The organism is Pantoea rodasii, from assembly GCF_002095465.1.
Classification (GTDB): Bacteria; Pseudomonadota; Gammaproteobacteria; order Enterobacterales; family Enterobacteriaceae; genus Pantoea; species Pantoea rodasii.
In genome coordinates, this window is the sequence record NZ_MLFP01000003.1 from 115,344 (window position 1) to 173,014 (window position 57,671).

40 protein-coding genes and 7 pseudogenes (1 of these 47 only partly in view) are annotated in these 57,671 nt (G+C 52.5%); 19 read left to right on the plus strand and 28 right to left on the minus strand.

Features of this window, described 5'->3' with window-relative positions; all coding sequences use genetic code 11:
• Nucleotides 1-215 precede the first annotated feature (215 nt).
• Nucleotides 216-1,196: an Abi family protein gene (locus HA45_RS05090; RefSeq protein WP_100703956.1), complete on the plus strand. Its 981-nt coding sequence runs from the start codon at nt 216-218 to the stop codon at nt 1,194-1,196.
• Between the two features lie 67 nt (nt 1,197-1,263).
• Here HA45_RS05090 and HA45_RS05095 read toward each other — a convergent pair whose 3' ends face one another.
• Nucleotides 1,264-2,604 carry a glycoside hydrolase family 10-like protein gene (locus tag HA45_RS05095; protein ID WP_100703955.1) on the minus strand — a complete coding sequence of 447 codons (1,341 nt, stop codon included), beginning with the start codon at nt 2,602-2,604 and terminating at the stop codon, nt 1,264-1,266.
• A gap of 138 nt (nt 2,605-2,742) precedes the next feature.
• On the opposite strand from HA45_RS05095, the gene HA45_RS05100 reads away from it, so the two are divergent.
• Complete coding sequence (locus HA45_RS05100; RefSeq protein WP_100703954.1) at nt 2,743-3,069, plus strand: hypothetical protein; 327 nt, start codon at nt 2,743-2,745, stop codon at nt 3,067-3,069.
• A 35-nt stretch (nt 3,070-3,104) separates the two neighbouring features.
• Here the strand turns inward: HA45_RS05100 and gabP are convergent, their stop codons facing one another.
• Together gabP and gabT are read right to left on the minus strand one after the other, a co-directional pair.
• The gene (gabP, locus tag HA45_RS05105; protein ID WP_240629302.1) at nt 3,105-4,505 is read right to left on the minus strand and encodes a GABA permease; all 1,401 of its coding nucleotides are present in this window, start codon (nt 4,503-4,505) and stop codon (nt 3,105-3,107) included.
• A gap of 96 nt (nt 4,506-4,601) precedes the next feature.
• Nucleotides 4,602-5,864 (minus strand): 4-aminobutyrate--2-oxoglutarate transaminase, encoded by a 1,263-nt coding sequence (gene gabT, locus HA45_RS05110; protein WP_100703952.1) that lies wholly within the window; start codon nt 5,862-5,864, stop codon nt 4,602-4,604.
• Nucleotides 5,865-5,973: 109 nt separating this feature from the next.
• On the opposite strand from gabT, the gene pdxR reads away from it, so the two are divergent.
• Nucleotides 5,974-7,467, plus strand: coding sequence for a MocR-like pyridoxine biosynthesis transcription factor PdxR (gene pdxR, locus HA45_RS05115; RefSeq protein ID WP_205960980.1), 1,494 nt, complete (start codon nt 5,974-5,976; stop codon nt 7,465-7,467).
• A gap of 46 nt (nt 7,468-7,513) precedes the next feature.
• On the opposite strand, the pseudogene HA45_RS05120 reads toward pdxR, so the two are convergent.
• Nucleotides 7,514-8,370, minus strand: a pseudogene (locus tag HA45_RS05120) (aldo/keto reductase family oxidoreductase).
• Nucleotides 8,371-8,467: 97 nt separating this feature from the next.
• Here HA45_RS05120 and HA45_RS05125 point away from each other — a divergent pair.
• Nucleotides 8,468-9,379, plus strand: coding sequence for a LysR family transcriptional regulator (locus HA45_RS05125; protein WP_100703950.1), 912 nt, complete (start codon nt 8,468-8,470; stop codon nt 9,377-9,379).
• 24 nt (nt 9,380-9,403) lie between these two features.
• On the opposite strand, the gene HA45_RS05130 is transcribed toward HA45_RS05125, so the two are convergent.
• The 13 genes and pseudogenes from HA45_RS05130 to HA45_RS05185 all read right to left on the minus strand — a co-directional run bounded on the left by HA45_RS05130 (nt 9,404) and on the right by HA45_RS05185 (nt 25,659).
• Nucleotides 9,404-10,018 (minus strand): ANTAR domain-containing response regulator, encoded by a 615-nt coding sequence (locus HA45_RS05130; protein WP_100703949.1) that lies wholly within the window; start codon nt 10,016-10,018, stop codon nt 9,404-9,406.
• Nucleotides 10,015-11,169, minus strand: a complete 1,155-nt coding sequence (locus tag HA45_RS05135) for a transporter substrate-binding domain-containing protein (protein ID WP_100703948.1) — start codon at nt 11,167-11,169, stop codon at nt 10,015-10,017. Before HA45_RS05135 ends, HA45_RS05130 begins: the two co-directional genes overlap by 4 nt.
• Before the next feature lie 147 nt (nt 11,170-11,316).
• Nucleotides 11,317-13,023: a nitrilase-related carbon-nitrogen hydrolase gene (locus tag HA45_RS05140; RefSeq protein WP_100703947.1), complete on the minus strand. Its 1,707-nt coding sequence runs from the start codon at nt 13,021-13,023 to the stop codon at nt 11,317-11,319.
• Entirely contained in the window at nt 13,023-14,516 is a 1,494-nt protein-coding gene (locus HA45_RS05145) for a purine-cytosine permease family protein (protein ID WP_100703946.1), read from the minus strand. Before HA45_RS05145 ends, HA45_RS05140 begins: the two co-directional genes overlap by 1 nt.
• Before the next feature lie 277 nt (nt 14,517-14,793).
• Nucleotides 14,794-15,387 (minus strand): TetR/AcrR family transcriptional regulator, encoded by a 594-nt coding sequence (locus tag HA45_RS05150; protein ID WP_240629285.1) that lies wholly within the window; start codon nt 15,385-15,387, stop codon nt 14,794-14,796.
• A gap of 59 nt (nt 15,388-15,446) precedes the next feature.
• Nucleotides 15,447-18,557, minus strand: a pseudogene (locus tag HA45_RS05155) (efflux RND transporter permease subunit).
• 3 nt (nt 18,558-18,560) lie between these two features.
• Nucleotides 18,561-19,691, minus strand: coding sequence for an efflux RND transporter periplasmic adaptor subunit (locus HA45_RS05160; protein WP_100703944.1), 1,131 nt, complete (start codon nt 19,689-19,691; stop codon nt 18,561-18,563).
• 39 nt (nt 19,692-19,730) lie between these two features.
• Nucleotides 19,731-20,276, minus strand: a complete 546-nt coding sequence (locus HA45_RS05165; protein WP_128598893.1) for a helix-turn-helix transcriptional regulator — start codon at nt 20,274-20,276, stop codon at nt 19,731-19,733.
• A 402-nt stretch (nt 20,277-20,678) separates the two neighbouring features.
• On the minus strand, nt 20,679-22,145 hold the full coding sequence (locus tag HA45_RS05170) for a pyridoxal phosphate-dependent decarboxylase family protein (RefSeq protein WP_100703942.1): 1,467 nt from the start codon (nt 22,143-22,145) through the stop codon (nt 20,679-20,681).
• A gap of 12 nt (nt 22,146-22,157) precedes the next feature.
• Nucleotides 22,158-23,543 (minus strand): diaminobutyrate--2-oxoglutarate transaminase, encoded by a 1,386-nt coding sequence (locus tag HA45_RS05175; RefSeq protein ID WP_100703941.1) that lies wholly within the window; start codon nt 23,541-23,543, stop codon nt 22,158-22,160.
• A 212-nt stretch (nt 23,544-23,755) separates the two neighbouring features.
• On the minus strand, nt 23,756-24,175 hold the full coding sequence (locus tag HA45_RS05180) for a prepilin peptidase (protein ID WP_366557322.1): 420 nt from the start codon (nt 24,173-24,175) through the stop codon (nt 23,756-23,758).
• Nucleotides 24,176-24,283: 108 nt separating this feature from the next.
• Nucleotides 24,284-24,615 (minus strand): annotated as a pseudogene (locus HA45_RS28920) (prepilin peptidase); the annotation flags it as partial.
• A 27-nt stretch (nt 24,616-24,642) separates the two neighbouring features.
• Nucleotides 24,643-25,659, minus strand: coding sequence for a substrate-binding domain-containing protein (locus HA45_RS05185; RefSeq protein WP_100703939.1), 1,017 nt, complete (start codon nt 25,657-25,659; stop codon nt 24,643-24,645).
• Between the two features lie 152 nt (nt 25,660-25,811).
• Between HA45_RS05185 and HA45_RS05190 the strand changes: the two genes are divergently transcribed.
• Nucleotides 25,812-26,957, plus strand: coding sequence for a phytanoyl-CoA dioxygenase family protein (locus HA45_RS05190; RefSeq protein WP_100703938.1), 1,146 nt, complete (start codon nt 25,812-25,814; stop codon nt 26,955-26,957).
• A 14-nt stretch (nt 26,958-26,971) separates the two neighbouring features.
• On the opposite strand, the gene HA45_RS05195 is transcribed toward HA45_RS05190, so the two are convergent.
• Entirely contained in the window at nt 26,972-27,187 is a 216-nt protein-coding gene (locus HA45_RS05195) for a hypothetical protein (protein ID WP_100703937.1), read from the minus strand.
• A gap of 515 nt (nt 27,188-27,702) precedes the next feature.
• On the opposite strand from HA45_RS05195, the pseudogene arnB reads away from it, so the two are divergent.
• From arnB to arnF, 7 genes and pseudogenes are all read left to right on the plus strand, one after another.
• Nucleotides 27,703-28,838 (plus strand): annotated as a pseudogene (arnB, locus tag HA45_RS05200) (UDP-4-amino-4-deoxy-L-arabinose aminotransferase).
• A gap of 5 nt (nt 28,839-28,843) precedes the next feature.
• A complete protein-coding gene (arnC, locus tag HA45_RS05205) occupies nt 28,844-29,830 on the plus strand; it encodes an undecaprenyl-phosphate 4-deoxy-4-formamido-L-arabinose transferase (protein ID WP_100703935.1) in 987 nt (328 codons plus the stop codon).
• Nucleotides 29,827-31,806, plus strand: coding sequence for a bifunctional UDP-4-amino-4-deoxy-L-arabinose formyltransferase/UDP-glucuronic acid oxidase ArnA (gene arnA / locus HA45_RS05210; RefSeq protein ID WP_100703934.1), 1,980 nt, complete (start codon nt 29,827-29,829; stop codon nt 31,804-31,806). Before arnC ends, arnA begins: the two co-directional genes overlap by 4 nt.
• Nucleotides 31,803-32,687 carry a 4-deoxy-4-formamido-L-arabinose-phosphoundecaprenol deformylase gene (gene arnD, locus HA45_RS05215; RefSeq protein ID WP_100703933.1) on the plus strand — a complete coding sequence of 295 codons (885 nt, stop codon included), beginning with the start codon at nt 31,803-31,805 and terminating at the stop codon, nt 32,685-32,687. Before arnA ends, arnD begins: the two co-directional genes overlap by 4 nt.
• Nucleotides 32,688-32,718: 31 nt before the next feature.
• The gene (arnT, locus tag HA45_RS05220) at nt 32,719-34,380 is read left to right on the plus strand and encodes a lipid IV(A) 4-amino-4-deoxy-L-arabinosyltransferase (protein WP_100703932.1); all 1,662 of its coding nucleotides are present in this window, start codon (nt 32,719-32,721) and stop codon (nt 34,378-34,380) included.
• Nucleotides 34,377-34,708: pseudogene (arnE, locus tag HA45_RS05225) on the plus strand (4-amino-4-deoxy-L-arabinose-phosphoundecaprenol flippase subunit ArnE). Before arnT ends, arnE begins: the two are co-directional and overlap by 4 nt.
• Complete coding sequence (gene arnF, locus HA45_RS05230; protein ID WP_100703930.1) at nt 34,705-35,082, plus strand: 4-amino-4-deoxy-L-arabinose-phosphoundecaprenol flippase subunit ArnF; 378 nt, start codon at nt 34,705-34,707, stop codon at nt 35,080-35,082. The pseudogene arnE and the gene arnF overlap by 4 nt, the downstream one beginning before the upstream one ends.
• Before the next feature lie 9 nt (nt 35,083-35,091).
• Here the strand turns inward: arnF and HA45_RS05235 are convergent, their stop codons facing one another.
• Both HA45_RS05235 and HA45_RS05240 read right to left on the minus strand, forming a co-directional pair.
• Nucleotides 35,092-36,249 (minus strand): alpha-hydroxy acid oxidase, encoded by a 1,158-nt coding sequence (locus HA45_RS05235; protein WP_100703929.1) that lies wholly within the window; start codon nt 36,247-36,249, stop codon nt 35,092-35,094.
• A 138-nt stretch (nt 36,250-36,387) separates the two neighbouring features.
• Nucleotides 36,388-37,730: pseudogene (locus HA45_RS05240) on the minus strand (MFS transporter).
• 537 nt (nt 37,731-38,267) lie between these two features.
• Between HA45_RS05240 and HA45_RS27925 the strand changes: the two are divergent.
• The 7 genes and pseudogenes from HA45_RS27925 (at nt 38,268) to HA45_RS05265 (ending at nt 49,051) form a co-directional block, all read left to right on the plus strand.
• On the plus strand, nt 38,268-40,613 hold the full coding sequence (locus HA45_RS27925; RefSeq protein WP_244563382.1) for a beta strand repeat-containing protein: 2,346 nt from the start codon (nt 38,268-38,270) through the stop codon (nt 40,611-40,613).
• Between the two features lie 209 nt (nt 40,614-40,822).
• Nucleotides 40,823-41,179, plus strand: a complete 357-nt coding sequence (locus HA45_RS27930; protein ID WP_244563383.1) for a hypothetical protein — start codon at nt 40,823-40,825, stop codon at nt 41,177-41,179.
• Nucleotides 41,180-41,205: 26 nt separating this feature from the next.
• Nucleotides 41,206-43,818: an autotransporter family protein gene (locus HA45_RS27935; protein WP_244563384.1), complete on the plus strand. Its 2,613-nt coding sequence runs from the start codon at nt 41,206-41,208 to the stop codon at nt 43,816-43,818.
• A gap of 333 nt (nt 43,819-44,151) precedes the next feature.
• Nucleotides 44,152-45,597 (plus strand): sugar porter family MFS transporter, encoded by a 1,446-nt coding sequence (locus HA45_RS05250; RefSeq protein ID WP_100703926.1) that lies wholly within the window; start codon nt 44,152-44,154, stop codon nt 45,595-45,597.
• Between the two features lie 157 nt (nt 45,598-45,754).
• Entirely contained in the window at nt 45,755-46,576 is an 822-nt protein-coding gene (locus HA45_RS05255) for a TIM barrel protein (protein ID WP_100703925.1), read from the plus strand.
• A gap of 31 nt (nt 46,577-46,607) precedes the next feature.
• Nucleotides 46,608-47,618 carry a bifunctional inositol 2-dehydrogenase/D-chiro-inositol 1-dehydrogenase gene (iolG, locus tag HA45_RS05260; protein WP_100703924.1) on the plus strand — a complete coding sequence of 337 codons (1,011 nt, stop codon included), beginning with the start codon at nt 46,608-46,610 and terminating at the stop codon, nt 47,616-47,618.
• A 195-nt stretch (nt 47,619-47,813) separates the two neighbouring features.
• A pseudogene (locus HA45_RS05265) lies at nt 47,814-49,051 on the plus strand (aromatic amino acid transporter).
• Nucleotide 49,052: 1 nt separating this feature from the next.
• Here HA45_RS05265 and fecE read toward each other — a convergent pair.
• From fecE to HA45_RS05305, 8 genes are all read right to left on the minus strand, one after another.
• Entirely contained in the window at nt 49,053-49,826 is a 774-nt protein-coding gene (gene fecE, locus HA45_RS05270) for a Fe(3+) dicitrate ABC transporter ATP-binding protein FecE (protein WP_100703922.1), read from the minus strand.
• A complete protein-coding gene (gene fecD, locus HA45_RS05275) occupies nt 49,827-50,783 on the minus strand; it encodes a Fe(3+) dicitrate ABC transporter permease subunit FecD (RefSeq protein WP_100703921.1) in 957 nt (318 codons plus the stop codon).
• Entirely contained in the window at nt 50,780-51,769 is a 990-nt protein-coding gene (gene fecC, locus HA45_RS05280) for an iron-dicitrate ABC transporter permease FecC (RefSeq protein ID WP_100703920.1), read from the minus strand. Before fecC ends, fecD begins: the two co-directional genes overlap by 4 nt.
• Nucleotides 51,766-52,653, minus strand: a complete 888-nt coding sequence (locus HA45_RS05285; protein ID WP_100703919.1) for a Fe(3+) dicitrate ABC transporter substrate-binding protein — start codon at nt 52,651-52,653, stop codon at nt 51,766-51,768. Before HA45_RS05285 ends, fecC begins: the two co-directional genes overlap by 4 nt.
• A 64-nt stretch (nt 52,654-52,717) precedes the next feature.
• The gene (fecA, locus tag HA45_RS05290) at nt 52,718-55,078 is read right to left on the minus strand and encodes a TonB-dependent Fe(3+) dicitrate receptor FecA (protein WP_100703918.1); all 2,361 of its coding nucleotides are present in this window, start codon (nt 55,076-55,078) and stop codon (nt 52,718-52,720) included.
• A 100-nt stretch (nt 55,079-55,178) separates the two neighbouring features.
• Nucleotides 55,179-56,129, minus strand: coding sequence for a ferric citrate uptake sigma factor regulator FecR (fecR, locus tag HA45_RS05295; RefSeq protein WP_100703917.1), 951 nt, complete (start codon nt 56,127-56,129; stop codon nt 55,179-55,181).
• The gene (fecI, locus tag HA45_RS05300) at nt 56,130-56,651 is read right to left on the minus strand and encodes a ferric citrate uptake sigma factor FecI (protein WP_100704167.1); all 522 of its coding nucleotides are present in this window, start codon (nt 56,649-56,651) and stop codon (nt 56,130-56,132) included.
• Between the two features lie 366 nt (nt 56,652-57,017).
• Nucleotides 57,018-57,671 carry the 3' portion of a sugar phosphate isomerase/epimerase family protein gene (locus HA45_RS05305; protein ID WP_100703916.1) on the minus strand. The gene runs 339 nt beyond the window's last position, so 654 of the gene's 993 nt are visible here — the last part of the coding sequence; the start codon falls outside the window, past its right edge; it ends in the stop codon at nt 57,018-57,020.

Genomic DNA, 57,671 nt, shown 5'->3' on the forward strand with positions numbered 1-57,671 from the left:
CGTTGATGGCACTGTAGAAACAAGAAGCCCCAGCCAGGCTGGGGCATTGATTCTTGCGCTTCATGTCTTGGATCTGGCACCGCACGCGTCGGGAGAAGAACGTCAGACTAGCTACAAATGGAATTCTATTCGCATAATTTAAGGATTGCAATATCACCGAAGCGCTATCAGCGGTATAACGTCTTCTTCGATATGGATATTGGATAACGCGTCACATGCCAAAGAATTTTGATTTTACCGATATGGTAAAACTGACCTCGTCTGCTCGCCTCTCAAGCTATCGTTCCACATTTTCTATTGCTGATGATGCGGAGTTATTTGGTCTATATAGCTGGAATCTTGAATTGTCAGGTGCTTTTTGTAGTCTGCTGCAATTGATTGAAGTCGCTTTACGTAATGCCATAAACGAAGCAGGTAAGAAACATATTACAACTGAACATAATGTACATTGGTTTAACGTCATCCCCTATAGTTTGATCTGTGAGATAAATGCTGATGTTAAATGTGTTGGCACAGATAAGCTGGTTAAGTCTGCTCAAATTAAAGGTTTTGAGAGTGGCATAGCAAAAGCTGAAAGAAACGCGCGGAAGATGCTGCAGAAAAAATTAGGCAAAGATACATTAGCCACTCCTACGTTGGATCAGATTATTTCTCAGACTGATTTCAGTGTATGGGAGCATATCCTCGATAAGAGTTTTTATGATGGTGATGCCAGTAAGGGATATCTTTGGCCAAAGGGTTTCGCCACTGCGTTCAAGAAAATGCCGATGGTAACAGGTAAAAACAGACAGTTTAAACAACGTGATATTATTCGTCGCAGAGTGGGAGCCGTCAGGGTGTTGAGAAATCGCGTAGCGCATAACGAACCGATCTGGAAAGATGCCTATTTTATTGATCGATCTTCAGTAATACATTGTCTGGAAGAGAAAATTGCGGATATCGTTGAGTTAGCGTATTGGATATCACCCGCTTTACATGCTTTTATCCGTGACGGTTCATTAGTGCAAAGGCTAAAGTCTATTGTGGGTGAATACGAAATGAATAACGCAATGTACCGTAATTCAATTTCAAGTGTTGAGAGTATGGAAACGTTTGTTCAAGTGTTACAAGAGTGTCAGATGTACCATAGAAGAGTGATCGTTCAGAATAAAAATATCAAGGCTCTTGTCTGTGCGAATAAAAACCGGTTTTATTGATTAATACTTGAGTTTTACAGCGTCAACGATGCCGAGAGAAATTAAACTCTCGGCGTTATTTTGAAGATCAGCTCCCCCAACGGCTTCGCAAATAATCCACTGCCTGCTGCGTTTGCGGCTGGTTGAGATAATTCTCGCGGAACAGAATGGTGCCGTTAATTTGTGGAACGGACTCATTGAGGTCGAGCTGTTTTTTTAACTCGGGTACGCCGCCATTAACGGTCCAGTCCGGTTCCATTTTGGAGGTTTCGCCGATTTTATACAGCGCCACGCCGATATAGAGTCGCGTATGCGTGGGTTTCACCACATCAGCCCACCAGTGGGCGAGCACATCGTAGCGTGCGGCCTGGCGCGCAAACGGCCAGTAAAGTTGCGGAGCGATGTAGTCTAATAAGCCCATCTGCACCCACTGGCGCGTATCGGCGTAAGCTTCATCATAGGCCGCAGCACCGCGCGTGTCGGAGCCTGCGGGATCGTGCGACAGATTACGCCACACGCCAGCCGGGCTAACGCCAAATTCGACATTCGGCTTCAACTGCTTAATGGTGCGCGAAACCTGCTCAATCAGTTGCTGCGTATTATGTCGGCGCCAGTCAGCTTTGGACGAATATCCCTGGCCGTACTGGCGGAATGTTGCGTTGTCATTGAGGGTTGAACCCGCTGATTCGGTATAAAAATAATCATCAAACTGCACGCCATCGATAGCGTAGTGCGACACCACTTCGGCGACGATGCTGGTGATCCAGTCGCGTGCATCAGGAATGCCCGGATCGAGCACAAAGCGATCACCCGCGGTGCGGATCCAATCGCGATGCAACACAAATACGCTCGCGGGGTGGAGTGATAGCGTGTTGTTTAACTCTCTTTCCGTAGAGGGTTTTACGTTGGTTGAAACCCGGTAAGGGTTGAACCACGCATGCACTTTGATACCGCGTTTGTGCGCTTCATCCAGCATAAATTGCAGCGGATCGTAGCCGGGATCCTCCCCGATCTTTCCCGTCATCATGTCGGACCATGGCAAAATTTTGGAGCGCCATAGCGCGGTGCCGTCGGGCTTGACCTGGAAAAATACCGTATTAATGCCGAGACTTTTAAGCTTATCCAGCTTGTCGGTCAGCGCCTTTTGCTGTTGGCTGATGCGACTGGCCGGACTGGCATTCACCGAAGCGACAGGTGGCCAATCCAGGCGCGACACGGTGGTGAGCCACACGCCGCGCACCGGTTCCGCGTGGGGGACGGGCTGAGTGGGTTGAGGTTTAGGCGTAACCGTCGGCAGTGGCGTCACCAGTGACTTAGGTGGCTCAGAGCTACAGCTGGCTAATAGCAGTGCGGCAACCCACAGCGTGACAGTTTTTTTCACGGTGGCAACACGGGAGAAACGCGCGGAACAGGCTATGATAAACTCCATTTTTTTCAACTTACTGTTCGAAGAGCCTCATTCTCTTCTCATCAGCTATAAAGTCAATAAGAGCCCTCGGTAACGTTGTCATGCCATCAATGGCTCACGCGACGAATAGAGACTCACATAAAACGGGAATGAATTGTCATGACATATGAAGACTTATACCGCCGTATTGCGCAGATCGTTTTTAGCTGTGGACCGCAAGGTGCACGCGAACTGATTGTTAAAGCCGAACTGTTTGCCGATGACGAAGGCGGGGAATATCAGTTTGATTATCTCGATGAAAATGGCGAGCCGGATTGGTTTGAACCTGATGCACAGGCGATTGGCGATTTAACCGAAGCGCTAAAAGATTTTCAGAACTATTTCGTCGAGAACGAGATGACTGACGGGAAGCCGGTGTGGAATAAATGCCTTGTGGTGATCAACGTGCCGGAAGAATCGATCAGCATCGACGTGCAGTATGAGTAATGTTTCTGGGCATCCTTGCCCGGAATCATCAGGCGTTATGAACGTAACGCCACCAACGCCTCACGCTCCCGCAAGGCGCGTTTGCGGTGCACGATGCGGCTGGTGACTAACACCGCCAAGGTTAAAAGACCGGTGGCAATGATTTCAGAGCGATGTGCCGGCATAAACAGCATCGAGACCAATACCCCCACGATAAAGACCATGGTTGCCCAGGTTAATCCCGGGAACAGCCACATCCGGTAGCTCAACGTCTCGCCACGCGCCTCGCGTTTCTTACGCAACACCAGATGTGAAGCCGCAATCACCAGGTAAACCAGCAAGGCAATAGCGCCCGAGCTTGCCAGCAGGAACTCAAACACTGCTGCCGGTGCCAGATAGTTGGCGATAACCGCGAGAAACGCGGCAGCGGTTGAGGCAATCACTGCCACCCATGGTGTACCACTGCGCGTGGTTTTTGACGCAGCAGCCGGTGCATCCTGACGGCGAGACAGTGAATAGAGCATGCGGGAAGCGGTATAGAGTGCAGAGTTGAGACAACTGCACACCGCGATCAACACCACCACATCCACAATTTGCCGTGCGTAAGGAATGTTCATCATCTCCATGGCCGTCTGGTACGAACCGGCTTTCATCAAGGATGGGGTATTCCACGGCACCAGCGCGATGACGATGAAAATCGACAGCAGGTAGAACAGTGCAATACGCCAGATCACTGAGTTGGTGGCCTGCGTGATCTGCTTTTTCGGCTCGCGTGATTCCGCCGCGGCGATAGTAACAATCTCGGTGCCCATAAAGGAGAACATGGTGGTCAGAATGGCCGCTAACACTGCACCAATCCCGTTAGGCATAAAGCCGTGCGTGTCATAGAGATGTGAAATCCCCTGGGTGCTGCTTCCCGGCATCAGGCCGAAGACCGCCAGGCTGCCGACAATCAGGAAGCCGACAATCGCGATCACTTTGAGCAACGCAAACCAGAACTCAAACTCACCGTAATTCTTCACGCTAAACAGATTGCTTACGGTCAAGAACAGGGTGATGGCAAAGGTATATTCCCATACCTCAACCTGCGGGAACCAACTGTGCAGAATCGTGCCTGCAGCATTGGCCTCTAAAGGGATCACTAATACCCAGAACCACCAGTAAAGCCAGCCAATGGTGAAGCCGGCCCAGCGGCCGAGTGATTTATCGGCGTAAGTGGAAAAGGATCCTGAATCCGGTGAGGCGACGGCCATTTCGGCCAGCATCCGCATAATCAATACCACCAGCGTACCGGCCGCGATGTAGGCCAATAGCACGGCAGGGCCCGCTTCGGCAATCGCGTGGCCGGATCCAACAAACAGCCCGGCACCTATCACGCCGGCAATCGATAACATCCGAACATGACGCGGCTTAAGGCCTTGCGCAAGCGCATCGGCATTCTGTGAACTCATTGTTATTCTCCAGATCGTCTCTCGGGCTGCCTAATGCACAGCCTGGCTGCAGCAGGAAAGCTGCTCAGCCCACCGTGCGGGCTGAGTCAGTTGAGCGGATATCTACGAATCCTGGTGGGCACTCAACACGCCACTGAGAATATCCAGTGCCTGGCTGAACTGCGCATCCGGTATGGTGAGCGGATAGAGGAAGCGAATCACATTGCCCTGTGGACCACAGGTTAACAGCAGTAAACCGCGTGCCATTGCCTGCTGCTGAATTGCCTGTGCCGTTTGCGCCTCGGCAAATTCCATTGCCACCATCGAACCTAATGCGCGGATGTCGGTAATGGCAGAGCAGTTGGCACGTGCCGTGTTCAGGAAATCAACCAGTTGCGCGCCGAGTTGTACCGAGCGGTCACACAGTTGTTCTTCAGCAATGATATCCAGCACCGCATGGGCGGCTGCGATCGCCAGCGGGTTGCCGGCGTAGGTGCCGCCGAGTCCACCTGGGCCGGGCGCATCCATGATCTCTGCGCGACCACTGACCGCTGACAGCGGCATGCCGCCTGCCAGGCTTTTCGCCATGGTGATCAGATCGGGTTTGACATCGTAATGGTCCATGGCAAACAGTTTGCCGGTACGACCAAAGCCAGTTTGCACTTCATCGGCAATCAGCAGGATGCCGTGTTCATCGGCCAGCTGGCGCAAGCGGACTAAGAATTCAGCAGGGGCGATATGGAAACCGCCTTCGCCTTGTACGGGCTCCAGCACGATTGCAGCCACGTCTTGCGGGGCGATGTCCTGGGTGAAGATGTCGTGCAGGCTCGCCATGGCATCCTCAACGCTGATGCCGGTGACGCTATTGGGATAACGTGCATGCCACACCGAGGCTGGCATTGGACCGAAGTCGCGTTTATAGGGGGCCACTTTGCCGGTCATGGCCATGGTCATGAACGTGCGACCATGGAAAGCGTTGCCAAACGTGATGATGCCGTGACGGCGCGTTGCCGCTCGCGCCACTTTGACGGCATTTTCCACCGCTTCGGCACCGGTAGAGAAGAACGCGGTTTTGGCTTTGCCAGCAATTGGCACCACCTGGTTGATGCGTTCTGCCAGGCCAACATAGCTTTCATACGGCGTCACCTGGAACGCGGTATGGGTGAATTTTTCTAACTGTTCAGCGATAGCCTTCACAATGCGGGGATGACGATGGCCGGTGTTCAGCACCGCAATCCCACCCGCGAAATCAATCCAGCTGTTGCCTTCAACGTCACGCAATGTCGCGTTCTCTGCCTGCTCGACATACCACTGGCACAGATTTCCGGTGCCACGTGGGAGGGCGTCATCTTTGCGTTGCTGCAGCTGGCTGTTTTTACCTTCCATAACCTTTCCTTAGCGATAAGCGTCTTTACAAATCACAACAAACACGCTTATTTATCCCTGCGCTAAGGTTTGTTGCCAGAGCCACTTTTAGAGAAAAGGATGGAGCCAATTGCGGAGTTTGTACGCCGATCATGTATTAGAGCGTTTGCAGTTTATGCCGGAAGGGACGTTGCAGCAGCGTTTGCTGGCCTGTATGCAGGCGGCAATTGCCGAGGGGATTTTTCCACGTGCCACGCGATTACCCGCTACGCGTGATATGGCGCGCGAGTTATCGGTATCGCGTAATACTGTCATCAATGTCTATGAACATTTGATGTCACAAGGCTATGTCACGGCGCGCACCGGCAGCGGAACCTGGATTGCCGAAACGCTGCCCGAAGGCTGTTTGAACAGCCCGCGCAGTGATGAACTGACGCTGCCGCTCAGCGTGAAAACGGCGGCGATTTCAAAACGCGGTGCATCGTTGTTAGGCCATGCCAACGCTTCGCCTTATCAATGGGGCGCGTTTGTACCGGGCGCACCGGATGTCACGCAGTTCCCGCATAAATTGTTCAGCCAGATTCAGGCGCGATTGAATCGCGAGCCTGACATCGATCGCCTGATATACAGCAGCAATGGCGGTTGCCCGCATCTGCGCCAGGCGCTGGCGGAATACCTCAGTGTGGCACGATCGGTGCGTGCGGATGCGGATCAAATCATCATCACCGAAGGCATTCATCAGGCGGTTGATCTGGTGACGCGCGTACTCTGCGATCCCGGCGATAGCGCATGGATTGAAGAGCCAGGCTATTGGGGCACGCGGAATCTGTTGCGCATAAACGGCCTGAAAATACAGGCTATGCCGGTAGATGAACAAGGAATTATCCCGGATTTACCGCCACGCACGCGGGCGCCGAAGGTGATTTTTGTGACACCGTCACACCAATACCCGCTCGGCGTCCACCTCAGCCTTGAAAGACGAAAACAGTTGCTGGATTTAGCCAGCAAGCATAAAACCTGGCTGGTGGAGGATGACTACGACAGTGAATTTCGCTTCGCCGGTCAGCCTTTTCCCTCGCTGCAGGGTTTTGAACCCGATGCACCGGTGATTTACATGGGTACATTCAGCAAAACGCTCTATCCGGCATTGCGACTCGGTTATTTAGTGGTGCCAAAAGCGCTGGCGCATCCGCTGCGCGTGGCGGCGGCGGAACTGTATCGCGGCGGGCATTTACTGGTGCAGCGGGCGCTGGCGGAGTTTATCCAGAAAGGGCATTACATGGCGCATATTCGCCGCATGCGCAAACTCTACAGTCAGCGACGTCGCTTTTTAGCTGGTCTGATTGAGCGTTATCTGGGGGCTGATTTTATGCCGAGAGTTAATCATGAGGCAGGTTTGCATCTGGTGATGAATTTACCGGCTGGATGTGATGATGTGGCCATTGCCGCACTGGCACTGCGACGCGGGGTAAAGGTCAGGCCTCTGTCACAATATTATATGCATCAGCAGGAGCGACGCGGCTTGCTACTGGGGTATGCCTGCGTCGATGAGCGGCAGTGCCAGGACGCGTTTGGCATGCTAAAGGCTTGCCTGGTCGAGGCGGGAATCGTCTCACGATCGTAGGCGGGCAAGACAGGCAAGTGCGGCCCTCAAGCCGCACCCTGCTGGGTTAAGCGATGCTGTTTAAGCGTTGCACCACATCGGCACTCAGCACCAGATCGCCACTGGCCAGGTTCTGCTGAAGATGTTCCGGTGATGAGGTGCCCGGGATCAACAGAATGTTAGGCGAACGCTGAAGTAACCAGGCCAGCGCGACCTGTAATGTGGTGGCATTCAACTCTGCTGCCACCGCCGTGAGCTGCTCGGATTGCAGCGGCGAGAAACCGCCTAACGGGAAGAACGGTACGTAAGGAATGCCCTGGGCTGCCAACTGATCGACCAGAGTTTCATCCTGACGATTGGCCAGATTGTAAAGGTTCTGCACGCAGGCAATCGGCGTCATTTTCTGCGCATCCGCCACTTGTTTGGCAGTGACATTGCTCAGACCAATATGTTTAATCAAGCCGCGTTCTTTTAGCTTGATCATCGCTTCAACCTGCGGTTCCAGTGAGCCTTCTGCCGGTGCGTGCACGTCAAGCATCGAACGCAGGTTCACGACCTCCATCACCTCCAGACCAAGATTGCGCAGGTTATCTTCCACCGCCTGCGTCAACTCATCAGGCGAGAAAGCGGGTAACCAGCCGCCTTTAGCATCACGACGGGCACCGACCTTGGTGACGATCACCAGGTCGTCGGAATAGGGATGCAGGGCTTTCTTAATGAGTTGATTGGTAATATGCGGGCCATAAAAGTCGCTGGTATCGATATGATTCACCCCAGCAGCCACTGCATCACGTAACACCTGCAGCGCACGATTTCATCGGCTGGTGGACCAAATACCCCTTTGCCCGCGAGCTGCATGGCGCCGTAACCGAGGCGTTTAACCTGACGATCGCCCAAAGTATAAGTATTTACGTTGTGAGACATGGAAACCTCCTTCGTCGATGTGTGTACAGATTGTAATCGACAGATCGCTGTGCAACTATCCGGTTAAATCGGGACACAGTGTACGGAAGGGCGAACAATGGCATTGGATATTGCACTGCTGCATGCGGTAGTGGCCGTAGCAAAAGCGGGCGGATTTCGTGAAGCGGCTCGGATGACCGGCAGTAATCCTTCACGTCTAAGTGATGCCGTCAGGCGTGCAGAACAGCAGTTGGGCGTGCGACTGTTTAATCGCACCACGCGCACGGTGGTGCTCACTGAAGCGGGTAGATCGCTGATGATGCGCTTAATGCCCGCGATGAATGAAGTCGATGCGGCACTCGATTCGCTGAATCATTTTCGCAGTACGCCGGGCGGTATGCTGCGCCTGAATGTCCCCGTCAGCGCGGCCAGGCTGGTTTTGCCCGCTATCGTCCCCGGTTTTCTGGCACGCTATCCCGATATCCAGTTGGAAGTGGTGGCGGAAAGCAATGTGCAGGATATTTTCCGCGATGGCTGTGATGCGGGGATCCGTTACGACGACCATCTTGAGCAGGATATGGTGGCGCTGCCGATTGGACCACGCGTGCAACGTTTTGCTGCAGCGGCGTCTCCTGCCTATTTAGCCACATTTGGCACGCCGCAGCATCCACGTGAACTGTTGCAACACCGGTGTTTGTATGGTCGCTATGCCACTGGCGTCATCTCCGATTGGGAGTTTGAAATGGGCGGAGAGGTGGTGCGTTTACAGCCGAAAGGGCCATTGATATGTAGCATCGGCGCGGCCATGGATCTCACTGTCGCGGCCGCAGTTTCCGGTGCAGGGGTAGTGTATCTGTTTGAAGATTGGCTAAAACCTGTGCTGGATAATGGCAGCCTGCAACCGATTCTCAGCGAGTGGTGGCAGAGTTTTTCTGGACTGTGGCTTTACTATAACGATCGCCGCTTGATCCCCGCACCGCTGCAGGCGTTTCTCGACTATGTGCGCGAACTTAATGCGCAGATGGAGTGAGTGTTTTTCGCTGGCAGGGCCGTTTTATAATTTCTCCACCGCCAACACTTTAAGCAGGTTTAGCCAGGATGTTGTGTTATTGAGAAATTCACAGCTGAGATTCTCAATCGTCATATGCTGCGCCATTGCCGCGTGACGCAGCAGATTGTAGGCATCATCTTCCCCTAACTGTAGTTCTTTCATCACCAGTATTTGTGCGGAGAACAGGTACTTGCGTGCGCGCAGACGCTCTTCCTGGCGTTTTAATTGTGCTTCCAGTTGGTTGATGCGCGCGGCACTTTCCAGCGCCAGTGTGAAGGCGGTCATCACGCCGTCGAAACGCACCGGTTTTCGCATATAACTGTCAATTTTTTGCTCGGTGATCCACTGAAGGCGCGAAGGGGTTTCCATCGCGGTGAGCGCAATTTTGGGTAACGCAGGCCAGGGCAATTTGTTGGTGGGATGAAACAGCGCTGGGTTGTCGCCATCGAACACCAGTAATTGTTGTCCAGCCAGTTGTGCTTCGGTTGGGAAGGCCGCGCAAAATTCTCCCTGAATGCCCATGCGGGAAAATTGTTGCTCCAGATGATGATTATCACGATCCGCACAGCCAATTACGCACACCTTGAGTCCGCGCATTTGCACGTTTTTTCGGCTCATGTGCGCTCTCCATCCTGAGTCAGATTATCGAGATCGACCCAAGCCAGCCAGGGATCGGGCTTCACCGGCTGTGGTGCCTGCCAAAAACATTCTAGCTTACCCTCATGACAACGTGCCAGATGCGGCGTCAGCCAGCAGTGATTGTTATCGGCATCAACACGAATCGGTCCTGCGGGGGAATCCATCTCATCTTTAAGCACGGCAGCACGCACGCCTTCTACGTCAGCATCACCGTGACGGTTGATAGCGCGCGCCAGCAGGTGTCCCGCTAACCAGGCCGTTTGGCTGTCAACCGAGGGTGACACGCCTTCGCCAAAACGCTGGCGATAGCAGCGTAAAAAATCGCGGTTGGCGGCACTGTCGATGGACTGGAACCAACTCGCTGAGACCAGATATCCTTCGAGGGCTTCTGCGCCAATCATGTCCACTTCCGGCTCGCAAAGCGTCAGGCTTGATTTTAAGACGTCGTTAAGCCATGGCTGCTGTTGGCTGGCCCGATGCCAGGCGCGGTAGAAACTGTAGGCACTTCTGCCCACCATGGTATTCAGCAGCACCTTAGGCCGTTGTGCGATGATATCGGCAATCAACTCATCGACATTTTCTTCACCCAGCGGCAGTAACTTACTGGCTAATACCTTGCCTCCGGCCGGGATCACCGCTTCACGCGTGATGCGATCCATCTCCCATGACCAGACGTAGTTCGATCCAACGTGGTACATCTCGACATCCTGCTGCTGCAACAGCCAATTCAGGAGCGGCAATACATGCTGATTGGGCGCCGCACCCAGATAAATCACGCTGTTGCTGCTTTCGAAACCTTCATAGCGCGCCGAGTGCCACAACAAAGCGTTGGCGGCTTCGATCAACGGGAGAATGGTTTTACGCGCCGCTGAAGTGTAGCAACCGATCACATGACGTACGCCGTGGCGATAAAGTAAGTCGTGGCAGTAGTCATAATATTTATCCAGCGAGCCGCCGGGATCGCGCACCACTGGGGCGAGGGTAAAGGGGTAATCAGGATTAGCGTTGATCTCTTCAATCGCCAGCAGGATACCGTTAAGCATTTCGCGACCGATCACCGCATAATCGCCGGACACGGAGTAGAGAATGCCAATTGGAATGACACGTTTTGGTGGTGGTGGTGCAGACATAGTCACTCCTGATGATTTAACGTCTTTCATTGCCTGTTTTGGCGGCAGGATGGCCGCCAAAACATAAATATGCACATTAGATTAAACGCGAGCGGCTTATGCACCGATGTTCAATTCGCTGCAGATATAATAAGCCGCTGTATGTGATTACTGGCTGGCCGTCAACACGAGCGGGGTGTAATAGTGCGGTTGACGCATCAATACCAGATCCTTTCGTCTTACCACATGATTAGGATATGCGGTTTCTGCTGACCCGGTCGTAATATCCAGTACCGCTAAACCATCCGTGCCCGGCACTTTGATTTCGGTACGTGGAAACGCAAAAGTATCCGGGCCAAACACGCCGCTCAGCCCAAAACTCACGCCGGTCGCTGGCGTCCAGTTGGCAAAGGCCAGCCAAACATTATTCTCGCCCGCGCGTACGCGAGGCAATAACCAGTGGTAAGGGTCGGCGCCGCGCGGAATCGGCCAGGCGTGCGAGATCTCCGTCCCGGCATGCGCCATTGGGATTGGCGTGTTGAGCTGGGCGGGACAGGCAATGATGTCACATCCTTCCAATGCCAGAATGCGTGCTGCCTCTGGTACCAGCAAATCTTCGCCCAGCAGAATCCCCACGCGTCCACAAGGCAGATCGCAGGTTACCCACTGATTGCCTGCACTGGCCCATTGCTGATTGCTTTCGCTGAGGTGGATTTGTCGATAGTGCGCGCTCAATCCCGCACTGCTTACCAATAGCGCACTGTTATAAAACTGCTGACCTTCGCATTCGGCAAATCCAGTTAACAACGCGATATCCAGTTCAATCGCCAGTTTCAGCAGACTTTGAATTGGCGCATCGTTTAGCGTAAGCGCATTATTCTTACCTTCGCCCCCTGTCAACGCTCGCTCTGGCAAAATCAGCAGTTCAGCACCGCGTGATTTTGCCTGTTCGGCCCAATGACGGATCACCGAAAGATTTTCAGCAGTGTTATTGGCCGGATGAAACTGCGCTACAGCGATACGTGAATCTTTGGCGGCAGGCAGGGGATCGCCGCCGTACAAGCCAAAGAAATCCTGCGGATTCCACATAAAGGTATTGGTCATCAGGCGCTGATACAGCTCAGGGCGTCGTTTGCGCAGTGAAGGATTCTCCGCAGACAGCGTTAACTCGGCTGCTATCACACCATCGCCGCTATCACGGCTAGCCAGAACGATGCCATTCTGATCAACGATACAGCTGCCGCCGCTGAACTGTACGCCGCGCTCCCAGCCCCAACGATTGCTTTCAATCAAGGCGCAGCCATTTTCCCAACCGCGATTTAACCAGTAGGGCGCGGGTGTCCGTTCAGCCAGCCAGTTACTGATATGACAGATAATTTGCGCGCCGCCTAACGCCGCCAGGCGAGCGGTTTCGATAAAATGGATATCCATGCAAATCAGCAAGGCGATATTACCAATTTCGGTGGCAAAGACCTGATGCCCGGCATCACCGTTGGCAGCCCACTTGGGTTCAGAAATATAAGGGTGGGTTTTGCGATGAACGCCAATCACACCTTGCGGGCCGACTAGAACAGCACTGTTGTAATAGATGTCTGTGACAGGGTCACGCTCCGGCATGCCAAACACCAGATAACATTGGAACTCCCGTGCGATAGCAGCGAAAGCCTGACTGGTGACGCCATCAGCGGTTTCTACAAAAGGTGCAATTTCCGCACGATCCTGCCAGCAATAGCCGGTGGTGGCCATTTCCGGCATGACAATCAATCGCGCGCCATCACGGGCCGCCTGGCTGGCAAGTTGCAGCAGATGAGTGACGTTTTCATCTTTGCGAAATTGCGTCGGTTCAAACTGAATTGTGGCAACCTTAACGTTCATTATTCAGCCTCCTTACTCAGCAATGGATTGAAGACGGGCTTTGGTCCCTGATAGGCATCAGAAGGTTTCCAGTTGGTCTGCATATCTTGCGGGAACGTCTTGAAGTAATAGCGACCGCGCGTGGCGACGCTGATTGCAACGTGCAGCACAGGCCCCACCAGCATGGCGATGAACGACGCGTACACCATAGGATAAACACCGAGTACGCCAGCGGCACCAATGGCCACCGCAACGCAAAGGGCAATGACGCCACTTGGGTTCCACATCCGCAGATACTCTTTGCGGAACTCGACAAAATCTGACGGCGCAAGGTGCAGCACTTTGCGGCAGACATAATAGTCAGCGAGGATTATGAACACCCATGTATTGGTCAGAATGCCGGTAATCGACAGGAAAGTACCGGTGTACTGCAGAATGTTGCAGACGTAAAACACCACACCTAATAACCAGACCAGCAGCATCCACCATTGACGGCCAGGACGATAGTTAAACGCCATATCCATGGTGTTCGACAGCGCAATGGAGCCTGAATAGAGGTTAAGTACGTTGATGCGAATCTGCGTGATCACGGCAAACAGCACGCCGGTCAGTCCGATAATCAGCGGGAACACAAAGCCAGGGTCTAAAGCCAGTGACCAAACATCCTGTCCCTGAATGTGCGGCATTAAGGTATATGCCATAAACGCGCCGAACAGCATCACCACTACAATCGGAATCAGCATACCCAGCATGATAGTCGCCGTGCCTTTATGGCTGACGCCGGGACGAGCGAAGCGGCCATAATCAGTCGCCATCAGGCCTTGAAACACAATTTGTCCATTGGCCATGTTCATCACTAACCACAGCGCATTGCTGTCGACTTCCGCTTTAGGCTGCCAGCCACCGAAGCCCACCGATGGATAATGGTGCGTGAGTTGCCAGATGCAGAAACCGAACAGCAAGATGAAGATCGGCACGCCCCAGGTTTGCAAGAACTGCATCGACGACATGCCTTTCCAAACAAACCAGATTGCCGCCAATCCCATCAATGCAAAAATCGCAATGCCGGTAACGGAGTTAACCGGGACACCCGCATAGTTCGCAATGGCATGCGACACGATGGTGCCTTCAAACAAGAAGTAAAAAATAAAATTGATGGCATAGATCAGTGAGGTAAAGGCCGAACCCATGTATCCGAAGCCCAACCCTCGCGTCATCAGATTGAGCGACAGGCCTTCTTTACTGGCCATTTTCATAATGCAGGAGCCAATTAAGGTCGCAAACACCACCATATATCCGATCGGTAACAGCAGCAGCGGCCAGCCGACCTGATAGCTGATATCCGCACCGAGGCTGAACCAAAACATGGCGGTCGAGTTTCCCAGTAACACTAAAATGATGGCCGGGATTGGCCAACGATAGTGGGAGGGAACGCGCCCAACAGCATAATCTTCCACCGCTTCCGCTTCGGTGATGTCTTGTGGTCCCTGAAACCACGCTTTTAACTTGCTCATAATTCTACTCCAATAAAAAAAGCCCCGCCGACAGCATTGCCGGTGGGGCTTCTTCGCCTGAATTCGATGTATTGGAGTGGCACTGCGCCACAAACCGCTTACCAGACTACGGCGCCTGTTCCTGACGTGCAGGATGCGGTAAATAGAAATAAGCAATTGCCGTGCCAGAGTAATATCGGCGTTTTGAGGAAAAAAGCGTCTGAATAACCGGAGGCTTGCATGCTTACGGTGCACAAGTGCACCCTAATGGTTCATCCGATCACCCTGCGCGAGTGTATTACGGGTGGCGATAGTGCCAGGCGGTGAGAAATACGGCAACGCTGTTATGGGCGATGGCATCAAGCAGTTGTTTATCCGGCAATTCTTTTGAAATTAGCGTGGCTGGCAAAAGGTAGCCCATGACTGAGCCGAGAAAACACGCGGCGTTGACGCTGGTATCCTCAACGTCAATTTCACCGCGCGCTTTGGCTTTATCCAGCAGCAGCACCAACGCGGCTTTGACGCGCTGAGAAGGGCGCTGTTGTAGAGTGTCAAATAGCGCAGGATCCTGACGTAACAACTGAATCAGCAGGCGCTGGAAATTGACGAACTTTTCACGGTAAAAATGATTCTGTACAAGGCTGGCTAAACCTAACAAACTTTCTGCCAGCGGCAGCCTCTCATCTTCCACAATCACCCGAACGGAAGGTTGCATCTCATCGAGGAGAAATTGAAAGGTCTCGAGGATGAGTGCATTTTTCGTCGGAAAGTGGTTATACAACGTTTGGCGCGTGGTGCCCGCCTGGACGGCAATACTGTCCAATGAAACATCCAACCCCTGCTCTAAAAACAGCGTGCAGGCCTCGCTCAAAATACGCGGGCGTGCTTTCATCGGTCTTCCTTGTGGGCGTTGAGTCATTGTAACTGCCTTATATTAATGCGGTTTTTTCTTTATGACGGGCTAAATCTGGCTTTGCACCATATCACCGCGCGCAGAATTAGTACATAAAACAGCGGCACATAAGCAAGAGATAGCACTGTGCCGGCAAACATGCCACCCACTACGGCGACACCGATCTCCTGTCGACTGATTGCACCCGCTCCAGTGGAGATGACTAACGGCACGGCACCCGCAATGAAGGCTAATGATGTCATCACCACCGGTCTTAAACGCAACAGTGCGCTGGAAAGAATGGCGCGCAACATGGGTGAGCCCGCATTCATCTGCGCCTGAGCAAATTCAACAATTAAAATGGCGTTTTTTGCTGTCAATCCCATGGTGGTGAGCATCCCTACCTGGAAATAGATATCGTTATCGAAACTGAATGCGCTGGTTGCCAATACCGCACCTAAAATGCCCAGCGGGATAATGAGAATCACGGCTAGTGGCACCGACCAACTTTCATATAAGGCCGCCAGACAGAGAAAAATAAAGATGGCGGAGAGTACATAGATATAGAGTGTTTGACCTGATGACGCGATTTCCTGATAAGACAATCCACTCCAGGCAAGAGTAAATCCATCCAGTTGCGAAATGATGGTTTGCATCTGCGTCATTGCGGTACCCGAACTCTCGCCCTCTGCAGCGGAACCGAGAAAAGGCACCGCCGCAACACCATTGAAGCGTTGTAGCATCTGTGGCCCGGTCACCCAATGTGAGTTAACAAAAGTGGCAAAAGAGACCATCTGATCATCATCGCCTCTGACATACCACTGCTCAATGTCTTCGGGAACCGAACGCCATTGCATATCGCCCTGCATGTACACGCGCTTTACCCTTCCACGATCCAGAAAATCGTTAATGTAGGTTCCGCCCCAGGCGGATGAGAGTGTTGCGGTGATATCAGATTGGGTTAATCCCTGAGCTGTGGCCTTGTCATGATCAATGTCGATTTGCAGTTGCGCTTTGGCATCCAACCCATTAATTCGGACAGCGGTGAGTTTCGGATCTTGTTGAGATTGCTCCAGCACTTTCTGTTGGGCGGAAATCAAATTATCGCCGCCCACTCCCGATTGATCCTGTAACCAGAGTTCGAATCCGCTCGATTGTCCCAAACCTCTTACGGCAGGCGGTGAAAGAACGCTTACCGAGACATCACCAAAATGGCGAAAGTGCTGGTTGGCGCGCGCGATAATCGCCTGTGCTGTATTTTCACTGCCGCTGCGCAGATCCCAGTGTTTAAGCTCGGCGAACGCCATCGCGACATTCTGACCGCTGCCGGCATTATTGCGACCCACCACCATAAACACCACGTTGAGATTATCTTTCTCTTCTTCCATGAAGTAGCGGGCAACCTCATCGGCAGCACGCTGTGTATCCGCCATGGTATAAGCGGTCGGCGCAGAGATTTGTAACATCACCGACCCCTGATCTTCAACCGGCAGAAAGCTGGTGGGCAGGCGGGTGTAGCTAAAGAGCAAAATGAAAACGAGTACCCCGGCGAGTCCGAGAAATATCAGAGGACGACGAAGTACATATCCGACGCTTTTGAGATAGCTTTTCTGCCCTGCATCAATTGCCTGGTTGAAATAGCGAAACAAGCGCGGTGCGCGATGGTTTTGTGGTGTTAAAAAAAGCGCGCACAGTGTGGGGGTCAGCGTCATTGCGACAAACACAGAGAGCGCCATGGCCGCTACAATGGTGAAGGTGAACTGACGATAAATAATTCCGACCGATCCGCCAAAAAAACTCATCGGAATAAACACCGCAGAGAGTACTAGCGCGATACCAAAGAGTGCGCCGGTGATTTCGTTCACCGATTGTAAGGTGGCTTCGCGCGGACTTTTGCCTTCATCCGACATGATCCTTTCAATGTTTTCCACCACCACAATCGCATCATCGACTAACAATCCAATCGCCAGCACCATCGCAAACAGCGTGAGCGTATTAATGCTGTAGCCAAATGCGGCGAGCAGGCCAAACGTGCCTAACAACACCACCGGAACGGTGACGGCGGGAATCAGCGTGGCCCGCCAGTTCTGCAGGAAGATATACATCACAAGAACCACCAGGATGATCGCTTCGACCAGAGTTTAAATCACCTTTTCGATCGACACCGTGACGAAAGGCGTGCTGTCGCGCGGGTAAGCGACTTTCATCCCCGATGGAAGTAGGTGACTGAGTCTGGCGACTTCTGCCTTCACATTTTCAGCTGTCGCGAGTGCGTTCGCTCCGGATGACAGCTGAATGGAAATGCCTGACGAAGGGTGGCCATTTAAGCGCGTTTGGTTTTGATAATTCTCCGCACCCAGTTCAACCCTGGCCACGTCTTTGAGCAGTACTTTTGTCCCGTCGCGGTTGGTTCGTAGCAGGATATTATTAAACTGGCTGACGGTTTGCAGGCGTGATTGGCTGGTAACAGTGGCAGTCATCGCCTGGTTTTCGGGCGCGGGTAGTGCGCCTAGCTCACCACTGGTCACCTGAGCGTTCTGTGCTTCAACCGCGGTCTGAATATCGGAGGGCATCAGCCCCAAACTATGAAGTTTGACCGGATCCATCCAGATACGCATGGCATACTGTGCACCGAAAACCGTGGTTTCGCCCACGCCATCCACTCGACTTAGTGGGTCCTGAAAATGGCTGACGAGAAAGTCGCTAATATCAACGCTACTCATCGCATCAGTTTCATCATATAAGCCGACCACCATCAAGCTATCGCCTTGTGATTTTGTCACAGTAATACCTTGTTGCTGAACTTCCTGCGGTAGGCGGGTGAGGGCCTGATTCACCGCATTTTGTACCTGAACCTGGGCAATATCAGGATCAGTTTCCTGAGCAAAACTAAGGAGAATGCGTGCTTGACCTGCGGCACTGCTGGTTGAGTAGAAATAGAGTAGGCCATCAATGCCTTTAATTTGCTGCTCGATAACTTGTGTCACACTATTTTGTACCGTTCCAGCCGATGCGCCGGTGTAATTTGCAGTGACGGTCACGCCTGGCGGCGCAATATCAGGATATTGCTCTATCGTCATGGTGAGGATAGACAAGGCACCTGAAAATATAATCAGCAGGGAGATCACAATGGTCAACACTGGCCGATCGATAAAAAATCGCGAAAACATAATTTATTCCTTTTCAGAAAGTGCTTTGATGGCGACTTCAGTGCCCGACTCCAGACCACTGGCTCCCTCTTTTATCACTCTCTCGCCACCCAAAATTCCACTTTCAACAATAAATTGATTGCCTACGGTTCTCCCCAACGAAAGTGGCAATGAGGTGATTTGATTTTGCTGATTGACGGCTAATACGCTAGCGTCACCATTGGCGGCTCGTGAAATTAAATTTTGCGGAATTAAAAAGCCATTTTCACGTCTGCCAACGTCAACCTGAGCACGTACAAACATGCCAGGAATAAGGTAATTTTTATTATTAGGAAAGCTAGCTCGTAGGCTAACCGAACCGGTGCTTTCATCAATAGTGGCATCTGCGAATTGTAATTTACCTTGCTGCTCATACCGTGTTCCGTCATGTAAAAACATATGCACGTTGATAGGAATAGCGTTTACACTCCCTGCATCCACCTCGCGTCTTAATTGCAGAAAGTCTTCACCAGACTGGCTGAAATCAAGATAGATAGGATTTATTTTCTGAATCGTCACCAATGGATCAGTTTGATTGGCTGTAACTAAAGCGCCTACGGTGATATTAGACCGACCAATCTGTCCTGAAATCGGTGCGACGATAGTGGTGTATTTTAAGTTGATTCTCGCGCTCTTAACCTGTGCTTCGCTTGCTTTAACATTGGCTAGAGCTTGCTGATAGGCGGCATTGAGATCGTCATAGTCTTGCTGGCTAATATATTGTTGTGCAATTATTTTTTTCGCTCGATTCAATTTCGAACCTGCGGCGGTTTGCGACGAGCGAGCAACGGACAGGTTAGCAACATACTGCTCTAACTGACTGGCGTAGACTTCAGTCTCAAGTTGAAATAAGGGTTGTCCCTCTTTCACCCTTGCCCCTTCAGTAAAAAGCTTGGCATGAATAATACCGTTTACCTGAGGTCGCACTTCTGCGATTTCTGGCGCGGAAGTGCGACCCTGAAGTTGTCGGGTTAATACCAGCGGCTGTGGAGACATCTTCAAAATAGAAACCTCAGGCAACTCTGCTTCACGGGGTGCAGTTGCTTCTTCATCACAACCGGTCATTAAGAATAAAGGAAAAATGACAGCAATAGCGTTTCGCATGAAATATTTCATGTTGCACCTTAATTATTTGTTCGTTTTTATTGGGGCTGTTTAAAATAAATTCGTCTTCTTATTGGTCTTATAACCATATGCTTTAAGTTTAGAGTTGAGTTCGGCATGATTGGAACAAGATAATTTAGTGAGTATACTTCGCTTGTAAGTGCTGATGGTTTTATTGCTTAAATTGTATCTTGCGGCGATGTCTACCTGTTTTTCTCCATTAGAAAAACATTGAAGTAACTGAAATTCCGTTTTATTAAGAATGTTCAGGTGCGATTCTAAATACTTCCATCGCATATAATTTTTGATGTAATAGTCATTGTAATTATTGGCGGCATCCTGAATTTCACAAATTGGATCCCGTTTAGTAATGATTACCGCATGGGTGAGATTATCAAAAAAGAAGCGTAGTACGGCGTTATCCTCAAAACGCGTGAAGATAATAATCTTTAACCAGGGTAATCTGGCATTTAACAACTTCAGGAAATTATACACCTCGCTTACATTATTGTTTTGTGAAGCCAGTTCAGTGATAAAAATTCGATATTGTGCTTCGCCAGTATCGCTTTCGAATCCCTGATAGAGACTTGCTGGCATTCAAGATTTAATTTCCCCTCAAGCAGGCAACTCAGCCCTGATACTGTCCAAACATCAATATCCATACACAAGATCTTCATATCTCGACTCCCGCAGTAATCGTAAACGCCAACGCTTAGTTAGTTTACTTTACTGTAAAGTAAATAATGAAAGCCAGCAACTGTCTGCGAGAGTGTGAAGCGTTAAGCTGTGTAAAGATTGTGGAGTGATAAGGGAGATACGATAGGTCTGGCAAATGGGGTTTAAGGAAAAATGTCGGATTAAGGTAAAAAGAGAGTGTCTACGCTATCGTAGGACTGGCGACTGAATTTCAGGTAAAAATTAAGGGTGCCAAAAGGCACCCTTAAATATCTGCTGTAGATAACAATGACTTATGCATTGCTGCATAACTGTCAGTGAAACTTACGCGTTCAGCAGCTGATTCGCAGTCTTCTCAACCAGCGCCAGCAGGACTTTGATGTCTTCCAGCGTCACGGTTGGGTTCAGCAGCGTCAATTTCAGGCAGGTAACGCCCTGGTTTTCAGTGACACCGACGTTGGCGCGACCAGAATCCAGCAAGGCATCGCCAATGCGCTGGTTGAACAGGGCAATCTGCGCGGTATCGGTCAGTTGCTCTGGACGATAGCGGAACAGGACGCTTGCCAGTTGTGGCTGCATTACCAGCTCAAGGCGTGGTTCTGAAGTTACAAACTTCGCCACTTCCTGTGCCAGCGTCACGCCGTGATCGATGATTGCAGCGTACTGTTTCTGACCCAGTGCTTCGAGGCCCATCCACAGTTTCAATGCGTCAAAACGGCGCGTGGTCTGCAGTGATTTCGACACCAGGTTCGGAACACCGGCTTCTTCGTCGAATTCAGAGTTCAGGTAAGCCGCCTGATAACGCATCAGCTCGTAGTGACGCTCGTCTTTCAGCAGGAATGCACCACAGCTGATGGTCTGGAAATACTGCTTGTGGAAGTCCAGAGTAACGGAATCCACTAACTCCAGGCCGTCCAGGTAGTCACGGTACTTCTCTGACAGCAGCAATGCGCCGCCCCAGGCAGCATCAACGTGTACCCAGATATTGCGCTGTGCAGCGATACCGGCGATTTCACGCAATGGATCGATGGCACCTGCATCGGTGGTACCGGCCGTTGCCACGATAGCCAGAATCTGGTCACCGTTTGCATCAGCCTGCGCCAGTTTGGCTTTCAGGTCATTCACGTCCATACGGGCGAATTCATCAGATTTCACCAGGACAACTGACTGATAACCGTGGCCCAACAACGCCATATTCTTCTGCACGGAGAAGTGCGCGTTTTCAGAACAGAGCACTTTGATCTTACGCAAATCGCCGGTGATACCATCCTGCTGAACAGAATGGCCCTGACGTGCGAAGAAGGCATCACGCGCCAGCATCAGACCCATCAGGTTGCTCTGCGTACCGCCACTGGTGAACACGCCAGCATCACCCGCCGGGTAACCCACCTGCGCACGCAACCATTCGATCAATTTGACCTCAATGATGGTGGCAGAAGGGCTCTGATCCCACGAATCCATGCTCTGATTGGTGGCGTTGATCAGCACTTCTGCCGCCTGGCTCACCACCAGGCTAGGGCAGTGCAGGTGCGCCACACATTGTGGATGGTGCACTGACAGGCTGTCTTTCAGGAAATATTCAATCGCACGTTCAATCGCGACCTGGTTACCCAGGCCGTTTGGATTGAAGTCGAGCGTGATACGCTCGCGCAGCTCGGCAACGCTTTTGCCTTGATACATCTCAGGCTGTTGCAGCCACTGCACAACCGCGGCGCTGCTCTGGGCAATCGCCTGCTGGTACGCCTCAATGCTCTGTGCAGAGGCGGCCAGAATCGGGTTTACTTCAGACATTTACTCTTCCAATCAAACAGGTTTGACGCCAGCGCCAATCAGCGCCTGCTCAAATTTATCCAGGAAAATCGCCAACTCGTCTTTGGTGATCAGCAGTGACGGCAACAGACGCAGTACTGCACCGTGACGACCGCCACGCTCCAGAATCAGACCGGCTTCGAAGCACTTCTTCTGCAGCAGCGCAGAAAGCTCGCCATCAGCAGGCAGGCTACCCATGTGGTCAGCCGCTTCGTTTGGTTTAACGATCTCAATACCGATCATCATGCCCATACCGCGAATGTGACCGATAACCGGGAAGCGTTTCTGCATTGCCGCTAACTGTGCCTTCAGCCATTCACCCTGTTCAGCCACTTTCCCGGCGATGTTCTGCTCGGTCAGGACCTTCAACGTAGCCAGACCGGTGGCCATCGCCAGCTGGTTGCCACGGAAGGTGCCGGTGTGGTGACCGGGTGACCAGGCATCGAACTGCTTTTTGATACCCAAAACCGCTAATGGCAGACCACCGCCCACGGCTTTAGACATCACAATGATGTCTGGCTGAATATCTGCGTGTTCGAAGGCGAAGAATTTACCCGTACGGGCAAAACCAGCTTGAACTTCATCCAGGATCAGCAGAATGCCGTGTTCCTGAGTCACTTTACGGATGCGCTGCAGCCACTCGACCGGAGCCGGGTTCACGCCGCCTTCACCCTGAACTGCTTCCAGGATGACAGCCGCTGGCTTACGTACGCCGCTTTCCACGTCATTGATCAGGTTTTCAAAGTAGTAGGTCAGTGCTTTAACACCGGCTTCACCACCGAGGCCCAGAGGGCAACGATACTGGTGCGGGTAAGGCATGAACTGCACTTCTGGCATCATGCCGTTAACGGCTTCTTTCGGTCCCAGGTTACCGGTGACCGCCAGCGCGCCATGGGTCATACCATGGTAGCCGCCAGAGAAGCTGATCACGCCGCTACGGCCAGTGACTTTCTTCGCCAGTTTCAGTGCTGCTTCAACTGCATCCGCACCGGAAGGACCGGTGAATTGCAGGCAGTAGTCTTTACCCTGGCCAGGCAGCAGCGAGAGCAGAGATTCTGAGAATTGATCTTTCAGAGGTGTCGTCAGATCAAGAGTATGTAACGGCAAGCCGCTGGTAATGACATTTTGGATGCTCTGCAGAACATCAGGATGGTTGTGACCAAGTGCCAGCGTCCCTGCGCCAGCCAGACAGTCAAGATATTGCTTATTCTCAACATCTGTAATCCACACGCCGTTGGCTTTAGCAATCGCTAAAGGCAACTTGCGCGGGTAACTCCTGACGTTTGATTCAAACTCAGCCTGACGGGCTAAGAATGCGTCGTTATTTCCATTGAATGCGTTGGCACCAAAATTATCAATACGGACTTTATCCGTCATCATATCTCTCCTTCAACCGGGGCTCGTGATGGCTGGCCGATTGACTAGTTGAACAAAAAAGTATCAGTGGTTTAAAAATCGCGGCCAATATAGAGCCTTTTGACGGACATCACAATGATTAATTTTGTTTAGAATTGTTTATTGTTTTCATATAGGAATCAGGGCGTTGGCCACTAATTGGCCGGCTATTTTAGCGCCAGCATATGAAGTGGTTATTAAATAATCGTGTTAATAAAAAGACTTATGCCCGCCAGAGCCATCCACGGACCAAATGCGAGGGGGTGATCGAGGTCTCGTTGCCAGGCAATTTTGCCGATAAAAAGCGCTAAAATTGCACCACCGCAAGCGATTAACAGCACGTAAGGTAAAAGTGGCCAACCTAACCATGCGCCTAATGCCGCCAGCAATTTGGCGTCGCCCATTCCCAGCCCATTTATGCCTGTAATAGATTGATATATATGGCTGATTAGCCAAAGCGCGCTGTAACCAATGACCGCGCCAAAAATGGCGTCATGCAGGGAACCGGGGATCCCTTCCCCAGCCTTTAAGACCAGTCCAAGCCACAGCAACGGCAGGGTGATCACATCTGGCAACAAAAAGTGGTCAATATCGATTAATGAGAGTGCCAGCAGCATCCAAAATAACAGCAGTGAGGCGGCGAAAATCCCATCGACAGGCTGCCTAAAAAGCAGAGTCAGGGCGACAAATGCGCTGAAAAATTCCACTAATGGATAGCGTGCACTGATGGCTGCCTGGCAATACCGACATTTGCCCTGTAACAACAGCCAGCCGATCACGGGCAGCAGATCTGGCCAGCGCAGATTTTTTTGCAGGTGGGGCAGTGTGACGCGGGAGACCATAAACGCAGCGTATTGTCAGTTTGCAGCAGTTGTTTGGGCAGCCGATAGACCACGACATTGATAAAACTGCCCACGCTCAATCCGACTATCGCCATCAATAAATAGCTTATCCATGCCATGGTGTAATTCCCGCATCCTGAAGATTGACTGGTTGCGACATTACGCCCGCAGGCTTGACGAGGCGAGAGCGAGGATGGCGTTACAGCGCCTTTCATGTTGAATTCAGAGCGGCGTCCGGCATTTCAGCTGTACATGTTGAAGCGCGTGATGATGTTGATGCGGGAAGAAGGGGTCGAGTGTTCTGCCTCGGGTAAAAAGCCATGGAACTCAAGCAGTGCACGGAAGGCATGCTGGGCATCAAGCTGCAGGTTGTGGTCTATCAACGCATCGATTCGGCCAGCCTGCATCAACGCCCGGTTTTCACGGTCGAGATCGTGGCCAATAAAGGTTTCGATACGGATATTGTGCTCATCAAAGGCTTGCAGGATCCCGGCATTCCCGCCGCCAACGGTGTAAACCGCATGAATATCCGGCTGGTGTGTGAGGAAGGCACTGACACAACGGTACATCTGCTGGTCAATACCAAATCCTCCGGCGATGATCTCTACCTGATGCTGTGGCGCGAACTGCGCTATGCCAGCAACAAAACCGTCAATGCGTTCCTGTTCACCGACAAACTCCTGACTGCCAATCACCGCCGCGATGCGGGTTTCTTCGCCGCGTAACCACTTTGACATCAGAAATGCCGCCGCTTTACCTGCGCTAGCGTTATCCATCCCGATATAGCGTAGACGGGTGCTGGCGGGCATATCTGTCACGACTGTCACTAAGGGGATGCGCTGTTTACTGATGCTTTCTAGCGTTGGCAGCAGACGGTCATCATTAATGGCTTTCAAGATGATGCCGTGACTACTCAGTGCACATTTCTTCAACAGGGCATCCACTTCCTCAATGGTCATATTTTCCTGACAGTGAAAGCGCAGTTGCAAACGAAAGGCCCCGAAGCCGGCAATTTGGCTGGTAAATGCTTCGCGCACTAGCTCACTGAAGCGGGCTGGCGTATGCATGATGATGTCGAAATAGAGCGTTCTGCCCTGTGCCAGTCCGGTTTTGCGCAGCAAATCAAGATCGGCAATCGCCTGCTGGATGCGATGCTCGGTTTGGGGATGGACTTTGCCGCGATGATGTAACGCACGATCGATGGTCGCCAGGCTTAGCCCGGACTGTGCAGCAATCTGTTTTAACGTGAATTTAGCCATATAATGATGAGGTTTTTGTGAGGTGTTTTTGATGTTTTGTTAACGTAATGTAGCTGGTAGTTTTAGGGGTAGCAAGACGCCATCCTTCTTTGTGGGCTGCGTCATATTAGAAAGAACATCCCCCTGTAAACTGATTCGCTAATGAGGTCATCATGACATCACATTACTTTGTAAATGAAGACCAGGCTTCTCTGGATGATTTACGTGTTTTCTGCGCGCAGCAAGTAGCTGCCGACGATTATCCTCTGGCCAGTGAAGTGGTGTCCGAGGTGCTGATTTATGACCGTGACGTGCTCGCGGATGCTGCAACAACGGATAAGAAAGCGGTGTTGAGCGAACTGCATAAAGCGCTGTCTTATGGGCCGGGCGTGATAGTGGTGCGCGGACTTTATACCGACCTCGAATGTGTTGATCGGGCATCGCAAGAGTTTGAAGCGATCATGCACGAAGAAGCGAAATCGAAAGTTCAGGCCGATCACTTCTCTAAAGCGGGTAATAATGGTCGCATCTGGAATGCCTTACAAAAGCTGGCGCAAGCTAACCCGCAGGTGTTTATTGATTATTATGCCAATCCGACATTGGGCTTGATTTGCCAGGCATGGCTTGGCCCCGCGTGGAGCATGACCTCACAGGTCAATCAGGTGCGTCCGGGCGGTGAAGCGCAGCAGGCGCATCGTGATTATCATCTGGGTTTTCAACAAGCTGCCTTTGCCGCCGAGTTTCCCATTCCGGTGCAAATTTTGTCGCAATACCTGACGTTACAGGGCGCCGTAGCTCACAGCGATATGCCGCTGGCATCCGGCCCAACGCGTCTGCTGCCGTGGTCGCATCAGTATGAAATGGGTTATATCGCCTATCGCCGTCCTGAGTTCGCCCAGTATTTTGCCGATAACTTTGTACAGTTACCTTTGAAGAAAGGGGATGGATTGTTCTTCAATCCTGCGTTGTTCCACGCCGCGGGCAATAACACCACGCAGGATCACATCCGCACCGCCAATTTGCTGCAAATTTCTTCCGCATTCGGGGTGCCTATGGAAGAAGTGAATCATGAGCAACTTCTCAAGTGGGTATATCCCGTTCTGCGCGCGGGGCATCTCAATGAAGCTGAACTTAATGCAGCAATCGCTGTTGCGGCACGCGGATACTCATTCCCAACGAATTTAGATACCGATCCACCGGTCGGTGGGCTGGTTCCAAAAACGCAGCAGTCGTTGCTGAAAGAGGCGCTGGAAGCGGGGTGGAGTGTTGAAGAGTTTGAGGCGGCGCTGGACGCACACACCGAAAGGCGCAGGGCGTAGTCATTGAACAGCAGTCAAAGTGAGGACTGCTGTTTAAACAGTTGAATGGCTTCCTGCACGTTGCTGGTGGCCAGTGACATCACGCGGTCATTATTGAGGAACACATCATAATGACCGGCGTTATAGCGGAAAACGTACATGTCGCCGCGAAAACGTAATCCTTTGGTTTTGACCCCAATATGGTGGCGGCGCAGCGCAGCCTGAGCGAGTCTGTCGGCTCCAGTATTCATCGCGTATCCCCCCTCCATTTTTATGCCGTTAGATTTCCCAACGTAGAGTAAGAATGGAATATTAATTTAACCTTAAGAACAGTATAGGTTAATTTTATCATCATGCTTATCATTGATTTAAATAGAAACTTCTTATACCTCTTTAAACCCATTTCACAATTCCAGGCTTATTTTGATTTTTTAATGAACTTTTCATGAATATTCATGGTTGAGCGCTACTGCTTGCAAAGTTCTTCTACCAATCATCAACATTTAAGAAATAACCCATCTTGTCTCCCTCCCATTTAATGTTCCGTTAAGTTTTCCTCCGTATTTTGTTATACGAGGCAATATGACAGGTGTGCTTAAGTTTTTTTCGTTAGATTGGAATTTTAACAGTTCGTGCTACCGAAATGTTTCTGCTTAATCTACGTTTAAACAGCAAGTTACTGAATGTTGTTAAAGATCTGAATGACTGCACACTGCAACTGGTCCTATTGCAGGCAACTTTAGGTGTAAAACATTAAGGTAAACTTATGACTTTTCTTCCATTCTCGCGTCCCTCTCTGGGCGAGGAAGAGTTAGCGGCGGTAAAAGCGGTATTTGAATCGGGCTGGATTACCACCGGCCCTAAAAACGCGGAACTGGAACAAGCCTTTTGCCAGCTAACCGGTAATCAATATGCGATTGCTGTCAGTTCAGCCACTGCAGGAATGCATGTCACCCTGCTGGCGTTGAATATTCAGCCCGGCGATGAAGTGATTACGCCCTCACTAACGTGGGTGTCGACCATTAATATCATTACCTTGCTCGGCGCAACGCCGGTGATGATTGATATTGACCGTGACACGCTGATGGTGACGTCTGAGCAGATTGAAGCGGCGATCACGCCACGCACTCGCGCCATTATTCCGGTGCATTATGCGGGCGCTCCCGCGGACATTGACGCAATCCGCGCGATTGGCGAGCGCCACGGTATTGCGGTGATTGAAGACGCCGCACACGCCGCAGGCTGTTATTACAAAGGCCAGCATGTCGGTCATAAAGGTACGGCGATTTTCTCTTTCCACGCCATTAAGAATATGACCTGTGCTGAAGGTGGCTTGATCGTTACCGATGATGCGCAACTGGCCGATAGCATGCGCAGCCTGAAGTTTCACGGACTGGGCGTGGATGCTTACGATCGCCACACCCACGGTCGTAAACCGCAAGCTGAAGTGATCATGCCGGGCTTCAAATATAACCTCCCGGATATCAGCGCTGCCATTGCGCTGGTGCAGTTAAAAAATTGCCGGCCATCAATGCACGACGTGCGGAAATTGCGCAGCGTTATCTAACCGAATTGGCGGATACGCCTTTCCTGCCGCTAGCGCAACCGAGCTGGTCGCATCAGCATGCCTGGCATCTGTTTATCATCCGTGTCGACGAAGCACGCTGTGGTTTGAGTCGCGACGCATTGATGGAAGCGCTGAAGGCACAGGATATTGGCAGCGGATTGCATTTTCGCGCCGCCCATACACACAAATATTACCGCGAACGCTATCCGCAGCTTTCTCTGCCTGATACGGAATGGAATAGCGATCGCATCTGCTCAATACCGTTGTTCCCTGATATGCACGATGAAGATGTGAGTCGCGTGATTAACGCATTACGTCAGATCGCTGGAGTTTGATTGAGATGCTGGAAGAAAAAAACATTCGTAAAGTCTCCGTGGTGATCCCGGTGTACAACGAAGAGGACAGCCTGCCTGAACTGGTCCGTCGTACCGATGCGGCCTGCGCTGTGCTGAATCTGGACTACGAAATCTTGCTGGTGGACGACGGCAGCAGCGATCGCTCGGGTGAGATGATCGCGGATGCCGCGGATATGCCGGGAAGCCATGTGGTGGGTGTCTTACTGAATCGCAACTACGGTCAGCATTCGGCGATTATGGCCGGGTTTAGCCATGTCTCGGGAGACTTGATTATCACGTTAGATGCGGACCTGCAAAACCCACCGGAGGAGATCCCGAATCTGGTGAAGGCCGCGCAGCAAGGTTATGACGTGGTCGGCACCGTGCGGCAAAACCGTCAGGACAGCTGGTTCCGCCGTCGTGCATCGCGCACCATCAATCAACTCATCCAACGTGTAACCGGCAAAGCAATGGGCGACTACGGCTGCATGCTGCGCGCCTATCGCCGCCATATCGTTGATGCCATGCTTAATTGCCATGAGCGCAGCACCTTTATTCCCATCCTCGCCAACACCTTTGCGCGTCGCACCATTGAATTGCCGGTGGCCCATGCGGAGCGCGAATTCGGTGATTCGAAATACAGCTTTATGAAGCTGATCAACCTGATGTACGACCTGGTGACATGCCTGACCACCACGCCACTGCGTCTGCTGAGCATTGTCGGCAGCCTGATTGCGTTAGCGGGTTTCGCATTTTCATTAGTGTTAATTGTTTTGCGTCTGTTCCTCGGTGCCGATTGGGCCGGTGATGGCGTGTTTATGCTGTTTGCGGTGCTGTTTATTTTCGTCGGCGCGCAATTTATCGGCATGGGCTTACTCGGCGAATACATTGGCCGAATTTACAACGACGTACGCGCTCGTCCGCGCTACTTCATCCAACGCGTGATTAATTCGCAGAAAGAAGTCTCCTCTGTACAGGAAATTGAACAATGAAAACGATCGTCTTCGCCTATCACGATATGGGCTGTGCAGGTATTACTGCGCTGTTAAACGCGGGTTTTGAAATCAGCGCGATTTTCACTCACGCTGACTCTGCAACAGAGAATCACTTCTTTGGTTCGGTGGCCCGTCTGGCGGCCGAACAGGGTATACCGGTCTATGCGCCGGAAGACGCCAACCATCCACTGTGGGTGGATCGCATTAAGACCATGGCACCAGAGATCATTTTCTCGTTCTACTACCGCAATCTGTTGAACGACAGCATTCTTAGCTGTGCGCGCCTCGGCGCCTTTAATCTGCACGGTTCACTGCTGCCAAAATACCGCGGGCGTGCGCCTCTCAACTGGGCGCTGGTAAACGGTGAAACCGAGACCGGTGTGACGCTGCATCACATGGTAAAACGCGCCGATGCGGGTGATATCGTGGCGCAACTGCGTCTGTCGATTGAAGAACAGGACAATGCCTTAACGCTGCACCATAAACTGGTGGCCTGTGCATCACAGCTACTGGAGCAGGCGCTGCCTGCAATGAAGCGTGGCGACATTGCCGCCATTCCACAAGATCACAGTCAGGCAACCGTGGTCGGCCGTCGCACGCCTGAGGACGGTCGTATTAAATGGGAGCAGTCCGCGCAGTCGATTAATAATCTGGTGCGCGCGGTCACGGATCCCTGGCCAGGTGCGTTTGCCTTTGCCGGTACAGTGAAGTTTGTGGTGTGGAAAGGGCGCGTACACGCTGATACACCGCAAGCCAAACCGGGTACGGTGGTGTCGGTTGATCCCTTCATGATTGCGTGCGGGGAAGGCGCACTTGAAGTGTTGACCGGACAAAGTGAGAACGGCGTCTACATGAACGGCAGCCAGCTCGCACAAAGTCTGGGTATGGTGCCGGGCGCGTTACTTTACTCCCAACCGGTTGCAGCGGTGAAACGTCGTACCCGTGTGCTGATTCTGGGTGTTAATGGCTTTATCGGTAATCATCTGACGGAACGTTTGCTGCAGGATGACAACTTCGAAGTGTACGGCCTCGATATCGGATCGGATGCGATTAGCCGTTTCCTCGATCAACCGCGCTTCCACTTTGTCGAAGGTGATATCAGTATTCATTCCGAGTGGATTGAGTATCACATCAAAAAATGTGATGTGGTGTTACCGCTGGTGGCGATTGCGACGCCGATTGAGTACACCCGTAATCCACTGCGCGTCTTCGAGCTGGATTTTGAAGAGAACCTCAAAATCATTCGTGATTGCGTGAAATACAAAAAGCGCATCATTTTCCCATCAACATCGGAAGTGTACGGCATGTGCACCGATAAACATTTCGATGAGGATCACTCCAATCTGGTGGTGGGGCCAATCAACAAACAGCGCTGGATCTATTCCGTTTCCAAGCAGCTGCTGGACCGCGTCATTTGGGCCTACGGTGAGAAAGAAGGCCTGCGCTTCACGCTATTCCGTCCGTTTAACTGGATGGGCCCGCGTCTCGATAACCTGAACGCCGCGCGAATTGGCAGTTCTCGTGCCATTACTCAACTGATTCTTAACCTGGTTGAAGGCTCACCGATTAAGTTGATTGATGGTGGCGCCCAGAAGCGCTGTTTCACCGATATTCGTGATGGCATCGAAGCCTTGTTCCGCATCATCGAGAACAAGAACAGAAACTGTGATGGCCAGATCGTCAATATCGGCAACCCTGAAAACGAAGCGAGTATCAAAGAGTTGGCTGAACGTCTGCTGGCCAGCTTTGAGCGTCATCCGCTGCGCGATCGTTTCCCGCCGTTTGCCGGTTTCCGTGAAGTTGAAAGCAGCAGTTATTACGGCAAAGGTTATCAGGACGTCGAGCACCGTAAGCCATCGATCAAAAATGCACGTCGTCTGCTGGAATGGACGCCAACTATTGAGATGGATACCACCATTGATAATACGCTGGACTTCTTCCTGCGCACCGTTGAGCTACAGGATAAGCCATGAAGAAAATTGGTTTGCGCGTAGATGTTGATACCTGGCGTGGAACCAAACTTGGCGTTCCGACGCTGCTTGAACAATTCAGCCTGCACCAGTTGCAGGCCAGTTTCTTCTTCAGCGTAGGACCGGACAACATGGGACGCCACTTGTGGCGTCTGATGAAACCGCGCTTCTTATGGAAAATGCTGCGCTCACGCGCGGCATCACTTTATGGCTGGGATATTTTACTGGCAGGCACCGCATGGCCGGGGCGTGAGATTGGCCGAGGGCTGGAGGAGATCATCAGCGCCACAGCCGACCATCATGAAGTTGGGCTGCATGCCTGGGATCACTTTGCCTGGCAAACCTGGGCTGGCGTCTGGCCAGAAGAGAAATTGCTGGAGCAGATTGCACGCGGAAAAACCGCACTGGAGACGATAATAGGTGACAATGTCACTTGTTCTGCCGTGGCCGGATGGCGAGCTGATGGCCGCGTAGTCGCGGCTAAGCAACAATTCCCTTTCCGCTATAACAGCGATTGCCGCGGAACCGGGCCTTTCTTGCCTCGTCTGCGTGATGGCAGTATTGGCACGGTGCAAATTCCCGTGACGCTGCCCACGTGGGACGAAGTGGTCGGCCAGACCGTCAGCGCCGCAGGGTATAACGATTACATTCTGGAGCAGATGCATGCCGCGTGCGGATCGCCGGTTTACACCATTCATGCCGAAGTGGAAGGCATTGTGGGTTCATCGGCATTTGGCGAGTTGTTAACCCGTGCGGAACAACAGGGCATTCGCTTCTGCCCACTCAGCGAATTGCTGCCAGACGATCTCAGCACGCTGCCACAAGGCAATCTGGTGCGTGGGCAAATACCCGGACGGGAAGGCTGGCTGGGCTGCCAGAACTGACGGTAAACAGGACACTTTATAGGAACCACGGATGCGTACAGGCACCAAAACAGCGCTACTGCTGGCGCTTTTCGCGCTCTATTACCTGATCCCAATTGAATTCCGCGCCCTGTGGCAGCCGGATGAGACCCGCTATGCGGAAATTAGCCGTGAAATGTTGGTCAGTGGTAATTGGGTGGTACCGCACTTCTTTGATCTGCGTTATTTCGAGAAACCGATCGCAGGTTACTGGGTGAATAATATTGGCCAGTTGCTGTTTGGCCATAACAATTTTGGCGTGCGTGCCGGTTCGATCTTCTGCACGTCTCTCAGTGCGCTACTGATCTACTGGCTGGGCCAGCAAATGTTTGCCAGTCGCAAGATTGCGCTGACCGGCAGCGTCATTTTCCTCACTTCACTTCTGGTGTATGGCATTGGCACATATGCCGTGCTCGATCCCATTTTGCTGCTGTGGCTGGTATCCGCAATGTGCAGTTACTGGCTGGTGGTGCAAGCCTCAAGTACGCAACAACGCTTGTGTGGCTACGTACTTCTGGGTGCAGCCTGTGCAATGGGTTTTATGACCAAAGGCTTTCTCGCGCTGGCGGTGCCCGTGTTGGCGATCGTACCCTGGGCGCTTTGGCAGCGTCGCTTTGGTGAGTTACTGCGCTGGGGGCCGTTGACTGTCATCGTGGCAGCCTTGCTCAGCGCGCCGTGGGCAGTGGCGATTTATCGTCAGGAAGGGGATTTCTGGCATTACTTCTTCTGGGTGGAACATATTCAACGTTTCGCGGAAAAAGATGCGCAGCACAAGGCTCCATTCTGGTATTACCTGCCAGTATTACTCGCCGGCTGTTTGCCGTGGCTGGCATTATTGCCGGGTTCATTGCTAGGCGCGTGGCGTCAGCGCAGCCAACATGCGGGTGTCATGTATTTGTTGAGTTGGGTGATCATGCCTTTGCTGTTCTTCAGTATCGCCAAGGGAAAACTGCCGACCTATATCCTGCCGTGCTCTGCGCCGCTGGCTTTGCTCATGGCGCAATATGCACATAGCGGTTCAGCAAAGTTGTTAAGTGTGTTTAAGGTCAACGGCTGGATAAACATGTTGTTTGGTGCAATCGCGACTGTCGTGCTGTTGGCCGTGATTGCCCCCTGGGGGCTGGCACATCGACCGGTTTACAGCATTGATGAAATCGGGCGACTGATTTGCGCGGTGCTGGCTTTTGCGGGTTGGGGCTTCATGGGTTGGTTAAGCCTTAAGCCGGGCGCTGCTCGCTGGCAACTGGCGGCGCTTTGCCCATTGATGCTGGCACTGCTGGTGGGTTTTGCTATCCCGCAGAAAGTCCGTGATTCCAAGCAGCCGCAAAGTTTTGTGCATGTGGTGCATAATCAACTGCAGAACAGCCGCTATCTGCTGGCGGATAATCCTGGCATTGCCGCAGCGGTGGCATGGGAAACGCAACGCAGTGATATCACGCTTTACGATGCGAAAGGCGAACTGGAATACGGTCTCAGCTATCCTGACGCGCAAACACGCTATGTAGACGGCCGTGCCTTTGCCGACTGGCTACGTGAACATCGCCGTCATGGCAAAGTCTCGGTGGTAATGATGCTTAACTCAGGGGAAAGTGGCCCGGATCCCGCTATGCCAGTGCCGGATGATGTATATCGGCAGGGGCGGTTAGTCTATTACGGCTACGACGCGACACCATGAATCTGCTGCTTATCCTGCTGGTCAGCCTGTTGAGTTGTGCTGCGCAGTTGTGCCAAAAACAAGCGGCTTACCAGGGCGCGCGATACGGCAAAAAAGACTCATCCTGTGGATTGCACTGAGCATACTGTTGCTCGGCGTAGCGATGTTGCTGTGGCTGTGGGTGTTACGCCTGGTGCCGGTAAGCATAGCCTATCCGATGCTGAGCCTTAACTTCGTGCTGGTGGCGATAGCGGCGCGCTGGATATGGCGTGAAACGTATACGCTGCAGCAGTGGATCGGCACCGGGATAATTGTCGCAGGCGTGGCATTGATGGGAAGTCATTTATGAAGGGCGTGGCACTCGCGCTGTGCAGCGTGCTGCTGGTTTCGCTAGCACAGCTGGTTTTACGTGCGGCGATGCAGCATTTTCCGCCGTTATCATTGCTGCTGAGTGCACAAATCTGGCAGCATCTGCAGCCGCTTTTGCTGTTGTGCCTCGGACTCGGTGCCTATGCTGTCTCAATGCTGTGCTGGATGCTGGCCATGCGATCTCTACCGCTTAATCGGTTATATCCGCTGCTTAGCCTAAGTTATGTGCTGGTTTGGCTGGCCGCCATCTCTCTGCCAATGTTTGGCGAACCTTTCCGCTGGAGCAGCTTTGCTGGCGTGCTGTTGATCATGATTGGCCTGTTATGCGTCTCGCTGCCGAGCAAGCGTGTGTAAGTGACAATGTCACTCTATATAGCGTAAATGCTTTTCACTGAGGTCAGCCAACTTGGGGGCACCCAACATGCCGATATCGCGACTGACTTCGTTAGAGATCAAATCAATCGCCAACTCTACGCCCGCCGTACCGCCAACGGCACACGCATAATTGAATGGCCTGCCGACAAAGCAGGCCTTCGCGCCTAACGACAGCGCCTTGATCGCGTCAGTGCCGCGCCGGATGCCGCTATCCAGCATCACTGTCATATCGCCTGCCGCTTCAACAATTTCTGGCAGCACGTAAATCGGCGGGATCACCGTATCCAACTGGCGGCCTCCATGATTCGACACCACGATACCGTCGATGCCCATCGCCTTACAGCGCAGGGCATCATTACGGCTCAGAATGCCTTTGATCACCATGGCACCCGGCCAGCGCTGACGGATATGTTCGATATGCTGCCAGGTAAGATGGCTACGTCCACTGAAATCGCGCACTGCATTGTTGGAGAACAACGGGGCACCGCGAACCGCATTGTTGTTTTCAAAATAAGGCATACCGCTGGTGATCAACGTTTTGATTAGCGTGCCGGTTAGCCAGCGCGGGTGCGTCACACCCTGCCATGCTAACGCCAGACTGGGGCGAAAGGGGGTGGCGAACCCCGCACGCACGTTGTTTTCACGATTGGCCTTAACCGGTGTATCAACGGTCACCACTAATACGGGAATACCTGCACGCTTTACGCGATCGACCAGCGCATCAATTTCTTCCAGTGTTTTCGGTAAATAGGCCTGGAACCACATCGCTGGATTAACTGCTGCCACATCTTCTAAACGCATCAGCGAAGAACCACTCATAATAAATGGCACGTTCTTACTCGCCGCTGCCCGCGCCAGAGCGATATCTCCCTGAAAACCCGTGATGGCTGAAATTCCCATTGGCGCAATGCCCACCGGAGCCGCATAGCGATGACCGAATAGCTCAACCGCTATGTCGCGTTGCGAGACATCCACCATGTTTTCAGGTATCAGGCAAAAGCGTTGGTAGGAATTCAGCGTGTTTTGCAGCGCAATATTGTCCTCAACGCCGCCAGATACATACGCAAATAAGGGATGTGGCAGGTGTCTTTGGGCATGTTTTTCGAAGTCATTCAGGGAAAGACAACGCTGAAGCAGTTTGCGCATGGGAAGAAGATTCAAGTTGATTGAATAAAACAGTGGAAAGTCATGCTATTGCAATCAGGGCGGTTAACAAATGCTTTAAATGGCAATGCTTATCTCAATAACGCATTAAGGGCGTACTGAAGTACGCCCAACTGAAAATCAATGTTGTTCCCAGGGATGATATTCGCCATTACGGCGCCCTGGTGCTGTTTCGGGCAGACGCAACAAGCCAATCACCGATATCACACCCAGCACGGCAACATACAGTGCCAATCCGTACCAATGTCCTCCCGCGGCTTGCAGAATTTTGACCGCCACTAAACCCAGCACGCCGCTGCCAATCAGCGAACCCACCTGCCAGATCACGGCGATGCCGCTGCAGCGAATATGCGTCGGGAACAGCTCCGGGAACCATGAGGCTTGCGGTGCGTAACACATACTGTGGCCAAGCGTTAACGCTACGATCATCGCGATTTGCGTGAGCCAATAGCTGTTTTGTGACAGGGCATAGAAGAAGGGCACTATAGAGATGACGATGAGCAGCGCGCCCATCAAATACACTGGCTTGCGGCCGATTTTATCTGACAGCGCCCCCATCAATGGGATGGCGAAGACTTCAAGGATCACCGCGACGATCATGCTGTTCATCAAGATCCCAGCGTCAAGATTATTTGCTTTTCCCCACGCCAAAATAATCACGGTAAACAGTGCGAAGGCACAGGCTTCGATCAGTTTGGCTGCCACTCCGTTAATCACGAGGCGTGGATTGCCGCTGATCACCTCCTTTAATGGACGTGATTCGGCCGCCTTGGTTTCGCGGATGGCGGCAAAAACCGGGGATTCATCAATGCGCAGACGGATAAACAGCCCCACAATCACCAGCAGTGCACTTAACAGGAACGGCACGCGCCAACCCCAATCCATCATTTGATCGGCGGACAAGGTGGCGTTGAGAATGGCGAACAGTGCCAGCGGCAGTAAGAAGCCAACGGGAGCGCCGATCTGTACCCAACTGGCAAAAAATCCACGACGGGACGCTTGTGAATACTCTGCCGTCATCAGCACCGCACCTGCCTGCTCACCGCCGACGCCAAAGCCCTGCAGCAGACGAATTAAGATCAATAAAGCGGGAGCCCAGATACCAATTTTCTCGTAGGTTGGCAGCAGCCCAATACAGAAAGTACCGAGTCCGACAATCAGGATGGTGGCAACCAGCGCTTTTTTGCGACCGACTTTATCGCCAATATGGCCAAACACAATGCCGCCGATTGGGCGTGCGAGAAAGCCCACCGCATAGGTGGCAAACGCGGCAAGGGTGCTGATTAACGGATCGTGACTGGGGAAGAAAAGGTGGCCAAAAACAGCACAGCGGCAGTGCCATAGGCGAAGAAGTCATAATATTCTGCAGCTGTGCCAATGGCCGATGCACTGGCCACGCGACGTATCAGTGAGGTGTGATTTTCCTGTGTCGCTTGAGTCTGAGTAAGGGTAGAAGAGGCCATAGCAAAGGTCCTGCCTGTTTATAATGTTAGACTACCATACAAGGATGTTTTCGTGTTTGTTGCGGCAATGATCACAGATTTAAGCTGGCGCGATTTTGTCTCAATACGATTATTCATCATCCGATTTAACGCTGTGGTTATTTATTGCCACAACGTAAATAAGAAAATTAGACTGGATCTATTAGGCTCAAGTTGTTGGTATTTTTAATTACAGTTAACGCACCCGTTTTATTGATATTATTTTAGGGCAATAAACACCAATGCCTGGCGCTATTAATCTTATTATCACATTGATTAATCAATAATAAACCAACTTAAACTCGCCAGTTTATCTGTTGATTTACAAGGGCTAATTCTTAATTTGACTTAACTAACGCTGTTCACCTTAACTCCAGCTAGACGTTTTCTTTACGAAATGATGAGATAACTCTACATAGTGCATTAACTCTTTCCATTCTCTCTTTTTCATCAAATAAACCGTCATGCACGGCGCTGCTTTGCTGTGCAGAAATAATTATTTTCTCTCTGGAGGAAAGGATGTCATTCAAATTAAAACCGTTGGTTATCAGTTTGCTGGCTGCACAAGGCATCATCATTCCCACCTTGCAAACCAATGCCACTGTCATTCAGCCTTTTGATCCGGCGAAAAATGACAATAAAGTTGGCGTGTTCTGTGTGTGCAATGGCAGCACACAATCGCTGACGGGTTTACCGCAGTTCATTCCGGGTAAAAGTGGCGAAGTTCCGATCACGATTGGTGAATTGCAAGATCAGGGCAGGTTGGTCACTGACAACAATTTGTTGGGTAAAGCGCGTTTGAGCCTGGGAACGCAGGATTTTACGATTACCGTGCCCAATGAAGATCACCGCTCCTACAGTGAATTCCAAACCTATAACACTGCCGCATTGAGCAGTCTGGCACCGGTTGATAGCAGTACTCAGGTAACCGATTTCGAAGAGGTGAAAAACCAGCAGTACATTAATGCCCGCGTTGCCTCGGTCAGCAATGGCACCATCAACGTGCAATTGGGCACTGATGGCGCCAGCACGTTAACGAACGGCTGGGACATGGCGGCCAAACAGAGTCGCCTCTTTACTGCCAGCAATAAAGGCAATATGAACTGGGATTCCGATAACCGCATCACCTTCACCGCGACGCAGATTCCTGCCGTCTCCCGCTGGGGCCTCAACGTTGACAACCTGGTGACCTACAACGGCGCATTCAGCGTGACGACACTGTATGGCGACTCCACCAGTTTTAACATTACCTCGTTAACCGATTTGCAAAACTACAACGACTGGCTGATTGAGCAACTGCAAAATGGGCAGATCGCTAGCGCCGATTACAACGCCGAATTCAATAAAGCTGTCACGCTCAGCAGTGGTCTGGTGGTGTGGGGCGTCAATAACCCAGATGAAGATGAAGCCTTCCTGCCCATCGGTGAACGCATCGTACTCAGTGCTGAAGGGCCCAATGCACATGCCACCATTGAAGCGGGGAAAACACTCGAGGTGGCCAATGCCAACGGTGGCGCGATGCGGGCTGATAACGGTGCCACCGCCACCATTAATGGCAAGCTTGCCAGCAGCGGCAACGGGTTAACGGATGACGATGCTCTGGTGCTAACCAACGGCAGCAGCGGCATTAACAACGGTGTGATCAATAGCGGTTTCTTTAACAACGCCGATGGCACTGGCATCGACAGCAGTACGTTGGGCAATAACGGACTGGCCGTTAATGCCAGCAACAGCCGCTTTATTAACAATGGCATTATTAATAGTGCCGGTTCCGCCGTCAGGCTAGATAACAGCAGTGGTGTGAATAATGGCACCATAAATCTGGTGGAGGACAACGGCAGCGCAATGGCGGTAACGCTAAGTGGCGCCGCCAGCACCTTTACCAACAATGGCACAATTTATCTTGGCCGCACGCCGCAAAACGCGGCGGGTGAGAGTACTGTCGATACCCTGTTGAGTCATGCCACCGGGATTCTTCAACTCGATAATTCCAGTGTGATCAATAACGGTCATATCGTCATGGGATCGAAAGTGCAAAGTGGCGCGGCAATCAGCGTAAACAGCGCCGAGGATGCCGTTAGCCGCAACAACGGCGTGATCGATGTTAATGGTCGCGGCACGGCGATGGAAGTGATTGACTCTGGCAGCGGCGGGCAAGTAGGTAACGCAGGGTTGATCAACCTGAATGGCGACAACGGTAGCGGCCTGATGGTGATAGCGAATGATGGCAACCTCGCTCACGCCTGGTCAACCGGACCGATTAACATTACTGGTAACGCCAATGCCACGGCAGGAACGCGCAACACCGCAGTGTGGGTGAAGGGCATTGACAGCGGTGTGGCCTCGGCTGATATCAACGGGCCGATTACGCTCAACGGCGCAGGGGCGATTGGTATCCGCGCGGAAGGCAATGCCACCGTCAATTTAGCGCCAGGCGCAATCCCCCTCAGCAACAGCAGCGCCGATCAAATTACCTTCCTGACTCTCGGTCCGAACGCCAATATCCTGCTTCCGGCTAACGGTCACTATGGCGTAACAGGGGAAAATTCATCGATTTTCCGGGTGCAGGATGGCGCGAGCTTTGATGGCAGCGGTATGACGTTGACATCAAACGGCAACCTCTCGACCGCCGTGCTGGGCAGTGGCGATAACACGGATGTCACCACGGGCAACGCCATCTTTAACCTCGGTGAAAATGGGATTGGTTTACGTATTGAGGGCGCAGCGCAGGGCACCATCGATGCCGGGACCACAATTAACATGAACGGTGTGCACAGCATCGCGGCACAGGTGCAGGGTAATCGTACCGACCTCACCGGTAACATTACCCATTCGACCTATTTCCGTTCACCAATACGCTGTTAACCAATAATGCCAACATCAGCGGCACCCAGAACCAGCAAATTGGCTTCATTGCCAGCAGCCAGGGCCAGTTCGTCAACAACGGCACTATCGCGCTGAGCGGCAACGGTTCGACGGGCATAGCGTCGTTAGGGGCGACTGCCACCAACAACGGCACAATATTTATCGCCAATGGCAGTACTGGGATTTACGCGGAAGGTTACAGTTATTCGGTGGCCGCCCGCGCCACCAATAATGGCACGTTAAATGTCACTGCGGGCAATGCCAGTGTCGCACAGCCTTCTGTCGGGGGAGTGGCCTTCGGCGATTCCGGCTACTTCTACCAGAATGGCAACATCAATCTGTACGGCGAACATGTGATAGGTGCTCAAGCCGGCAATGGCGGTACCGTGGTGATTGGCGCGGGTAGCAATGTCACGTTCCATGACGCTAATCAAATCGGATATCAGGCGCTTGAAGGGTTAAGCAGCATCAGCAATAGCACCAATCTGACCACGGATGCCAAAGACATCACGCTGTTAAGTGCTGGCGGGGGGGCAATGTCAATAATCAGGGCACCGTCACTCTGAGTGGCGACAACAGCAGCGCGGTCGGGTTGACGGAGGGTGGGCTGTTAATCAACAGCGGCTCAATTTCAGCGAACAAAGGTGTGGCGCTGGTTGCCTCATCAGGCAGCTCCATCTATGTGCAACGCAGCGGCCAACTCTATTCCACAGGCACGGCAACGATTCGTGTCGGCAACGGAGGTTCGCTCAACATCATTGGAGACGGTGAAGGCGATTTTTACAACAGTTACAGCAGTACCATCGGCTCCAACGGCAAGACCGATACGGTTTTGCTGGATAACGGCGCGGTTGGATTGAGTGCCGATCATGTGGTGTTAAGCGGTGCCGGTAACGTGATTAACAACCGCGCGGAAACCAGCAATATCGCACTGAATTATGTGCGACTGGATATCAATGGCGGCAATGGCATTCGTTCAGCCACCTCATTCGGTCATGATGACCATGTGTATGTCAATGTGAGCAGCAATAGCGCGACCAACGCGCCCGGTACCGGCTATCTGTTTGCAAACGAAGACGGTTCCGTCACTCAAAACGATCTCACCATCGGCCCGAACTATTACATCTTCTTGTCAGGTGCCAATACTACGGGTGTGCGCGCCAAAACCACCGGACAAGTGATTAACGAAGGCTTTATTGGCGTTTACGACTTAAGCGGTGGCTCAGCGATTGTCACAGATACGGCCAGCGAAGTGATCAACCGCGGCAACATCTTCTCGAACAGTAAAGTCTCGCCGGTGATTGATTTGCGTGGCGGCCAAACGCTGTTTATCAACCAGGGGCAAATCAGCGCCACCTTCCCGGATATCGAAGTGGTCGCCGGTGGTGCGACTGACGACCGTATTGCATTGTTATCTGGCAGCGTCGTAGGGGATGTGAATACGGGCAGCGGGAACGACAGGGTGCAGGTATCTGGCGGTACGCTTAATGGCAGCGTGACCATGGGGAACGGTAATAACCAGGCGCTGGTGGAAAAGGTGGATTTGGCTAACACCCGTCATATCACCACGGATAACGGCGCAGGCAGCACCTTGAGTTTTAGTGACATCACCGCGCGTGGTGGCTCCTTCAGCGCCGATGATCTCAGCAAGGGCACCAACCTGGGCGGCGGCTGGAGCACCATTAACTTCGACCACACGCAGTGGACTTTGACTGATAACCTGAAACTGGCGCACAGCACCATCAATATCAGTGAGGGCTCAACGCTGTTTGCTGGCGATGGCGTTAATCCTCTGTTAAGCGGCGCTTCAGACGGATCGCTGGTGGTGAATAATGCCGGCACTCTGGATCTGACCAATGGCAGCGGCGTACCCGGTAATACATTAACGATTGATGGCGACCTCAATGCGGTTGGCGGTTACGTGAAGCTCAACACGCAACTTGGCACCAACGGCGTCAGTGACAATCTGCACGTGAACGGCAACACCAGCGGCACCACTTTGCTGGATGTGAAACCGGTGGCGAGCAGTCTGGCAATCATCACCCCCGATCGCGGCGTTTCAGTGGCGCAGGTTACCGGCAGCGCCAGTGCAGACAGTTTTGCTCTGACAAACGGCTATGTGGCATCCGGCCCTTACCAATACGGTCTGTACAGCAGCACCAGCGGTTCAGCATGGGATTATCACCTGGCGAACAACTTCATTAGTGACTCGGCGGGCAAGGCGGTTCGCCCACAGCTCACGCCACAAATGCCTTCCTACATCTCGGCACCCGTGGGGCTGGCCTACTACAACATGGCGGTGATGGATGACCTGCACAAACGTTTGGGGGAATTACGCGAGGATCAAGGCAGCGGCGTGGGTCATGGCGGAGAGATGTTTATCCGCTATCTGGGTTCCAACCTGACTTATAAGACGGATCGTAACCTTGACCAGTATGGTTATGATTTCGACCTGGATTACAGCGCGGTGCAATTGGGCGGTAATCTGATCCGCCTCGATGGCGCCAGTGACAGCCTTCGCGCCGGCGTGGCGTATACGCGCGGCAATGCGCGCATTAGACCAGATGCTCCAGATGGTTACAGCTCGACCAGTATTGATAGCGATACGTTGTCGCTGTACGGAACATGGCTGCGCGACAGTGGATTCTACGTTGATGGCGCGCTGTCATTTGACTGGCATCGCGGCGAGACGGATATAGCGCGGCAGAAAGAGGTCGGCAAGTTGAAAGGGAATGGCTGGGGAGCATCACTGGAAACGGGCTATCCGTGGCAACTTGGGCAGGGGATCCGCCTCGAGCCGCAGGCGCAGTTGATGTACCTGCAGCTTAATATGGATGACCTGGTCGATGGTGATAACACCCGGGTGAGCTGGGGAAGTTACGATCAAACCATTGGCCGCGTGGGCGCGCGTCTGGATCGCACCTGGCAGGATACAGCAGGGCAGCAATATACGCCCTATCTGCGCACCAGTTATACGCGCGGCTGGGGCGGTGCAGCCACCACACGGGCAAGTGCCAACGGCAGTGCAGACAGCATCAGTTTTGAAAGCGGTCAATTCGGCCAGATGTGGGACATTGGCCTCGGCGGCACGGCCACGCTAAAAAGTAACGTGTCGCTCTACGCCGAAGCGGATTATCGGCAGGAAATCGACGGGAACGGCACGAAAGGGTGGCGTTACAACGGCGGTGTTCGCTGGCAATTCTGATCCCGTACAACCTTACGCCAGGGAGTATTGGCGTAAGGTTTATCTTATTATTATTTTGTAAGTGACTCTCTAACTCCCCCCTGCCATAACTGAATGCCATTAATACCAGTATCACCCTTCATGTGGATATTCCCTCTGCTGTGAACACGTCTTAATTGAATAACGCCTTCTATTTGATGTTAACCCATCAAAATAAAAGTGGCCAAAATGCTTTGGATCACAATTTGGAAGAGTAATTTCAAATAAAAATTAACATGAAATAAAAATACCGATAGCGTAAAACTCTGTTTTGTTCTGCTGTATTTCCTAATGTGTTTTTTACCAGGAGTGGTTATGGAAAAAGAACTTTATATATCGGCTAATACGGCATCTGGCCCAAATAGCGTGACGCGCACTGAACCTTTTGTGAAGATTATTGCCCTGGTCGCCACCTTAGGCGGTTTGTTATTTGGCTACGACACGGGGGTGGTATCAGGTGCGCTGTTATTTATGCGTAGTGATTTACAATTGACACCATTCACTACCGGCTTGGTGACCAGCTCGCTCCTGTTTGGCGCAGCCTTTGGTGCCTTACTTGCTGGGTATCTCGCCGATGCAATGGGACGCCGCAAGATTATTATCGCGTTAGCATTCATTTTTGCCCTTGGAGCGGTGGGATCTTCGTTCGCCCCAGACGTCTTGACGATGATTATCTCACGTCTTTTCCTGGGCATTGCAGTAGGAGGGGCTGCAGCTACTGTTCCGGTGTATATCGCTGAAATCGCACCGGCAAACAAACGTGGTCAGCTTGTGACGTTACAGGAGTTAATGATTGTATCTGGCCAACTTTTGGCCTATGTCTCGAATGCGACCTTCAATGAGATCTGGGGAGGAGAACATACGTGGCGTTGGATGCTGGCCATTTCAATCGTTCCTGCGGTGCTATTGTGGCTGGGGATGATTTTCATGCCTGAGAGCCCGCGCTGGCACATGATGCGTGGCAATATTGCAGAAGCAAGAAAGGTGCTGGAGAAGACCCGAGCGGCAGAAGATGTCGAGTGGGAGCTAGAAGAGATTGAAGAAACCATCGAGGAAAACCGTCAGAAAGGCAAAGGGCGACTGCGCGATCTTCGCACTCCCTGGCTGCGTAAAGTATTTCTGCTTGGCATTGGTATCGCTGCCATTCAGCAGCTCACTGGGGTGAATACCATCATGTATTATGCACCCACCATGCTTACCGCGACGGGATTGAGCAACGATGCTGCACTTTTTGCCACTATTGCCAACGGTGTCATCTCTGTATTGATGACACTGGTGGGAATTTGGATGATTGGTAAAACTGGCCGACGACCACTGGTACTGATAGGCCAAATGGGATGCACAGCATGTTTGTTTTTTATCGCTGCCGTCTGTTTCTTTTTACCTGAATACCATGCCGTAGGAGACGTTAACTTGTTGCGCGCCTATCTGGTATTGGCCGGTATGTTGATGTTCCTGTGCTTCCAGCAAGGTGCGCTTTCACCCGTAACCTGGTTACTCCTGTCCGAGATTTTCCCTGCACGTATGCGTGGGATTTGTATGGGTGGCGCGGTGTTCGCACTGTGGATCGCTAACTTCGCCATATCCATGGCATTCCCGATTTTGCTGGCATCTATGGGTCTTGCGGGCGCATTTCTGACTTTTGCCATTATCGGTATAGGCGGTTCAATATTTGTGATGCGTACCATACCGGAAACGCGTGGACGCAGCCTGGAGCAAGTCGAGCATTACTTTTATGAGTTGTATGACGGTAAGCCGTAAACGTGACGCAGATCATATCTGAGGGAGGTTGATGTAAATCACTCAATATTCACACCGTGCGGATGAGAAAGTTAATTTACTATCAAAATCAGTTAAAGCGTTGCAGCAAAACAGAACATCTCTCCATAAATGGCTGGTAATTATTTCAGGTAAGGTTATGACATATAAAATAAACAGTGATCGTCTCTGTGTTAACCGTAAAATTGCACCAAATTTAAGCCTTTCTCAATTTTTCACGCTGGTTAAAGAGTTGGGGTTAAATAAGGTGGAAATCCGTAATGACATGAAAAGTGGCAGTGTGACAGATGGTTTTAGCGGTGCGGAAATACGTGAGTTGGCCAATCAGCAAACGTTCACCATTGAGACCATTAACGCAGTGTATCCGTTTAATCAATTAACAGATGCCGTGTTGGAAAAAACACGTGGGTTACTTAAAGATGCCCGCGAAACAGGTGCGAAAGCGTTGGTGCTCTGTCCATTGAATGACGGCACACTTATATCCAATGATCAAACCGTTGCCGCACTGCAAACCCTCGCCCCTCTGTTTGCGGAATATGGCATCGAAGGGTTAGTTGAGCCGCTGGGTTTCCCACAGAGTTCATTGCGTTCTGCCGCATTGGCTCAACAACTAATTAAACAGGCAGGCGTACCGTTCAAAATCGTACTTGATACCTTCCATCACCACTTGTATGAAGGCGCTGAACAAGATTTCGCAGGAGGGGTTGACGTCAAAAATATCGGTCTGGTGCACCTTTCTGGTGTAACGGATGCGCGTCCTACCGCTGAGTTGACCGATGAAGAACGCATTATGCTCAGCGCTGAAGACCTGTTGAAGTCCAAGCAGCAAGTACAACGCCTTGAAGAGATGGGTTACACCGGGATTTACGCTTTTGAGCCCTTCTCGTCGGTGATGGATGCCTGGAGTAAAGAAGATATCGCCCGTGAAATCCGTACCAGTATTGACTACCTAAACCATTAATTTCACCCGTAAAAGATTGAAGGAATAAATCATGACGCTCAATATTGGTGTAATCGGCACTGGTGCGATTGGTCGCGAACACATTCGTCGTTGCAGCCAGGTGCTGCAAAACGCGCGCGTAGTCGCACTCAATGATATTAATCGTGCAAACTGTGAACAAGTGGTCAACGAACTGGGTTTGAAAGCAGAGATATATGACAATGCCCATGACCTGATTAATTCACCAGAAGTGCAAGCCATTCTGGTGACTTCCTGGGGACCAACGCATGAAGAATTCGTCCTCGCGGCGATTAAAGCAGGTAAGGCAGTATTCTGCGAAAAGCCATTGGCGGTGACGGCTCAAGGCTGTATGAATATTGTGGAAGCTGAAATCGCTGCGGGCAAAAAGTTGGTGCAGGTTGGCTTTATGCGTCCTTATGACAGTGGCTATCGAGCGCTGAAAACCCTGATCGATAGCGGCGAAATTGGCGAACCATTGATGCTGCACTGTGCGCACCGTAATCCAGAGGTGGGTGATTCTTACACCACCGATATGGCGATTACCGATACGCTGATCCATGAACTTGATGTGCTACGTTGGTTGTTGCAAGACGATTACAAGAGTGCACAGGTGATTTATCCTCGCAAAACGCGTAAAGCCTCTTCGCACTTAAAAGATCCACAGATCGTACTACTTGAAACCGTCAAGGGTGTTCGTATTGACGTGGAGATATTCGTTAACTGTGAATATGGCTATGACATTCAGTGCCAGGTGGTGGGCGAATCGGGCGTTGCCAATCTGCCTGAGCCAATGTCGATACAAACGCGCAGCGCAGCAAAACTTTCTACGGGGATTTTGACTGATTGGAAAAAACGCTTTATTGATGCCTATGACGTTGAACTGCAAGACTTTATTAATAATGTATTGTCTGGCAATATGACCGGCCCTTCAGCATGGGATGGCTACGCAGCGGCCGTGGCGGCAGATGCCTGCGTCGTAGCGCAGAACAACGGGGAAATCGTGCCGATTACCATGCCAGCACGTCCAGCGTTTTATCACTAACAATGACTGGACAGCCCTTTGGGTGTCCCTGGGCGGCCTTAGGGCCGCGCCTTTAGTACGGTATGGTCAATGCTATATTCACCTGATGTCATCTTACGCTGACACTTACCCCAGTATTTCCTGCCACCGTTGTCTCTCACTTGCGCCGCTTTCCGTGTAACATCGCCGCCTTTGTTGTTTTTCAGGGATAAAGTGATGACGGATATAACATTGAGTCGTCGCCAGCCGTCTGTCTGGTGGGGCGCCATGATCATCTGCGGCACCGTGGTTGGCGCTGGCATGTTTACATTGCCGGTGGTGATGGCCGGTGCATGGTTTGGCTGGGCACTACTGCTGCTATTGGTGACGTGGGGAGCGATGTTGCTGTCCGGATTACTGTTTATGCGCACTAGCTTGCACTATCCACAGGGTTCAGGCTACGACACTTTAACCAAGGATCTGCTGGGACGCGGTTGGGCAACGCTGAACGGGCTCAGTATTTTGTTTGTTTTGGGCATTTTGACTTATGCCTACATCTCCGCCAGCGGGCCGGTGTATCAGCATTCCCTCAACCAGGTCGGACTACCCATTTCCACCGCAGGTGCCAAAATTGCGCTCACGCTGTGTGTTGCCGCCGTGGTGTGGCTGGGCACAACCGGCGTCAGTCGTCTGATGACGTTTTGCGTGCTAGCCAAGATCCTGTTGCTGATCCTGCTCTTTGGCGGATTGCTTACGCAGGTGAATTTACCCTCGTTGTTCGCCTCGGCACCCGAGGGTGAACGCTATTGGCCGTATGCATTGGGGGTGTTGCCATTTTGTCTGGCCTCATTTGGCTATCACGGCAACATCACCGGTTTGGTGAGTTACTACAACGGTAACAAACAGCACATCACTCGTGCATTGCTGCTGGGGACTTTGCTGTCGCTGGCGTTATATCTGTTCTGGATCACCTGCACCATGGGCAACCTGCCGCGTACGGCGTTTCCCGCGATTGTGCAGCAAGGTGGCGATATCGCCACGCTTATGGCAGCGCTGAGCGAACACCTTCACGTCAATGCGCTGGCGCTGATGATGTCAATCTTCTCGCATTTTGCGGTGATCGCTTCGTTCCTCGGCGTGACCGCAGGCTTGTTTGATTTCATTGCCGATCGTTTGGGCTGGGGAATTCCCCAACTGCGCGCCTGAAAACCGCGAGTCTGACCTTCCTGCCGCCGTTGATCGCCTCTCTGCTTTGGCCCCATGGTTTTGTCGCCGCCATTGGCTTTGCCGGGCTGTTTGCCACATTGTGGGCGGTGATTGTCCCCGCGCTGCTGGCATGGAAAGCACAACAGCGATTTGCGACCATGCCACGTTCAACGCTCGCAATAGGTTTGGTGTTGTTGTTTGGCGCGCTGAATATTCTTGCCTGGTTGCTGAGCGAGTTTGGCTGGCTGCCAGGCTTCGGCAGCGCTTGATTTATGCATCGTGAAACAGACACAGAGGTGCCCCGCACAACGGGTCAGCGACTACGGTGGCATCTACCTGAAACACCTCGCGCAAGCGTTGTGGCGTTAACACCGCTGAAGGCATGCCTTGTGTCACCTGTTGCCCTTGTTTCAGTAACACCAAATGATCGCAATATCGGCTGGCCTGGTTGAGATCATGCAGCACGGTAATCACGGTTTTACCCTGTGCTTTAAGTTCCCCCAGCAACTTCATCAGCTCAACCTGATGGTTGATGTCCAGCCAGGTGGTGGGTTCATCAAGTAGCACCAGCGGCGTATCCTGCGCCAGTAACATGGCCAGGAAGACCCGCTGGCGCTGTCCGCCTGACAGCGCGGTGACGCGTTGCTGCGCCAGGTGAGTGATGTCCATACGTGCCATGGCGATCTTCACCTGCGCTTTATCGTGGAGGGATAAACGGCCCCAAAAAGGCAGCCATGGACTGCGGCCATAGCCCACCAATTCCTCGACGCTGACACCTTCGGGTATCAGATGCTGCTGAGGTAACAGTGCCAGGCTGCGTGCTAACTGGCGTGAAGAGAGCGAGGACAACGAACGTTGATCAATCATCACCTCGCCCTGTTGCGGAGCCAGTAAACCAGCAAAACTCTTCAGCAGCGTTGATTTCCCACAGCCGTTGGGGCCAAGCAAAGCCGTAATTTGCGCTGCGGGAAGCGTCACGTTGATGTGATGCAAAATGCGTTGGTTGCCATATCCGGCACAGAGATCGTGAGCAGTGAGTTGCATTTAACGCATCCTAATCAGTAACCAGAAAAAGCACGGTGCGCCCAAAAGTGCGGTAATGACCCCCGCAGGCAGCTCCATCGGCGGAGCGAGCGTTCGCGCCAGCAAATCGGCTAATACCAGCAATAATCCACCCCCCAGTGCGGCTAACGGCAACACGCGACGGTGGCGTCCGCCAACAACATGGCGAACCAGATGCGGCACCACCAGGCTGATAAAGCTTATTGGACCACATATCGCCACCGCGATTGCTGCCAGCGCTACCGCCAGCATCAGAGCCCAGCGTTGTACCACTGCTAAATTTACCCCCAGCGTGGCGGCGCGCTCATCACCGAGAGCGAGCAGATCCAAATCGCGACTAAAACGCAGGCTCGATAGCAACAGCAGTGGTACAGGCAGCGCCAGCATCACCATGGTCCAGTCGCGCCCCCACAAACTGCCAGTCAGCCAAAGCAGGGCCATATTGACGTCCTGTGGACGCGACAGCATCAGGTAGTCGGTCAGACTGGCCCAGCAGGCAGCAAGGGCAATACCGACCACCGCCAGACGTAATGGGGCCGAGAAATCCACCAGCATGCGTAATATCAACAGCGCCAGACATCCGCCGCCAAAGGCAAGCAGGGGTAACCAAAACACCGGCAATGCGGGAAACAGCAACAGGGCGGAGAGGGTCATCAGGCTGGCGGCGTGGTTGACGCCAAGGATATCCGGTGAGGCCAATGGATTGCGGATAAGGCCTTGTACTAGCACGCCGGAAACGGCCAATGCCGCACCGACCAGCATTGCCAGCACCAGGCGCGGCAAACGATACTCGATCACCACAAAGTGCGCGTCAGCGGTTGTCTGCCATGATTGCCCCAGCGCGGCCCAACTGATGCTTTGTGCACCCAGTTTCAAACTCAACAGGGCGGCGATCATCATTGCGAAGACCATCAGCAAAAATAGCCGGCGCGCGCTCATGAACGTTGCCTGCGAGCCAGCCACACAAAGCAGGGAGCGCCAACCAATCCCAGCACCACGCCCGCGGGGATTTCACCGGGCCAAGCCAGCCCGCGAGCGGCGATATCGGCTACTAACAAAAACATCGCTCCCAGCAGCATCGACATCGGCAACATGATGCGTAAATCGTGACCGATCCACGCCCGTGCCACATGCGGCACCAGCAATCCGATAAAACCTAATGGGCCGGCCACGCTGACACAAGCGCCGACCAGCAGCAGTAATGCGAAGCTGAGCCCTATTCGCAGGCGGCGCAAATTCACCCCCAGAGCATGTGCCGCGTCATCACCAATACCAAGCAGATTGAGCGATCGCGCCTGCAGCAGCACCAGGGGTGCCAGCAAACCGACAAAGGGCAAAAGCTGCCACACTTGCTGCCAGCGGGCATGAGAAATACCGCCCGCCAGCCAGTAAAGAATGCCAAAGGCATGATCTTCCGCTAGCAGCAGCGTGACGCGCGTTAGCGCCATGCAAAAGGCAGAAAGGGCAATACCCGCAAGAATCAGACGCTGGCGGTCTTGCTGCTGATGACTGCCACGTCCAGCGGCGCTCACACATAACCAGCTAAGCCCGCCGCCTGCGGCAGCAATAACAGAAAGTGGATAGCCCTGTAGCGCCATCGGGCTGAAAGCCGAGGTCAGCGCTATCGCCAGCGCTGCGCCACTGTTGATGCCAAGCACCGCAGGCGAGGCCAGAGGATTGTGGGTCAACACCTGTAATAATGCGCCGGCCAACGCCAGGCTGGCACCCAGCAGCATAGCCACCAGCGCACGCGGCAGTCGCAGATTAAACACCAAAGCTTCTGCGATGCTGTGCACTTTTCCCGGCAACAGCGCGTCAAACGCCGCTTGAAAGGGGATCGGCACTGCAGCAAAACTCACCAGGCTTAGCCAGAAGGCCACGACCAGCAGTAGCAGGCTTAATACCCATCGATAGGTATAAATCATGGTGTAGCGAATAAAGTGACGGCGTCACTTGCGATTTTTTCAGCGGCGAACAATCCGCGTGCGCGCGCCCAGCTATTGCTGTCAACCGTGCGAATATGGTGCTGTTGCTCCGCATTCATCAGGCTCCACAATGGGTCGCGTTGCCAGGTTTTAACGATGCTCTCTTTACGGTAGTGGGCCACCAGTAACCAGTTGGGGTTTTGTGCCAGCAGTTGCTCAAGGCTTAATACCGTCATCGGCGCATTATTGATCGGTTGCGGAACCTGCAATCCCAACGCCATCAACACGCCACCGGTATAGCTGGTAGCAGAATGCAGAGTGAACTGGTTTTCACGCGAGGTGCCAAACAGCACTGAAGTTCCGGCGGGTAATTTCGCCGCAGCGGACTGCATACGCTGTTGATGCACAGCAAGACGCTGCTGCATCTCGCTGTGCTTGCCGACTACATCGCCAATGATGGCGGCCGAGTGCAGGTTTTCCTGGTAGGTTTCATTACGTGATTGCAGCAGCAGAACCGGAGCGATGCGCTGAAGGGCAGCATAAATCGTACTGTGTCTGCTGCTGTCGGCAATAATCAAATCCGGATGGAGTGCGCTGATCGCTTCAAGGCTTGGCTGCCCACGCAACCCCACGGATTGCCAGGGCTGCAGTTGCTGACGCACTTCTGGCAGTAAACGCTGCGCATCGTTGTCATCTGCAATGCCCACCGGACTGACGTTGACGGCCGCGAGCGCATCCGCAAATGACAGTTCAAGTACCACAATGCGCTGTGGAACCTTATCCAGGGTGAACGTTCCGTTCTGGTCTTGCACTGTGACGGCTTGAGCGTTAAAAGCCCATACGATGACACTACAGGTGATCAACAGGCGTAATTGACGAAGCATAGTGAGTCTCCACATAAGCAAAAAACCGGGCTACCTAGTGGGCGGCCCGGCGGTGCATAGCGAATCAGAATTTCAGCGAACCTTGCAGGTAGAAGGTGCGCGGCTGTCCGGCATACAGGCCTTTGTTGTTGTCGTCATACGAGCGGGTGAAATAGTCCTGATCGAACATATTTTTCACGCCAACCGCCAGATTGAGGTGGGCCATTTGCGGGCCGAAGTCATAATTGGCACGCGCACCCCATAGCATGAAACCGGGAATGCGGCCGGTGCTGCCATCGGCACTTTCCTGCACCGTGTTGGCGTTATCGGCAAACTGGCTCGACTGGAAGTCACTGTTGAGGTTAAAGGTCCAGTTGCCTGGCTTGTAGTCAACGCCCAGCGTTCCTTTCTGACGCGGTGAAAACGGCACCTGGTTACCGTAGGTGTCGCCTTTTTCGCGGATTTCTGCGTTCACGTAGGTATAGCTGGCATAGACCGAGACGTTTTCCAGGGTGGGTGTCAGCGAAGACAAGTCATAACGCACCTGTGTTTCTAGCCCGGTATGACGAGTTTTACCGCGTGCGGTGACTGAGTCGTCGGTTTGATTCGAGTCATACTGATTATTAAAGTTGATCAGGAACAGTCCCATCTCAGCCGTTAATGCGCCATCGTCATAGCGTGTGCCGAGTTCCCAGGTGCGCGCCTTCTCCGGCTCCACGCTGCCACTTTCCACAGCTTTCCCAATCTGACTGTATTGCACCGTACCGAACGAACCTTCGGTGTTGGCATACAGGTTCCAGCTGTCCGTCAGGTGATAAAGCACATTCAGCGCAGGCAGCGGCGCGTTGTAACTCACGTCCTGCTGAGTACCGCGAATCGCATTGCGCTGATACGAACTGATGTGCTCAAAACGCATACCCGGCGTGATGGTCCAGTTGCCAATATCAATGCGGTCATCGATGTACCAGGCGTGTGCATCCGTCCCCGAACGGGTGTCGCGGTCGTAAGGACTGGCGGTTGATGGCCGTTCGCCGCCGGCAGTGGGCGTGTAGTAACGCATCTCGTGACCGGATTCACTGATAAAGCGATAGCCTATGCCCACTTCATGGGCAGACGGTCCCAGATTGAAGCTTTGGCTGTAACGAGGTTCAATTCCGCGCACCCAGTATTCACGCGGTGATAGCGTAATACGCGTACCCTGTTCCAGATAACCACTGCGCAGCGTATGGGTGTAGAAACCCAGAATATTGAATTTATGCTGTTGGTCGGGCTGGAACTGATAGCCAAGGCTGGCTAACTGACGACGTCCCCAGAAGCGATCGTAAGGTCGCGTAGATTGCCAGCGATCGGCGTTGTAATCTGCACGGGAAAGGCCGCCCGGCATATCCGCTTCACCATCGTAATATTGCAATAGGCTGGTGAAGGTATGCACTTCATTTGGCGCATAGCGGCTTTTCAACATCACATCATCAATGCGCGTGGCGCTATGTTCCCGCCAGTCGCTGCCGCGTGTGCCCGAATAAAGCAGCGCGCTGCCAAATCCATTATCCGCTGTGCCACCCACCAGCAGATTATGGGTTTCCTTCGGGTTGTTTTGTGAGGAAGTGGGGCTGAGCTGGCCTTCAACACCCGCTTCAATACCAAAATCCTGTGGAATGGCGCGAGTGACAAAGTTGACCACGCCACCGACACTTTGGGGTCCGTAACGTACCGCACCGCCACCGCGCACCACGTCAATCGCATCCATGTTGCCCAGCGAGACCGGTGCCAGAGAGAGTTGAGGCTGTCCGTAAGGCGCGAAGGGCACCGGAATGCCGTCCATCAAGACGGTGGAGCGGCTAGCGAGACGAGGATTTAACCCGCGAATGCCAAAATTCATCGCCAGGTCATGACTTCCGGTGCCGTTGTTTTCTGGCGCATTGACGCCCGGAATGCGGTTCAGCACGTCACGCATGCTGGTGGCACCGTTTTTCGCGAAGTCCTGGCGGCGAATCACATCGCGCGCCCCGGCGTGTTCGAATACATCAGATTCACGTGCATCGCCCAACCAGTCACCCACGACCGTCAGGTTTGTCTCACCGCTTATATTAGCGAGCGGTTTCACGGTCCATACGCCACTGCCTAATCCATCGGCCTGCAGATCACTGCCACGCAACAAAGCGGAGAAGCCTTCATTGATGGAGTAGTTACCCTGCAGCCCTGGGCTCTGTTTACCGCGCGTCAGCTCTGCGTCGAGCGACAGTGTAATCCCCGCTGTCGCGGCAAATTGATTCAACGCCACGTCTAACGGCCCCGCAGGAATGGCGTAAGGTGCGGTGGCCACTGTGGCCGCTTGCGCGATGGCAGGCGTGATGCAAATCAGAGGTAACAAGCTAAGGCGAATGGCCATCACCAGCGGGCTGGCCTTTGGCAGCGCGAACCGTGAAGAGGCACGTGAAACAGTCATAACATCTCCAAAAAATATCGTTGTTTTGGTGTATTTAAAGAGAAGTCGTTTGGCAGGAGAGAAAGGGACAATCGCGAATGCGTTTTTTTCAAAATTTTTTTTAGCGCGCCTTCACCGTGACCCAATATCGCGTGACGCGCTGCAATGAAATCGGCAGGGTTTGTTGTAAGGCATTGAGCGCAACATCGCTCTGTAACAGGGGGAACGTACCGCTCACGCGCAACTGAGAAACCTGCGGATCGCAGCGCAAAACGCCTTGGCGGTAGCGGGCCAGTTGGGCAATCACTTCACCAAGAGGACGATCGCTGACGCTGAGCAATCCTCGCGTCCATTCCATTCTTCCGGTGATATTTTCAAGGGACGCGAAAGCATCAGCCGTGAAACTCAGCATTTGTCCCTGATGAACCGTCATCAGCTTATCTGGCTGCTGGGCCAGCCGCACGGCTACCGCATGTTGATTCACGCGTAACAGCGTACGGTCTATTTGCTGTTCTACGCTGAATTCGGTGCCGAGTGCGGTGAGTTGCCCTTGTGGGGTATAAACGCGAAGGGGGCGCTGAAGCGTATCCTTACCACTGGTGATGGCCAGTTTACCAAACAGCAGATCGATGCGACGTTCATTGTCGCCAAAACGCACGTTGGCGGCGGATGCGGTATCCAGCGTCAACAGGCTGCCATCGCTAAGCGGGAATTGGCGGATTTCGCCTTTTACCGTGTGGTAATCGGCCCGCAACCCGGTTGCGCTGTCACTGTGCCAGAGTTGCCAACTTGTCCCTGCACCCACGGCCAGCAGCAAGCCTTTTAATACATTTCGACGCGTCAGCTGCGAATCGTGGAGCGCTTTACTGGCGACGTTACCCGGCATGGTGTGCATTTGCTGGCGCAAGTTTTCAACCTGTTGCCACGCCCATTGATTCTCATGATTTGCCTCAACCCACTGTTGCCACTTCTCTTCCTGCTGCGGACTCACGCGTTCACCGCTCAACACGGCATACCAGTGTGAGGCGTTACGCAATGCCTGGCGCTGTTCGGTGGAGAGAGAGACGGACATTCAGATACCTTGCTCAAGACGAAACAGCAGGCAGTGCTCGGTGGCTTTGGCCATATATTTTTTTACCGAACTGACCGATACCGACAGTTGCAGAGCAATCTCGGCATAGGTGAGGTTATCTAACTGGGACAGTAAAAATGCCTGACGCGCTTTCGTGCCAAGTCCATCTAGCATCTGATCAACAAGTTGCAGTGTCTCCAGCTGGCTTTGCTGCAATTCGGGTGAGGGCATCACCGCTTCGGGCAGCTGGCTGAGGATCTCCAGATAGGCTTTTTCCAGCGCGTGACGGCGGAAACGATCCACCATGACTCGCCTGGCAATGGTGCAGAGGAAGGATTTGGCATCGCGCACCTCGGCCAGATTGCTGCCGTTCATGACCCGCATAAAGGTGTCTTGTGTCACATCATCCGCATCAAAAGCGGAGCGCAGTTTGGCGGTCAGCCATTGCGTCAGCCAGCCGCGATTAGCGGCATAGAATGTCGCCAGTGAAGGCGCGTTGGGTGAAGTGGCAGCGGGCAACATGATGTCAAAGTGTGTCAAAGTAATGTTGCGCTGATACTAACTGCGAATAGTTATCATTACAATCGGTCGGCTGCTTTTTTTGCTTTTGAAATTGGGGAATGAACCCATGAGTTTGAGGTAACTGAAACCCTATATGACATCCCGCGGCTTAACTATACAAAGGGCGCGCTAAGTGACCGGCATAAGGTAAATGCGTAACACGCACGCATTACGTTACAACATACATAATCTATTTTTGTACAACACAGCGCTCAATGTGAGTTTACAGCGAGCATTCGGCTCACCACCAAGTTAGTGCACGGGTACATCATTGCCAGGCTGGCTGCACATAACAGACCCGGCAATATTCGCCGGGCCTATTGCACATCAGTCTTCAATACTGCTTAGCAGTGCGTTCTGAATAATTCTTTGCGCTTTAAGCGGGTTTTGTTCACTTTGCGCTGCTTGCAACGCAACGATATCCAGCTTATCCAGTGCGCGATAAATGTGTTTGAGGAAACGAATCGACAAGTTAGCGGCTTCAACATGATCTTCACGGAAGGGGAATTGATCCAGCTGCCACACGCCATCCCAGTTATTGATTTTGAGAACATAGAAGAACTCAAAGATTTCCGTCATATGAACTGTGCCGACAACGAGATCGTCATCCCAACCGCGTAAGTTATCGTTAACGTCCATACCGAACAGTCGGCCACGGTCGATAATCAACTGGGCTGAGTCTGCGGGTGATTCCCCGGCAAAAAGCGCATGGCCAAAGTCCAGCAGCACCCCGACGTTATCAAGGCCAATATCTTCAATCCCCAGCAAGGTGCGAGCAGCCGAATCCCAGGTCATTTTTACACGGGGTTCACGCGGCTTATATTCGATGGCGAATTTCACATCAGGATTGGCACTGGCGAGTTCGCGCATGCCATCAACCGCCAGTTTCCAGAGGTTTTTATGATCAACCTGGAAGGGATAGTCCCAGCCATCTTGCCCCGGCCAGATTTTCACGTAGTTGGCACCCAATTCACGGACTAC

What these genes read in the sequence shown, in the direction of transcription:
- HA45_RS05140 (WP_100703947.1), bottom strand. Translation starts at nt 13,023, where the DNA reads ATGAACGTTAAGGTTGCCACAATTCAGTTTGAACCGACGCAATTTCGC.
- fecR (WP_100703917.1), bottom strand. Translation starts at nt 56,129, where the DNA reads ATGTCCGTCTCTCTCTCCACCGAACAGCGCCAGGCATTGCGTAACGCC.
- arnF (WP_100703930.1), top strand. Translation starts at nt 34,705, where the DNA reads ATGAAGGGCGTGGCACTCGCGCTGTGCAGCGTGCTGCTGGTTTCGCTA.
- arnC (WP_100703935.1), top strand. Translation starts at nt 28,844, where the DNA reads ATGCTGGAAGAAAAAAACATTCGTAAAGTCTCCGTGGTGATCCCGGTG.
- fecC (WP_100703920.1), bottom strand. Translation starts at nt 51,769, where the DNA reads ATGATTTATACCTATCGATGGGTATTAAGCCTGCTACTGCTGGTCGTG.
- HA45_RS05190 (WP_100703938.1), top strand. Translation starts at nt 25,812, where the DNA reads ATGACATCACATTACTTTGTAAATGAAGACCAGGCTTCTCTGGATGAT.
- HA45_RS05175 (WP_100703941.1), bottom strand. Translation starts at nt 23,543, where the DNA reads ATGATGACGGATAAAGTCCGTATTGATAATTTTGGTGCCAACGCATTC.
- HA45_RS05090 (WP_100703956.1), top strand. Translation starts at nt 216, where the DNA reads ATGCCAAAGAATTTTGATTTTACCGATATGGTAAAACTGACCTCGTCT.
- HA45_RS05235 (WP_100703929.1), bottom strand. Translation starts at nt 36,249, where the DNA reads ATGCGCAAACTGCTTCAGCGTTGTCTTTCCCTGAATGACTTCGAAAAA.
- fecE (WP_100703922.1), bottom strand. Translation starts at nt 49,826, where the DNA reads ATGCAACTCACTGCTCACGATCTCTGTGCCGGATATGGCAACCAACGC.
- HA45_RS05125 (WP_100703950.1), top strand. Translation starts at nt 8,468, where the DNA reads ATGGCATTGGATATTGCACTGCTGCATGCGGTAGTGGCCGTAGCAAAA.
- HA45_RS05135 (WP_100703948.1), bottom strand. Translation starts at nt 11,169, where the DNA reads ATGTCTGCACCACCACCACCAAAACGTGTCATTCCAATTGGCATTCTC.
- HA45_RS05150 (WP_240629285.1), bottom strand. Translation starts at nt 15,387, where the DNA reads ATGAAAGCACGCCCGCGTATTTTGAGCGAGGCCTGCACGCTGTTTTTA.
- HA45_RS05160 (WP_100703944.1), bottom strand. Translation starts at nt 19,691, where the DNA reads ATGAAATATTTCATGCGAAACGCTATTGCTGTCATTTTTCCTTTATTC.
- HA45_RS05170 (WP_100703942.1), bottom strand. Translation starts at nt 22,145, where the DNA reads ATGTCTGAAGTAAACCCGATTCTGGCCGCCTCTGCACAGAGCATTGAG.
- HA45_RS05145 (WP_100703946.1), bottom strand. Translation starts at nt 14,516, where the DNA reads ATGAGCAAGTTAAAAGCGTGGTTTCAGGGACCACAAGACATCACCGAA.
- HA45_RS05195 (WP_100703937.1), bottom strand. Translation starts at nt 27,187, where the DNA reads ATGAATACTGGAGCCGACAGACTCGCTCAGGCTGCGCTGCGCCGCCAC.
- iolG (WP_100703924.1), top strand. Translation starts at nt 46,608, where the DNA reads ATGACGCTCAATATTGGTGTAATCGGCACTGGTGCGATTGGTCGCGAA.
- HA45_RS05130 (WP_100703949.1), bottom strand. Translation starts at nt 10,018, where the DNA reads ATGAGCCGAAAAAACGTGCAAATGCGCGGACTCAAGGTGTGCGTAATT.
- arnD (WP_100703933.1), top strand. Translation starts at nt 31,803, where the DNA reads ATGAAGAAAATTGGTTTGCGCGTAGATGTTGATACCTGGCGTGGAACC.
- HA45_RS27925 (WP_244563382.1), top strand. Translation starts at nt 38,268, where the DNA reads ATGTCATTCAAATTAAAACCGTTGGTTATCAGTTTGCTGGCTGCACAA.
- HA45_RS05255 (WP_100703925.1), top strand. Translation starts at nt 45,755, where the DNA reads ATGACATATAAAATAAACAGTGATCGTCTCTGTGTTAACCGTAAAATT.
- HA45_RS05285 (WP_100703919.1), bottom strand. Translation starts at nt 52,653, where the DNA reads ATGCTTCGTCAATTACGCCTGTTGATCACCTGTAGTGTCATCGTATGG.
- HA45_RS05250 (WP_100703926.1), top strand. Translation starts at nt 44,152, where the DNA reads ATGGAAAAAGAACTTTATATATCGGCTAATACGGCATCTGGCCCAAAT.
- HA45_RS05100 (WP_100703954.1), top strand. Translation starts at nt 2,743, where the DNA reads ATGACATATGAAGACTTATACCGCCGTATTGCGCAGATCGTTTTTAGC.
- arnA (WP_100703934.1), top strand. Translation starts at nt 29,827, where the DNA reads ATGAAAACGATCGTCTTCGCCTATCACGATATGGGCTGTGCAGGTATT.
- fecA (WP_100703918.1), bottom strand. Translation starts at nt 55,078, where the DNA reads ATGACTGTTTCACGTGCCTCTTCACGGTTCGCGCTGCCAAAGGCCAGC.
- fecI (WP_100704167.1), bottom strand. Translation starts at nt 56,651, where the DNA reads ATGTTGCCCGCTGCCACTTCACCCAACGCGCCTTCACTGGCGACATTC.
- HA45_RS05095 (WP_100703955.1), bottom strand. Translation starts at nt 2,604, where the DNA reads ATGGAGTTTATCATAGCCTGTTCCGCGCGTTTCTCCCGTGTTGCCACC.
- fecD (WP_100703921.1), bottom strand. Translation starts at nt 50,783, where the DNA reads ATGAGCGCGCGCCGGCTATTTTTGCTGATGGTCTTCGCAATGATGATC.
- HA45_RS05185 (WP_100703939.1), bottom strand. Translation starts at nt 25,659, where the DNA reads ATGGCTAAATTCACGTTAAAACAGATTGCTGCACAGTCCGGGCTAAGC.
- arnT (WP_100703932.1), top strand. Translation starts at nt 32,719, where the DNA reads ATGCGTACAGGCACCAAAACAGCGCTACTGCTGGCGCTTTTCGCGCTC.
- HA45_RS05180 (WP_366557322.1), bottom strand. Translation starts at nt 24,175, where the DNA reads ATGCTGCTGGCACTCTCATTAATCGATATTGACCACTTTTTGTTGCCA.
- HA45_RS05165 (WP_128598893.1), bottom strand. Translation starts at nt 20,276, where the DNA reads ATGCCAGCAAGTCTCTATCAGGGATTCGAAAGCGATACTGGCGAAGCA.
- gabT (WP_100703952.1), bottom strand. Translation starts at nt 5,864, where the DNA reads ATGGAAGGTAAAAACAGCCAGCTGCAGCAACGCAAAGATGACGCCCTC.